Annotated in this window: 51 protein-coding genes and 3 pseudogenes (2 of these 54 only partly in view); 40 read left to right on the top strand and 14 right to left on the bottom strand. The window is 70.4% G+C overall.

All coding sequences use genetic code 11. The annotated features are described in order from the left end of the window. The 16 genes and pseudogenes from LRS07_RS19455 to LRS07_RS19385 all read left to right on the top strand — a co-directional run. A protein-coding gene (locus tag LRS07_RS19455) for a fumarylacetoacetate hydrolase family protein (protein WP_260499574.1) crosses the window boundary here: on the top strand, window positions 1-781 show its 3' portion. It extends 176 nt beyond the left edge of the window; the window shows 781 of its 957 coding nt (coding positions 177-957); its start codon lies beyond the left edge, outside the window; its stop codon occupies window positions 779-781. Window positions 782-819: 38 nt separating this feature from the next. After that, window positions 820-1986: an ABC transporter substrate-binding protein gene (locus LRS07_RS19450; protein ID WP_260499573.1), complete on the top strand. Its 1167-nt coding sequence runs from the start codon at window positions 820-822 to the stop codon at window positions 1984-1986. Between the two features lie 277 nt (window positions 1987-2263). Further along, window positions 2264-3238, top strand: coding sequence for a Bug family tripartite tricarboxylate transporter substrate binding protein (locus LRS07_RS19445; protein WP_260499572.1), 975 nt, complete (start codon window positions 2264-2266; stop codon window positions 3236-3238). Window positions 3239-3386: 148 nt separating this feature from the next. After that, entirely contained in the window at window positions 3387-5081 is a 1695-nt protein-coding gene (locus LRS07_RS19440; protein ID WP_260499571.1) for a CocE/NonD family hydrolase, read from the top strand. Next, a pseudogene (locus tag LRS07_RS22365) lies at window positions 5071-5523 on the top strand (Bug family tripartite tricarboxylate transporter substrate binding protein); the annotation flags it as partial. The gene LRS07_RS19440 and the pseudogene LRS07_RS22365, both read left to right, overlap by 11 nt. Further along, window positions 5468-6082 carry a Bug family tripartite tricarboxylate transporter substrate binding protein gene (locus LRS07_RS19435; RefSeq protein ID WP_260499570.1) on the top strand — a complete coding sequence of 205 codons (615 nt, stop codon included), beginning with the start codon at window positions 5468-5470 and terminating at the stop codon, window positions 6080-6082. The pseudogene LRS07_RS22365 and the gene LRS07_RS19435, both read left to right, overlap by 56 nt. 76 nt (window positions 6083-6158) lie before the next feature. After that, a complete protein-coding gene (locus tag LRS07_RS19430) occupies window positions 6159-7520 on the top strand; it encodes an aromatic ring-hydroxylating oxygenase subunit alpha (protein WP_260499569.1) in 1362 nt (453 codons plus the stop codon). Next, window positions 7517-8020, top strand: coding sequence for an aromatic-ring-hydroxylating dioxygenase subunit beta (locus tag LRS07_RS19425; protein ID WP_260499568.1), 504 nt, complete (start codon window positions 7517-7519; stop codon window positions 8018-8020). Before LRS07_RS19430 ends, LRS07_RS19425 begins: the two co-directional genes overlap by 4 nt. Next, window positions 8004-8978 carry an ABC transporter substrate-binding protein gene (locus tag LRS07_RS19420; RefSeq protein WP_260499567.1) on the top strand — a complete coding sequence of 325 codons (975 nt, stop codon included), beginning with the start codon at window positions 8004-8006 and terminating at the stop codon, window positions 8976-8978. The genes LRS07_RS19425 and LRS07_RS19420 overlap by 17 nt, the downstream gene beginning before the upstream one ends. Further along, the gene (locus LRS07_RS19415) at window positions 8975-9439 is read left to right on the top strand and encodes a (2Fe-2S)-binding protein (RefSeq protein WP_260499566.1); all 465 of its coding nucleotides are present in this window, start codon (window positions 8975-8977) and stop codon (window positions 9437-9439) included. Before LRS07_RS19420 ends, LRS07_RS19415 begins: the two co-directional genes overlap by 4 nt. 14 nt (window positions 9440-9453) lie before the next feature. After that, window positions 9454-11670, top strand: a complete 2217-nt coding sequence (locus tag LRS07_RS19410) for a xanthine dehydrogenase family protein molybdopterin-binding subunit (protein ID WP_260499565.1) — start codon at window positions 9454-9456, stop codon at window positions 11668-11670. Between the two features lie 47 nt (window positions 11671-11717). Beyond that, window positions 11718-13385: a CocE/NonD family hydrolase gene (locus tag LRS07_RS19405; protein ID WP_260499564.1), complete on the top strand. Its 1668-nt coding sequence runs from the start codon at window positions 11718-11720 to the stop codon at window positions 13383-13385. Then, complete coding sequence (locus LRS07_RS19400) at window positions 13382-13735, top strand: Bug family tripartite tricarboxylate transporter substrate binding protein (RefSeq protein ID WP_260499563.1); 354 nt, start codon at window positions 13382-13384, stop codon at window positions 13733-13735. Before LRS07_RS19405 ends, LRS07_RS19400 begins: the two co-directional genes overlap by 4 nt. Then, window positions 13728-14372, top strand: coding sequence for a Bug family tripartite tricarboxylate transporter substrate binding protein (locus LRS07_RS19395; RefSeq protein ID WP_260499562.1), 645 nt, complete (start codon window positions 13728-13730; stop codon window positions 14370-14372). Before LRS07_RS19400 ends, LRS07_RS19395 begins: the two co-directional genes overlap by 8 nt. Before the next feature lie 20 nt (window positions 14373-14392). Then, window positions 14393-15349, top strand: coding sequence for an alpha/beta fold hydrolase (locus tag LRS07_RS19390; protein ID WP_260499561.1), 957 nt, complete (start codon window positions 14393-14395; stop codon window positions 15347-15349). A 10-nt stretch (window positions 15350-15359) separates the two neighbouring features. Next, window positions 15360-16337: a Bug family tripartite tricarboxylate transporter substrate binding protein gene (locus tag LRS07_RS19385; protein ID WP_260499560.1), complete on the top strand. Its 978-nt coding sequence runs from the start codon at window positions 15360-15362 to the stop codon at window positions 16335-16337. Between the two features lie 77 nt (window positions 16338-16414). Here LRS07_RS19385 and LRS07_RS19380 read toward each other — a convergent pair whose 3' ends face one another. Genes LRS07_RS19380 through LRS07_RS19365 form a run of 4 tightly spaced genes read right to left on the bottom strand, consistent with a single transcriptional unit; the run spans window position 16415 to window position 21587 of the window. After that, entirely contained in the window at window positions 16415-17221 is an 807-nt protein-coding gene (locus LRS07_RS19380; RefSeq protein WP_260499559.1) for an alpha/beta fold hydrolase, read from the bottom strand. A 32-nt stretch (window positions 17222-17253) separates the two neighbouring features. Further along, on the bottom strand, window positions 17254-18768 hold the full coding sequence (locus LRS07_RS19375; protein WP_260499558.1) for an aldehyde dehydrogenase family protein: 1515 nt from the start codon (window positions 18766-18768) through the stop codon (window positions 17254-17256). A gap of 4 nt (window positions 18769-18772) precedes the next feature. Then, entirely contained in the window at window positions 18773-20578 is a 1806-nt protein-coding gene (locus LRS07_RS19370) for a thiamine pyrophosphate-binding protein (protein ID WP_260499557.1), read from the bottom strand. A 34-nt stretch (window positions 20579-20612) separates the two neighbouring features. Then, window positions 20613-21587: a Bug family tripartite tricarboxylate transporter substrate binding protein gene (locus LRS07_RS19365; protein ID WP_260499556.1), complete on the bottom strand. Its 975-nt coding sequence runs from the start codon at window positions 21585-21587 to the stop codon at window positions 20613-20615. A 297-nt stretch (window positions 21588-21884) separates the two neighbouring features. Between LRS07_RS19365 and LRS07_RS19360 the strand changes: the two genes are divergently transcribed. The 5 genes from LRS07_RS19360 to LRS07_RS19340 all read left to right on the top strand — a co-directional run bounded on the left by LRS07_RS19360 (window position 21885) and on the right by LRS07_RS19340 (window position 26880). After that, on the top strand, window positions 21885-23036 hold the full coding sequence (locus LRS07_RS19360) for a porin (RefSeq protein WP_260499555.1): 1152 nt from the start codon (window positions 21885-21887) through the stop codon (window positions 23034-23036). A 164-nt stretch (window positions 23037-23200) separates the two neighbouring features. Continuing rightward, window positions 23201-24229: a Bug family tripartite tricarboxylate transporter substrate binding protein gene (locus LRS07_RS19355; RefSeq protein WP_260499554.1), complete on the top strand. Its 1029-nt coding sequence runs from the start codon at window positions 23201-23203 to the stop codon at window positions 24227-24229. A gap of 20 nt (window positions 24230-24249) precedes the next feature. Beyond that, the gene (locus LRS07_RS19350) at window positions 24250-25218 is read left to right on the top strand and encodes a Bug family tripartite tricarboxylate transporter substrate binding protein (protein ID WP_260499553.1); all 969 of its coding nucleotides are present in this window, start codon (window positions 24250-24252) and stop codon (window positions 25216-25218) included. A gap of 10 nt (window positions 25219-25228) precedes the next feature. Next, on the top strand, window positions 25229-25975 hold the full coding sequence (locus LRS07_RS19345) for a class II aldolase/adducin family protein (RefSeq protein ID WP_260499552.1): 747 nt from the start codon (window positions 25229-25231) through the stop codon (window positions 25973-25975). Next, on the top strand, window positions 25975-26880 hold the full coding sequence (locus LRS07_RS19340; protein WP_260499551.1) for an ABC transporter substrate-binding protein: 906 nt from the start codon (window positions 25975-25977) through the stop codon (window positions 26878-26880). The genes LRS07_RS19345 and LRS07_RS19340 overlap by 1 nt, the downstream gene beginning before the upstream one ends. A 60-nt stretch (window positions 26881-26940) precedes the next feature. Here LRS07_RS19340 and LRS07_RS19335 read toward each other — a convergent pair whose 3' ends face one another. Further along, the gene (locus LRS07_RS19335) at window positions 26941-28251 is read right to left on the bottom strand and encodes a citrate synthase (protein WP_260499550.1); all 1311 of its coding nucleotides are present in this window, start codon (window positions 28249-28251) and stop codon (window positions 26941-26943) included. Between the two features lie 60 nt (window positions 28252-28311). Here LRS07_RS19335 and LRS07_RS19330 point away from each other — a divergent pair, with 60 nt between their 5' ends. The 9 genes from LRS07_RS19330 (at window position 28312) to LRS07_RS19290 (ending at window position 40015) form a co-directional block, all read left to right on the top strand. Then, window positions 28312-30402, top strand: a complete 2091-nt coding sequence (locus LRS07_RS19330) for a hydantoinase/oxoprolinase family protein (protein ID WP_260499549.1) — start codon at window positions 28312-28314, stop codon at window positions 30400-30402. A 26-nt stretch (window positions 30403-30428) separates the two neighbouring features. Continuing rightward, window positions 30429-32432: a hydantoinase B/oxoprolinase family protein gene (locus LRS07_RS19325; protein ID WP_260499548.1), complete on the top strand. Its 2004-nt coding sequence runs from the start codon at window positions 30429-30431 to the stop codon at window positions 32430-32432. Beyond that, window positions 32429-33169 carry a maleate cis-trans isomerase family protein gene (locus tag LRS07_RS19320; protein ID WP_260499547.1) on the top strand — a complete coding sequence of 247 codons (741 nt, stop codon included), beginning with the start codon at window positions 32429-32431 and terminating at the stop codon, window positions 33167-33169. Before LRS07_RS19325 ends, LRS07_RS19320 begins: the two co-directional genes overlap by 4 nt. Before the next feature lie 44 nt (window positions 33170-33213). Next, window positions 33214-34254 carry a 2-hydroxyacid dehydrogenase gene (locus LRS07_RS19315; RefSeq protein WP_260499546.1) on the top strand — a complete coding sequence of 347 codons (1041 nt, stop codon included), beginning with the start codon at window positions 33214-33216 and terminating at the stop codon, window positions 34252-34254. A gap of 108 nt (window positions 34255-34362) precedes the next feature. Beyond that, on the top strand, window positions 34363-35916 hold the full coding sequence (locus tag LRS07_RS19310) for a methyl-accepting chemotaxis protein (protein ID WP_260499545.1): 1554 nt from the start codon (window positions 34363-34365) through the stop codon (window positions 35914-35916). Between the two features lie 259 nt (window positions 35917-36175). Then, window positions 36176-37045, top strand: a complete 870-nt coding sequence (locus tag LRS07_RS19305) for a Bug family tripartite tricarboxylate transporter substrate binding protein (RefSeq protein WP_260499544.1) — start codon at window positions 36176-36178, stop codon at window positions 37043-37045. Further along, window positions 37045-37881, top strand: a complete 837-nt coding sequence (locus LRS07_RS19300; protein ID WP_260499543.1) for an SDR family NAD(P)-dependent oxidoreductase — start codon at window positions 37045-37047, stop codon at window positions 37879-37881. The genes LRS07_RS19305 and LRS07_RS19300 overlap by 1 nt, the downstream gene beginning before the upstream one ends. Before the next feature lie 14 nt (window positions 37882-37895). Continuing rightward, the gene (locus LRS07_RS19295) at window positions 37896-38639 is read left to right on the top strand and encodes an SDR family oxidoreductase (RefSeq protein WP_260499542.1); all 744 of its coding nucleotides are present in this window, start codon (window positions 37896-37898) and stop codon (window positions 38637-38639) included. Next, window positions 38636-40015: an MmgE/PrpD family protein gene (locus LRS07_RS19290; protein WP_260499541.1), complete on the top strand. Its 1380-nt coding sequence runs from the start codon at window positions 38636-38638 to the stop codon at window positions 40013-40015. Before LRS07_RS19295 ends, LRS07_RS19290 begins: the two co-directional genes overlap by 4 nt. 58 nt (window positions 40016-40073) lie before the next feature. On the opposite strand, the gene LRS07_RS19285 is transcribed toward LRS07_RS19290, so the two are convergent. The 4 genes and pseudogenes from LRS07_RS19285 to LRS07_RS22360 all read right to left on the bottom strand — a co-directional run. Further along, window positions 40074-41297: an alpha-hydroxy acid oxidase gene (locus LRS07_RS19285; protein WP_260499540.1), complete on the bottom strand. Its 1224-nt coding sequence runs from the start codon at window positions 41295-41297 to the stop codon at window positions 40074-40076. Between the two features lie 19 nt (window positions 41298-41316). After that, a complete protein-coding gene (locus LRS07_RS19280) occupies window positions 41317-41778 on the bottom strand; it encodes a DoxX family protein (RefSeq protein WP_260499539.1) in 462 nt (153 codons plus the stop codon). 30 nt (window positions 41779-41808) lie between these two features. Further along, entirely contained in the window at window positions 41809-42108 is a 300-nt protein-coding gene (locus tag LRS07_RS19275) for a polysaccharide deacetylase family protein (protein ID WP_260499538.1), read from the bottom strand. Between the two features lie 124 nt (window positions 42109-42232). Then, window positions 42233-42541, bottom strand: a pseudogene (locus LRS07_RS22360) (polysaccharide deacetylase family protein); the annotation flags it as partial. A gap of 304 nt (window positions 42542-42845) precedes the next feature. Here LRS07_RS22360 and LRS07_RS19270 point away from each other — a divergent pair. The 4 genes from LRS07_RS19270 to LRS07_RS19255 all read left to right on the top strand — a co-directional run bounded on the left by LRS07_RS19270 (window position 42846) and on the right by LRS07_RS19255 (window position 46986). Then, window positions 42846-43862 (top strand): Bug family tripartite tricarboxylate transporter substrate binding protein, encoded by a 1017-nt coding sequence (locus LRS07_RS19270; protein WP_260499537.1) that lies wholly within the window; start codon window positions 42846-42848, stop codon window positions 43860-43862. 44 nt (window positions 43863-43906) lie between these two features. After that, complete coding sequence (locus tag LRS07_RS19265) at window positions 43907-44671, top strand: SDR family NAD(P)-dependent oxidoreductase (protein WP_260499536.1); 765 nt, start codon at window positions 43907-43909, stop codon at window positions 44669-44671. A 3-nt stretch (window positions 44672-44674) separates the two neighbouring features. After that, the gene (locus LRS07_RS19260) at window positions 44675-45115 is read left to right on the top strand and encodes a VOC family protein (RefSeq protein ID WP_260499535.1); all 441 of its coding nucleotides are present in this window, start codon (window positions 44675-44677) and stop codon (window positions 45113-45115) included. Between the two features lie 842 nt (window positions 45116-45957). Further along, the gene (locus tag LRS07_RS19255; protein WP_260499534.1) at window positions 45958-46986 is read left to right on the top strand and encodes an ABC transporter substrate-binding protein; all 1029 of its coding nucleotides are present in this window, start codon (window positions 45958-45960) and stop codon (window positions 46984-46986) included. Between the two features lie 62 nt (window positions 46987-47048). Here LRS07_RS19255 and LRS07_RS19250 read toward each other — a convergent pair whose 3' ends face one another. Next, the gene (locus LRS07_RS19250) at window positions 47049-47180 is read right to left on the bottom strand and encodes a citrate/2-methylcitrate synthase (protein WP_260499533.1); all 132 of its coding nucleotides are present in this window, start codon (window positions 47178-47180) and stop codon (window positions 47049-47051) included. 17 nt (window positions 47181-47197) lie between these two features. Beyond that, window positions 47198-48121 carry a citrate/2-methylcitrate synthase gene (locus tag LRS07_RS19245; RefSeq protein WP_260499532.1) on the bottom strand — a complete coding sequence of 308 codons (924 nt, stop codon included), beginning with the start codon at window positions 48119-48121 and terminating at the stop codon, window positions 47198-47200. Between the two features lie 307 nt (window positions 48122-48428). Between LRS07_RS19245 and LRS07_RS19240 the strand changes: the two genes are divergently transcribed. Both LRS07_RS19240 and LRS07_RS22355 read left to right on the top strand, forming a co-directional pair. Beyond that, on the top strand, window positions 48429-49292 hold the full coding sequence (locus LRS07_RS19240) for a fumarylacetoacetate hydrolase family protein (RefSeq protein ID WP_260499531.1): 864 nt from the start codon (window positions 48429-48431) through the stop codon (window positions 49290-49292). Next, window positions 49289-49858, top strand: coding sequence for a YceI family protein (locus LRS07_RS22355; RefSeq protein ID WP_409450655.1), 570 nt, complete (start codon window positions 49289-49291; stop codon window positions 49856-49858). Before LRS07_RS19240 ends, LRS07_RS22355 begins: the two co-directional genes overlap by 4 nt. On the opposite strand, the gene LRS07_RS19235 is transcribed toward LRS07_RS22355, so the two are convergent. The 3 genes from LRS07_RS19235 to LRS07_RS19225 are packed head-to-tail and all read right to left on the bottom strand — an operon-like array spanning window position 49749 to window position 52527. Then, complete coding sequence (locus LRS07_RS19235; RefSeq protein ID WP_260499530.1) at window positions 49749-50471, bottom strand: class II aldolase/adducin family protein; 723 nt, start codon at window positions 50469-50471, stop codon at window positions 49749-49751. The genes LRS07_RS22355 and LRS07_RS19235 overlap by 110 nt on opposite strands. A 60-nt stretch (window positions 50472-50531) precedes the next feature. After that, window positions 50532-51500 carry a PDR/VanB family oxidoreductase gene (locus LRS07_RS19230; protein ID WP_260499529.1) on the bottom strand — a complete coding sequence of 323 codons (969 nt, stop codon included), beginning with the start codon at window positions 51498-51500 and terminating at the stop codon, window positions 50532-50534. 43 nt (window positions 51501-51543) lie between these two features. Beyond that, complete coding sequence (locus LRS07_RS19225; protein WP_260499528.1) at window positions 51544-52527, bottom strand: Bug family tripartite tricarboxylate transporter substrate binding protein; 984 nt, start codon at window positions 52525-52527, stop codon at window positions 51544-51546. A 208-nt stretch (window positions 52528-52735) separates the two neighbouring features. On the opposite strand from LRS07_RS19225, the gene LRS07_RS19220 reads away from it, so the two are divergent. The 4 genes and pseudogenes from LRS07_RS19220 to nadC all read left to right on the top strand — a co-directional run. Beyond that, window positions 52736-54052 (top strand): Rieske 2Fe-2S domain-containing protein, encoded by a 1317-nt coding sequence (locus tag LRS07_RS19220; protein WP_260499527.1) that lies wholly within the window; start codon window positions 52736-52738, stop codon window positions 54050-54052. 9 nt (window positions 54053-54061) lie between these two features. Then, window positions 54062-55054, top strand: a complete 993-nt coding sequence (locus tag LRS07_RS19215) for a substrate-binding domain-containing protein (RefSeq protein WP_260499526.1) — start codon at window positions 54062-54064, stop codon at window positions 55052-55054. Window positions 55055-55062: 8 nt separating this feature from the next. Continuing rightward, on the top strand, window positions 55063-55794 hold the full coding sequence (locus LRS07_RS19210; protein WP_260499525.1) for a sulfite exporter TauE/SafE family protein: 732 nt from the start codon (window positions 55063-55065) through the stop codon (window positions 55792-55794). Between the two features lie 51 nt (window positions 55795-55845). Then, window positions 55846-56664 (top strand): annotated as a pseudogene (nadC, locus tag LRS07_RS19205) (carboxylating nicotinate-nucleotide diphosphorylase) (it continues 43 nt past the right edge of the window).

Below are 56664 nucleotides of genomic sequence, written 5' to 3'. Positions count from 1 at the left end.
GCGGGCGCTCGTCGAACAGATCCGCCGCGCGCCCGCCGACTTCGCCGCCGCCGTGCTGGACGAGCAGGGCCTGACGCTCGAGTCGCCGCTGCGGCGCCCGGGCGCCGTCTTCGGCGCCGGCGCGAACTACCGCGACCACGTCGAGGCGATGTCGCGGGCGCTCAACATGAAGCTGGTGCTCGACCCGAAGGCGCAGGGCATCCCGCCGTGGCATTTCCTGAAGGCCGGGCCGGCGAACCTGTCCGGCCACCGGGGCGAGGTGCCCATGCCGCCCGAGACCCGTCGGCTCGACTGGGAAGCCGAACTCGCCGTGGTGATCGGCCGCCGTGCCCACCACGTGGCGGTGGACGCGGCGCTGGACCACGTCGCCGGCTACATGTGCGCCAACGACCTGTCGGCGCGCGACCACCTCGTGCGCGAGGCGGTGGACGCCAGTTCGCCGTTCCGCTACGACTGGATCGGCCACAAGTGCTTCGAAGGGTCCTGCCCGCTGGGGCCGGTGTTCACCCCGGCCGAGTTCGTCGGCTCACCCGAGGACCTCACCATCAAGCTGTGGGTGAACGGCCAGCTGCGGCAGGACTCGAACACCTCCAACCACCTTTACGGCGTCGCCGAGCAGATCGCTCACCTGAGCCGCCGCCAGCCGCTGCTGCCCGGGGACGTGATCCTCACGGGCACGCCGGCCGGCGTCGGCTCGGAAGCCGGCACCTTCCTCCAGCGCGGGGATGTGATGACAGTGGAAATCCAGCACCTCGGCCAGCTCGAGACCCGGATCGTCTGAGCACGCGAGCGGCCAACTTGAAACAGGAGACACGCACCATGAACCACGCCCTGAAACCCCTGCTGCTGGCGTCGGCGCTGCTGACCGCGAGCGCCGTACACGCCGAGGTCAAGGTCGGCTTCGTCGGCACGCTGAGCGGCCCGTCGGCCGACGTCGGCCGCGACCAGCTCGACGGCTTCATGCTGGCGCTGGAGCAGCTCGGCGGCAAGCTGGGCGGCGAGACGGCGACCGTCGTGCGCGAGGACGACCAGCAAAAGCCCGAGGCGGCGCTGGTGGCGGTCAACAAGCTGCTCGAGCGCGACAAGGTGGACGTCATCACCGGGCTGACCTTCGCCAACGTGCTGATGGCCCTGCAGGCGAAGATCGCATCCACCGACGTGCCCTTCGTCGGCTCGGTGGCCGGCCCGTCGGCGGCCGCCGGCGCGCAGTGCAAGCCCAACCTGTTCGTCACCTCCTGGCAGAGCGATGTGCCGGCGGAGGTGGTGGGCAAGTACCTGACCGACAAGAGCGTCAAGCGCATCGTCACGATGACGCCCAGCTTCGTCGGCGGACGCGACAAGATCGCCGGCCTCAAGCGCCTCTACAAGGGCGAGATCGTCGACGAGGTCTACACCCCGCTGAGCCAGCTCGACTTCTCCGCCGAGCTGACCAAGCTGGCGTCGCAGAAGCCGGACGCCGTCTACGCCTTCTACCCCGGCGGCCTCGGCGTGACGTTCGTGCGCCAGTACCAGCAGGCGGGCCTGCTCGGCAAGATCCCGCTCTACACCAGCAACACCATCGAGGGCAATGCGCTGGAGGCCATGGGCCCGGCCGCCGTGGGCGCCATCCTCGGCGACACCTGGTCGCCGGGACACCCGAGCGACGAATCGCGTCGCTTCGTGGAGGCCTTCCAGAAGAAGCACGCGCGACTGCCGTCGGCCTACGCGGCGTTCAGCTACGACGCCGCCATGCTGCTGGACGCGGCCCTCAAGACCACCAAGGGCAACGCCGCGGACCGCAAGGCGCTGTCGAAGGCCATCGCCGGCGCCACGTTCAAGTCGGTGCGCGGCGATTTCCGCTTCGGCAACAACAACTTCCCGGTGCAGAACTACCACATCTACACCGTGGCCCGTGGAACGGGCGGCAAGCCCGAGTTCAAGATGACCGAGGCCAACGTGCTGAAGGCCCATCCGGACGCCTACGCCGCCCAGTGCGTGGCGCGCTGAGCGCGGCCGATCCCATCGGATCCGGTGCGGACGGCGCCGACCGGGGGCGATGGCGCCCCCGGGCGGTGCCAGACCCCGTTCCCGCGGGTCGACGCTCGTGTGCGGAAGGGCTTTGCGCGCGTGGCCTTGCTGACCGACCGTCAGCCGCATTGACGTGTCGTTCAAGATTGATCCATCTGGGGTCGATGACTACGATGGTGGCATCACCGTCGCACCCCAGGCGCCATGCCGGCGCAGAGCGGTCCCCGCGACGGCACAACACTCACAGGAGACCTGAATGCCGCTCAGCAGACGTCGCATGGTGCACGCCCTCGGCGGCCTCGCGCTCCCCGCCGCCTGGTCCGCGAATGCCCAGTCGTATCCTGGCAAGCCGGTGCGCATCGTCGTGCCCTTCACGCCGGGGGGCAGCAACGACGTGCTGGGGCGCGTCCTGGCGCAGAAGCTCGGCGAGGCCTGGGGCCAGACGGTGGTGGTCGAGAACAAGCCCGGCGCCTCGGGCAACATCGGTGCGGACCTCGTCGCGAAGTCGCCCGCGGACGGCCTGAACCTGCTGATCGCCGCCAACAACATCCTGACGATGAACTCGGCGATGTTCAGCAAGATGCCGTTCAACCCGGTGAAGGACCTGGAGTCCGTCTCGCTGCTGGGGTGGGTGCCGGTGGTCCTGGCGGTGCGCACGAGCCTCGGCGTCAGTTCGGTGCGGGAACTCATCGAGGCCTCCAAGAAGAAGCAGGGCGGTCTGGTGTATGCGTCGTCGGGAATGGGCAGCCCGCAGCACCTGTCGGCGGAGCTGTTCAGGTCGTTGGCCAAGATCGACATGGTGCACGTGCCCTACAAGGGCGCTGCGCCGGCGATCACCGACCTCATCGCGGGTCAGGTCGACATGATGTTCGGCGCCATCAACTCGCTGCTGCCGCACATCAAGAGCGGTCGGCTGACGGCGCTCGGCGTGACCAGCGCCAAGCGCATCCAGGTGCTGCCCAACGTGCCCACGGTCGCCGAGACGGTGCCCGGCTACGAGAGCGACATCTGGATCGGCCTGTCGACCGCCGCCGGCACGCCGCCCGACATCGTCAACAAGGTCAACCGCGACGTGCGCACGGTGCTGCGCATGCCGGACGTCAAGGAGAAGCTGGCCGAGCAGGGCATCGAGGCCGCGCCGTCGACGCCGGCCGAGATGGCCAAGCTGGTGAGCAGCGACCTCGCGCGCTGGACCAAGGTCATCCAGGACGCGGGCATCAAGGCCGACTGAGTCCCGCACCGACGCCGTCCTGCCCGTCGGGACGGCGGTCGGCGCCCGTCGCTTGTCCCATCCGTCCCAGGGCCCGGCGGGTCCGCCCGGGGGTTGAGGGGCTGCTGCAGCTGCCCGCCGTCCGGGCAGCCTGCCCACGTGAGTTGCCATGACACTTAGCTCCCCCGCAGGGCACGCCCACGAACATGTGAAGCCGACGGAGATCGTCGCCATCACTATGCGCGACGGTGTGCGCATCGCGGCCGCCGTCTACCGGCCGGCCGGCCCTGGCCCGTTCCCCACCCTCTTCGCGGCCTCGCCCTACCGCTTCGACAACAACGAGGCGCCGGACACCGCGCTGTTCCTCTGGCGCGAGACCGGACCGCTGGCCTGGTACCTGCGGCAGGGCTACGCCTACGTGCACATGGACGTGCGCGGCACCGGCCGGTCCGAGGGTGAGTTCCGCTACTCGGACGAGGCGGAGCAGCGCGACCTCTACGAGGTGATCGAGTGGATCGCCGCACAGCCGTGGTCCAGCGGCAAGGTCGGCGGCATCGGGCAGTCCTACTACGCGCGCATGCAGTGGCTGATGGCGGCGCAGAGGCCGCCGCACCTGGCCTGCATCGCGCCCTACGACGCGGTGATCGACGTCTACCGCTGGAACGCGTACAACGGTGGTGTGCCGGCGCAGTTCCCGCACTTTTGGTGGAATCTGCTGATCCGGCCCATCAACCTCTTCCCGGCCACCGGGCCGTCGAAGGCGCTGGACTGGGACTTCTCGCGCGTGGTGCGAGAGCACCCGTGCTACGACGAGTTCTGGCGCGAGCGCGCGGTCACCGACCGGCTGAAGGACATCGACATCCCGGTGTTCTCGATCGGGGTGTGGGGCAAGGTGGACGCCCACCTCACCGGCAACCTCGTGGGCTTCCAGGAGGTGAGCGGCCCGAAGAAGCTGCTCATCTTCGGCGGCATGGACACCTACGCGTCGCAGGCCGACTTCGCCAGCGTGGCGTTCCACGAGCAGTACCTGCTGCCGTTCTACGACCGCTACCTGAAGGACCGGCCCACCGCCTACGACGAGGAGCCGCCGGTGCGCTACTTCCTGCCCGGCGCCAACGAGATCCGGCAGGCGCCCACCTGGCCGCTGCCCAACGTGCAGCACCGCTGGCTGTACCTGCGCCCGGGCCCCAGCGGCAGCGTGACGTCGCTGAACGACGGCGTGCTGTCGCCACAGCCGCCGGCCGCGGACGAGGGCGCCACGACCTACCAGTACCCGCATCCGGAGTGGCGCCATGGCGTGGTCGGGCTGGGTCCGGACGGCCGTCCCGACCCGGTGCGGCGGGTGTTGACCTTCACCACCGAGCCGCTGCAGGAGGCCCTGGAGATCAACGGCCCCATCCAACTCACCCTGTTCGCCGAATCCACGGCGCCGGACACCCACTTCATCGTCAAGTTGTCGGAGGTGTTCGCGCCGGGGTCCGATGCCAGGCCGGGCGAGCAGCCGCGCTTCCGGGTGGTGAGCAAGGGCTGGCTGCGCGCCTCGCACCGCAAGCTCGATGAGGCGCGCACTCGCCCGCATTGGCCCTGGCATGCCCATGACGAGCCGCAGCCCCTCGAACCCGGACGTGTCTACCGCTTCGACATCTGCGTCGTGCCGACGGCCCACCTGTTCAAGCCGGGCAGCCGCATCCGGTTGGAGATCGCCAATGGCGATTCGCAGGTCACCGACGGCTTCTTCTGGCACGAGTACACGCCGAACCAGATCGGTGCGGACACCATCCACCACCAGGGCGACCGGGCCTCCCGCCTGTCGTTGCCGGTGGTCGTGCGCGCCGGCACCGAAGGAGACACCGATGTCCGCTGAACTGAATCGCCGCACGGCAGCGATGGGCCTGTTCGTCGGCTGCGCCGGGCTGGGTGCTGGCCTGGGCGCCGGCTCGGCCTTCGCGCAGGCGCCCGCCGTCGCCTTCCCGGCGCGGCCGGTGCGGTTGATCATCGGCTACTCCGCCGGCAGCCCGCCCGATGCCATCACCCGACTGCTGGCGGACGCCCTGTCTCGGGAATGGGGCCAGCAGGTCATCGTGGACAACAAGCCCGGTGCGTCGGGCATCGTGGCCATCAACGAATTGCGCAAGGCCAAGCCCGACGGGTACGATCTGCTCTTGGGCGACGTCGGCAACCTCGCCATCAACCCGACGGTCTACCGAAAGCTGCCGTACGACCCCGAGCGCGACCTGGTGCCGGTGGTCGATGTGCTGTGGACGCCCTGGGTGTTCTTCACCGCCCGCAACGGACCGATCAAATCGCTGCGCGACTTCGATCGACAAGGCCAAGGCGCATCCCGGCAGCATCCGCTACGTGTCCGGCGGGGTCGGCAGTCCGACCTACATGACGGGCGAACTGTTCAAGCTGCGCGCAGGCATCGACATGCTCGAGGTCCCCTTCAAAGAGACTTCGCAGATCCAGCCGGCGGTGATCAACCAGGAGGTCGAGCTCTACATCACCAGCATCGGCGCATCGCGCAACGTGGCGGACAAGTTGCTCGCGTTGGGCGTGGCGTCACGCGAGCGCCACCCCACCGCGCCCGACGTGCCGACGATTGCCGAGGCGGGGGGGCCGGCCAACTTCGAAGTGATCGCATGGGCCGCCCTCACCGCACCCGCTGGCGTTCCGCGCGGCGTGCTGGAGAAGGTGCGTGCCGATGTGGCGAAGGCCGCCCAGACGCCCGAGGTGAAGCAGCGTGCGGCGGCCTTCGGCATGACGCTGAGCCAGGGGCATGACAGCGAGTACCTGAAGCGGTTCGTCCGCGCAGAGATCGACAAGTACGCGGCGGTGGTCAAGGCCACCGGCGTGCAGAAGGAGTGACCGGCCGCGGCCGGTGCGGCGCTGGTCCGGCCCGCGACGCCTTCCGCTTCGGGTCATGACATTGGGAGCAGAGGAGATGCAGACAGACACCACCGCCCTCGTCGACGACGCCGCGGCCGACGGCCGTTTCCACGTCCATGCCCGGATCTATTCGGACCCGGCGCTCTACGAGCAGGAACTGCGTCACGTCTTCGAACGCACCTGGTCTTTCCTCGGCGTGGCCAGCCAGCTGGTCAAGCCGCACGACTACCTGACGACCCACATCGGCCGCACGCCGGTGCTCGTGACGCGCGGCGGCGACGGGACGATCCGCGCCTTCGTCAACGCCTGCCGCCACAAGGGGGCGCTGCTGTCGCGGCTGGAGCAGGGCAACCGCCGCAACCACGTCTGCCCCTACCACGGCTGGAGCTACGACTCGTCCGGCCGCAACGTCCTCATCAAGGACCAGGCTGATGGGGCCTACGGGGCGCCGTTCGCGTCACAGTCGCACGACCTAGTGCCGCTCGGCGCCTTCGACGAGTACCGGGGGCTGCTGTTCGGCAGCCTGTCCGCGGACGTGCCGCCGCTGCCGGAGTTCCTTGGCGAAGCCCGGCCCCTGCTCGACCTCGCCCTGCAGCAGGGCGAGCACGGCATGGAGCTCGTTCCCGGCCGGTGCGTCTACACCTACCGCGGCAACTGGAAGCTGCAGATGGACAACGGGCTGGACTTCTACCACCTGACGTCCACGCACGCCGCCTTCATGGGCGTGGTGCAGCGCCGCGAGAGCGAGCGCAAGGGCAACACCGACGCCCGCCAGTTCGACTGGCGGGCGCGCCTGGTGCAGGAGGGCGGCGCCTTCGGCTTCGACCACGGGCATGCCGCCATCTGGCTGGAGCAGCCGCAGCCGGAGAAGCGGCCGCTGTGGCCGGTGGTCGACGAGGTCCGGTCGCGGGTGGGCGAGGTGCGCGCCCGCTGGATGCTGAAGCTGCGCAACCTCAACATCTTCCCCAACCTGCAGATCGCGGACTCCACGTCGCTGATCCTGCGCACCTTCCGACCGCTGGGACCGGACCTGACCGAGATGCGGGTGCACTGCCTGGCCCCGATCGGCGAGCCGGACGAGCAGAGGGCCTGGCGGTTGCGGCAGTTCGAGGACTTCTTCAACCCCAGCGGCCTGGCCACCTCCGACGACACGGTGATCTACGAGGACTGCCAGGCCGGCAGCGTCGACGCCCTGGGCTGGCTGCAGGGCTTCCAGCGCGGACTCGGCGCCGACCTCGTCTCGCCCACCCCCGACGCCGACGAACTGGGCATGCGGCCGCGGTACAGCGTCAAGGGCACCTTTCGGATGCAGAACGAGGTGTGCTTCCACGCCGCCTACCGCGAATGGGCGCGGCTCATGGCGGCCGGGGCCGAGGGACGGCCGGCGTATCCCGGCCTGGACGGGGGCCGGCCATGAACGGCCCGGACGCCACCGCGCTGGCGCGCGACCTGCTCGCGCAGGAGGCGGCCTGCCTGGACGAGCGCCGCTGGGACGACTGGCTGTCGCGCTACCGCGAGGACTGCGAGTACTGGGTGCCGATGTGGCGCGACGAGGAGACGCTCACCGCCGATCCCAGGCGCGAGCTGTCGCACATCTACTACCGCAGCCGGGCCGGACTCGAGGACCGGGTCATGCGCATCAAGACCCGCCAGTCCGCGTCGTCGGTGCCGCTGCCGCGCACCACGCATGTCCACGGCTGGGTCATCGCCGATCCGCCGTCGGATGCCGATCGCCTGCACGCCCGGGCCGCCTGGTCGTGCCATGTGTTCCTGCCCGCCCGCCAGCAGAGCTTCTGCCTGTTCGGCCTCACGCGCGTGGACTTCACGCGCGACCCGGACGGCTGGCGCATCCAGCGTCGCGTCGTTCAGCTGAACAGCGACTACATCCCGACGATGATCGATGTCTACTGCCTCTGAACAACCCCAGGGCTCGCCAGCCCCGTCCCACGACGGCGCGCCCCGGCGGCTGCGCGTGGCCATCGTGTCGCGCACCTTCTTCTACCTGCCGCTGTGGGCGGCGCTGGACCGCGGCGAATTCGAGCGTGCCGGCCTGCAGCTGGAGGTGTCGCTCCTGGGCGCCGCCTCGCAGGCGGAACCGCTGCGCGACGGCGCCCTGGACATCGCGATCGCCACGCCCGAGGCCGCGCTGCAGGATGCGGCCGCCGGCGGGCCGCTGCGCATCGTGGCCGGCAACACCGGCAAGCTCAGCCATTCGCTCATCACCCGGCCCCCGTTTCCCACGGTGGCCTCGCTGCGCGGCGCGCGGCTGGGCATCCTGAACCGGGTCGAGGGCAGCTTCTTCCAGCTGCAGGCGATGATGGCCCACCATGGGCTGCAGCACCCCGGCGACTACGAGGTGGTCGAAACCGGCGGTGTGCCGCCGCGCCACAAGGCGCTGCTCGAAGGCCGCATCGACGGCGGCCTGCAGTCGATCCCCTGGAACTACGTGGCGGAGGAGGCCGGGTTGAACAACCTCGGCGACATCACCGGCTACGTGCCCGACTGGCAGTTCGTCTCGGTGAACGTCAACCGCGACTGGGCGCGCCGCGAACCCGACGTGCTGACCCGCTTCCTGGCCGTCATGCTGCGGTCGACCGAATGGGTGCACACCCACCGGGACGAGGCGGCCGCCATCGCCGAGCGCGAACTGCCCGCCGAGCGACGCCACGCCGAGCGCGCGTGGGACTACTACACCAGCACCAACGCCTTGACGCGCGACCTGTCGGTCAACCGCCGGGGCCTGGAGGTGGTGCTCGACACCCAGCGGCAGGCTGGGTTGCTGCCGCCAGGGGCGCCGACGGGGCTCGACGCCTACGTCGACCTCACCTGGCTCGACGCAGCGCGTGACCTGCTGACCACCGACCGCACATCATGACCCTCAAACTGAAGGTGAACGGCGCATTGCGCAGCGTGCCCGCATCCCCCGACACGCCGCTGCTGTACGCGCTGCGCAACGACCTGGAGCTCAACAGTCCCAAGTACGGCTGCGGCATGGCCCAGTGCGGTGCGTGCACGGTGCTGATCGACGGCCAGGCGGCCCCGTCCTGCGTCATCCCGTGCAAGGCCGTCGGCAAGGCCGAGATCACCACGCTCGAAGGGCTGGGCAGCCAGCGCAACCCCAGCCGCCTGCAACAGGCCTTCATCGCCGAGCAGGCCGCGCAGTGCGGCTACTGCATCAACGGCATGGTGATGACGGCGCAGGCGCTGCTCAACCGCAACCCGAAGCCCACGGAGGCCCAGGTGCGCGAGGCACTGGCCGGCAACCTGTGCCGCTGCGGCACCCACAACCGCATCGTCAAGGCCGTGCTGCGCGCCGCCGGCGACGCCGCCGTATGACGCAGGAGGTCAGCATGTCCACAGGAATCTCGCGGCGCGGGCTGCTCACCGGCGCCGGCGTGGTGGTGGCCTTCTCCTGGCTGCCCGGGCGGGCCGACGCCCAGCCGGCGGCGGGCGGTCCGGTGCGGCTGCCGGGCAGCCTGAACGCCACGCGCCGGCTCGACGCGTGGGTGCGGCTGGCCCCCGACGGCAGCGCCGTCGTCTGCACCGGCAAGGTCGAGTTCGGCCAGGGCGTGAAGACCGCCCTGGCGCAGATCGCGGCGGAGGAGCTGGAGCTGCCGCTGTCGCGGCTGAGCATCCTCACCGGCGACACCGACCTGACGCCGGACGAGGGCTTCACCGCGGGCAGCATGAGCATCGAGTTCTCGGGCAGCGCGCTGCGCGCGGCCTGCGCCGAGGCGCGCGAGCTGCTGGTCGCCCTGGCGGCCGAGCGGCTGGCGGTGCCGGCCGCCGAGCTGCGGGCGGCCGACGGCGCGGTGGTGGCGCCGGACGGCCGGCGCCTGTCCTACGGCGAGCTGGCGGGCGCGGTGGACCTGAAGCGCGAGGCCAGCCCCACCGCGCGAGCGAAGCCGGCCTCGCTGTACCGGCTGGTGGGCCAGTCGGTGCCGCGGCTGGACATCCCGGCCAAGGTCACCGGCGCCACGGCGTACATCCAGGACCTGCGGCTGCCGGGCATGGTGCACGCCCGCGTGGTGCGCCCGCCGCGACCGGGCGCGCGGCTCGAGCGGGTCGACGAAGCGGCGGTGCGCCGCCTGCCCGGCGTGCTGGCCATCGTCCGCGACGGCAGCTTCCTCGGGGTGGTCGCGCGGCGCGAGGAACAGGCCATCGCCGCGTGGACGGCCCTGCGCGAGGGCGCGCGCTGGTCGGGCGGCGAGGTGCTGCCCACCCCCGAGCGCGTGTACCAGGACCTGCTGGCGCTGCCCACGGTCGACACCGTGGTGAGCCAGAAGGCCCAGCCGGTGCCCGACGGCGCCAAGCGGGTGGAGGCCACCTACCGCAAGCCGTACGTCTCCCATGGGTCGATCGGCCCGTCCTGCGCGCTGGCGCAGATGGAGGCCGGCCGCATGACCGTGTGGACCCATTCGCAGGGCGTGTTCCCGCTGCGCCGCGACCTTGCGCGCGCGCTCGGGATGAAGGAGGCCGACGTCCGCTGCACCTACGCCGAGAACGCCGGCTGCTACGGCCGCAACGGCGCCGACGACGCGGCGTTCGAGGCGGCGCTGATCGCCAAGACGATGCCCGGGCGGCCGGTGCGGCTGCAGTGGATGCGCGAGGACGAGTTCACCGGCGAGCCCTACGGCACCGCCATGGTGATGAAGGCGAGCGGCGCGGTGGCCAACGGGCGCATCGTCGACTGGCAGTACGAGCTGTGGAGCGGGCCGCACGGCATCCGGCCCGGCGAGGCCGACGGCAACAACCTGGTGCTGGCGTGGTCGCTGGCGCAGCCGCAGCCGCGGGCGCCCGCCCGCAACATCCCCGCCATGTTCGGCGGCGGCAGCGAACGCAACGCGGTCCCGGGCTACGACGTGGGCAACCACCGCGTCGTCAACCACTTCATTCCGGTCATGCCGGTGTGGGTGTCGTCGCTGCGCACCCTCGGTGCCTACGGCAACGTGCTGGCGGTCGAATCGTTCATGGACGAGCTGGCCGAGGCCGCCGGCGCCGACCCAGTGGCCTTCCGGCTTGCGCACCTGAAGGATGAGCGCGGGGCGGCCGTCATCCGGACCGCGGCCGAGATGGCGCAGTGGTCCGGCCGCCCGCAGGGCGACGGCCGCCGCGGTTTCGGCATCGGCTACGCGCAGTACAAGAACACCGCGGCCTACGTGGCCGTGGTGGCGGAGGTGATCGTCGACCGGGACAAGGGCCTGGTGCGGGTGCCGCGCGTGTGGTGCGCCACCGACGCCGGCACCGTGATCAACCCGGACGGCGTGCTCAACCAGATCGAGGGCGGCGTCATCCAGTCGGTGAGCTGGACGCTGCTCGAAGAGGTCCGCATGGCCCCGACCGGCGTGCAGACCCGGCACTGGGGCGACTACCCCATCCTGCGGATGCCCGACGTGCCGCGGGTCGAGCACCACCTCGCCCGCCGCACCGAGCGGCCCCTGGGCACGGGCGAGGCCTCGCAGGGGCCGGCGGCCGCCGCCGTGGCCAACGCCTTCGCCGCGGCCACCGGCCGCCGCCTGCGGGAGGCGCCGTTCACGCCGTCCCGCGTCCGGGGCGCGCTGGCATGACCGCGGTGGCCGGTGGGGCGGCGCCTCTGCATCCTGGACACGACCAGGTGACCGAACCCACCCGCATCGTGCGCATCCCCATGCGCGACGGCATCGAGATCGCCGCCGCGCTGTACCTGCCGCCGGAGGCGGCGTCGGTGTCGCGGCCGACGCTGCTGGCGGCGTCGCCGTACCGCTTCGACAACAACGCGGCGCCGGCGCGGCCGGTCTTCCTCTGGCGCGAGACCGGCCCCATCGAGTGGTACCTGGCGCAGGGCTACGCCTTCGTGCACATGGACGTGCGCGGCACCGGACGCTCCGGAGGCGACTACCGCTACATGTGCCCTGCGGAGCAGCGCGACCTGTACGAGGTGATCGAATGGATCGCCCGCCAGCCGTGGAGCAACGGCCGGGTCGGCGGCATCGGGCAGAGCTACTACGCGCGCATGCAGTGGTTCATGGCCATCCAGGGGCCGCCGGCGCTGAAGTGCATCGCGCCCTTCGACGGCAACGTCGACACCTACCGGGCCTCGGCCTACACCGGCGGCATCCCGGGCGAGTTCCCCGGGCAGACCTGGTACAACGGCACGGTCCGCACGGTGAACCAGTACCCGGCGCAGGGGCCGTCGCGGCTGCTGGAGTGGGACTACGCGCTGGCGGTGCGCCAGCACCCCACCTACGACGACTTCTGGCGCGAGCGCGCCGCCGCCGAGTCGCTGGACCGCATCCGCGTGCCGGTGCTGTCGATCGGCGTCTGGCGCAAGGTGGACCTGCACCTGAACGGCAACATCGTCGGCTTCGAGCGTTCCGGCGGCCCCAAGAAGCTGCTGGTGTTCAACTCCTCGTCGGTGCAGGACGCGGTGAGCGACTTCTCCAGCGTCGCCTTCCACGAGCGGCACCTGCTGCCGTTCTACGACCGCTACCTCAAGGAGGAGGTCGACAACGGCTACGACCGCCTGCCGCCGGTGCGCTACTACGTCACCGGCTCACCGGAGCTGCACACCGCCGAGCAGTGGCCGCCGGCCGACGCGGCCTACCGCGAGTTCCGGCTCAGCGGCCGGCCCAGCGGCAGCGTGCAGTCGCTCAACGACGGCTCGCTCGACGACGGCTTCCTTGACGAGGCGGACGCGCCGGTCGAAGGCCCGGCGTCGACCTCTTACGAGTACCCGGACCCGGGCTGGCGCATCGGCGTCGTCGGCTTCGACGAGCGCGGCCGGCCCGACCCGGCGCGGCGGGTGCTGACGTTCACCTCGCCGGCGCTGACGGCGCCGCTGCACGTGTGCGGCCCGATCAAGCTGGTGCTGTACGCGGCCTCCAGCGGCACCGACACCGACTTCATCGTCAAGCTGTCCGAGCAGGCGCCGCGGGACCCGGGCGAACTGGCGCGTGGCGTCAACCCGGCGTCGCAGGTGGTCACCAAGGGCTGGCTGCGGGCCTCGCACCGCGCGCTGGACCCGCGCTGGAGCCGCGAGATGGCACCGCAGTACGCGCACGACGCGCCCAGCGACATCGTGCCCAGGCAGGTGGTTCGCTACCAGATCGCCATCATGCCCACCGGCCACTGCTTCCGCGCCGGCAGCCGCCTGCGCCTGGAGATCGCCAACGGCGACTCCATGCTGACGGAGAACGTGTTCGCCCACGAGTACGGCCCGCGCAAGGTGGGCCGCGACACCTTCTTCCATTCGGCCGAGCACCCCTCGGCGCTGTTCATCCCCGTCCGGAGCACCTCGCCATGACCCTGTTGCGTGCGCTTGTCTTGTCGTCCGTCGTTGCGCTGCAGGCGCTGTGGTCGGGCGGTGCCGTGGCACAGGCCGAGGACTGGCCGCAGCGGCCGGTCCGGCTGGTCATCGGCGTGCCGCCGGGCAGCGGCAGCGACCTGCTGGCCCGGGCCCTGAGCGAGCGGCTGGCGGCGCGCTGGAAGCAGCAGGTGCTGGTCGAGAACCGGCCCGGCGCCAACACCGTGCTGTCGGCCGCGGCGGTGGCGCAAGCCGCACCCGACGGCCACACGCTGCTGTTCGGCATCGACTCCACCTTCAGCATCCTCCCCCCACCTCAACGCCAAGCTGCCCTACGACCCGGTGCGTGATTTCGAGCCGATCACGCTGCTGACTTCCTTCGGCATGGTGCTGGTCGCCACGCCATCGCTGCAGGCGCGCAGCGTCCCGCAGCTGGTCGAGCGCGCCAAGGCCGCGGGGCCGGGCCACATCGCCTACGCGTCGCAGGGCCCCGGCAGCCACATGCACCTGTTGATGGAGATGCTGAACCTCAAGGCCGGCATCCAGCTGAACCACGTGCCCTACAAGGGCATCCCGCAGATGTCGATGGCGCTGTCCAGCGGCGAAATCCCGCTGACGTGGCTGGGCGTCTACACCGCCCGATCGCTGATCGCCGACGGCAAGGTGGTGCCGCTGGCCTACAGCGGCGAGAAGCGCACCTCGCTGATGCCCGGCCTGCCCACCATGATCGAACTGGGCTACCCCGACGTCACCGCCTCGGCCTGGTACGGCCTCCTGGCGCCCAGGGGCACGCCGAAGCCCATCATCGACAAGATCCACGCCGACGTGTCCGCGGTGCTGGCCGACCCGGCCTTCGCCAAGGAACAGATGCTGGCCAAGGCCTACGAGCCCGCCGACCTCAAGCCCGAACAGTTCCGCGCCTTGATCCGGCAGGAGCTGCAAAGCCGCCAGCAGATGGTCAAGGTCTCTGGCGCGAAGATGGAGTGAGCCGGACACCGGTGCGCAGCATGAGCAGCTTGTATGAGCGATCGGTCCAGGACCCCGAATGGGCCAGCATCTTCGACCGGCCGGACGAGGTGAACCGTCGCCATCTCGTGGCCGACGGGTACCACACCACCTACCTCGAGGCTGGCCGCGAGGACGCCGCGCCGGTGGTGCTGATCCACGGCGCCAACTTCCAGGTCGGCATCGGCGCCGACCGCTGGTACCCCACCATCCTGCCGCTGGCGCGTCGGTTCCGCGTCTTCGCGGTCGATGAACTGGGTGGCGGCGGGACCGACGCGCCCCGCAACCTGCAGGACATCGGCGACGTGCGCGTGCGCGCCGACCACGTCGTCGCGTTCGTCGAGGCCCTGGGCGTGGGCCCGTGCCACCTCGTCGGGCAGTCGCAGGGGGCCTGGATCGCGGCCTACGTCGCCTTCAGGCGCCCGGACCTGGTGCGCGAGCTGGTCCTGGTGGACAGCGCCAGCCTGGCGCTGCCGGCGGGCGGCATCGGCGCGGCGCGCGTCTCGCCGCAGTTCACGCAGAACTTCGCGCCGGGCACCCTGCGCACCGAGCACCTGGCGCCGACGCCGCAGGACATGCGGCGGTACATGGGGTCGATGACCTACGACCACTCCATGCTGTGCGATCCGTTGATCGACCGCATGGTGGTGCTGGCGAAGAAGTGGCTGCCGATCTGGGAAGCACCGTTCGCCCAGTTCTGGGCGGATGGCGGCGTGCGCAACCGCGCGCAGTACGAGGTCGACGGCGTGCACCTGACCACCCACCTGGAGTCCCTGGGCAAGCAGCCGCTGATCGTCTGGGGCAAGAACTCCGGCAAGGGGCTGGACAACGGCCTCGACTTCTACCGGCGCATCCCCGATGCGCAGTTCCATGTCTTCGACAAGGCCGACCACTTCCTCTGGCTTGACCGGTGGAAGGATTTCAACGGCCTGGTGACGTGGTTCCTGTCCCGCACCTGAGGTGGATGCCATGAAGCTGTTCCGTCTTCTGACCGTCGCCGCGCTGGCCGTGGGGGGCCTGGCGACGGGCCTGGAGGCGCCCGCCCAGTCGTTCCCGACCCGCCCGGTCACCATCGTCGTGCCGTTCGTCGCCGGCGGCGGCGTCGACGCCATCGCCCGCGCCATCGCGGCGCGGATGTCGGTGCAGATGGGCCAGCCCGTCACGGTGGAGAACGTGGCCGGCGCTTCGGGGAACATCGGGGCGCAGCGGGTCGCCCGCAGCAAGCCGGACGGCTACACGCTGCTGGTGACCAACGATTCGGTGGTCATCAACCCGGTCCTCACCAAGGCGCCCTACGACCCCATCAAGGACTTCACGCCGATCGGCATCTCCGGCTACGGCCCGATCGCCATCGCGGTGAACCCCAGCCTGCCGGTGCAGACCGTCGGCCAGTTGATGGACCTGCTCAGCAAGCACCCGGGCAAGTACGCGTACGCGTCCTGCGGCATCGGAACGTCCATGCACCTGGTCGGCGAGCTCTTCAAGCTGCAGGCCAAGGTGGACATGGCGCACATCCCCTACAAGGGTTGCGCGCCGGCCGTGCAGGACGTGGTGGGCGGCCAGGTGCCGGTGCTCTTCAGCGGCTACTCGGCGATGAAGTCCATGGCGGAACAGGGCAAGCTCCGGTTGCTGGCCACGACCGGGCGGCAGCGCCTGGCCGGAGCGCCGGAAGTGCCGACGCTGACCGAAGCGGAGCCGTCACTGCGCGACGTGGTGGCGGAGACCTGGAGCGCGCTGCTGGCGCCACCCCGGCTTCCGGCCCTGGTGGCGACCCGGCTGCAGGCCGAGTTCCTGGCCGCGGTCAACAGCGCGGAGGTCCGGACCATCCTGCACAGCCTGGCGGTCGACATCCGGCCCACGGACGCCGACGGGACCGCGGTGCTGATGCAGCAGGAGCAGGCGCGTTGGACCGCCCTCACCCGGCAGGTCAAGATCAGCATCGACTGAGCGCCGGGCTCAAGGCGCGGCCAGGCGCCGAGGCGGGCGCCGGCGGCGGGCGTCCCGCGGGGCGACGACGAGGCACATCACCGCGCCAGGCGTTCCTGGTCCTCCAGCAGGGCGACCAGTTCGCTCGGCGAGGTGACCATGGCGTCGTGACCGGTGGCGATCTCGGCGTAGCGCCAGCCGCGCTCTCGGGCGTAGGCCGCGCCCGCCGCCACCTGGGGCAGTGGCGGACGGGTGCAGCGGATGTACCGGGCCGGGGTCGACCCGGCCGGCGGGCCCTGCAGCGTGATGGCGCTGTCGTAGGCGTCCAGCGGCATCGGCGTCATGCGCCGGTCGACCCAGGCGATGTCCTCCGGCCGTTCGAGGCCGAAGCTGCTGGCCGGTGGCGGCAGGATGACCCGCGTGCCCTGCCGCTCGACGGCGGCTTCCATGCGTGCACGTCGCACCTCCGCCGGCAGTTCCGCGAAGGGCGAACGCCCCGACGTGGCCACCGCCGCATCGACGTAGACCACCTCCGACAGGCGGTCGGCCAGGCGGTCCGCCACGCCGGTGATGACGTAGCCGCCGAAGCTGTGCCCGACGAGCACCACGTCGCGCAGTTCCTCCACCTCGATCACCGACGACACGTCCTGCACGAAGGTGGCGAGGTCGATGCCGGGCCGCATCAGGTGCGCCCGCTCACCGAGCCCGGTCCAGGTGGGCGTGAAGACCGCGTGGCCGCGCGCCCGCAGCCGGCTCGCGACACGCTGCCAGCACCACCCGCCGTGGAAGGCGCCGTGGACCAGCACGAAGGTGCGCGGCCGCGGCGTGGCGGCGCCCACCGCGGCGGGCGCGGCGGCCGCCGCCGCGGCCACCGCCGCGGTGCCCAGGACGGTGCGTCGCTGCATGCCGGCCCCTGGGGATGGCGGTGTCGACGACCTCACTCGTGCAGGCGCACGTTGACGTTGACGTTCTTGAGGTGCGTGAACTCCAGCATCTCCTCCTTCGACTCCTCGCGGCCGAGGCCGGACTGCTTCACGCCGCCGAAGGGCGCGCCGATGAAGTGCGACGAGCAGTCGTTGATCCAGACGTAGCCGGCCTGCACGCGGGCGGCGCTGCGGTGGGCGGTGCGCAGGTCGCGGGTCCACACCGAGCCGGTCAGCCCGAAGGGCACCCCGTTCACCGACTCGAACAGCCGGTCCTCGTCGTCCCAGCGCAGCACCGACAGCACCGGGCCGAAGATCTCCTCCTGCGCGATGCGCATGTCCGGCTGCACGTCGACGAAGACGGTCGGCTCGACGAAGAAGCCGTTCTTCAGGCTCGGGTCGTCGGGATGCCGGCCGCCCGCGGCGAGGGTGGCGCCGTCCTGCCGGCCCGCCTCGACGTAGCTCAGCGTGCGGTCGTACTGCGCGCGGCTCACCAGCGCGCCCATGGTCGTGCGCATGTGGGTGGCCAGGCCCGGCCGGTGCGCAGCCGCCAGCCGCTTCAGCAGGGCGTCGACGAAGCGGTCGTGCAGGCTGGCGTGGAGGAACAGCCGGCTGGTGGAGCCGCAGGACTGACCGCACCAGGTGAAGTTCATGCCGCGCACGGCGCCGTCCACCGCGGCGTCGAAGTCGGCGTCGGGGTGCACGATCATCGCGTTCTTGCCGCCGAGCTCGAGCACCGTGCGCTTCAGCGTGTCGGCCGAGGCCCGCAGCACGGCCTTGCCGGCCGGCACGCTGCCGATGATGCCGACCGCCGCCACGTCGGGGTGCCCGGCGAGCGCGGCGCCGGTGTCGCGCCCGCCGACCACGCAGTTCAGCACGCCGGGCGGGAAGACGCCGTCGAGCAGCTCCATCAGGCGGATGGTGGACAGCGGTGCCTGCTCGGGCGGCTTCACGATCACCGTGTTGCCGGCGGCCAGCGGCGCGGCGATCTTGCCGGCGGCGAACATGAACGGATGGTTGAAGGCGCAGATGCGCACCACCACGCCGACCGGCTCGCGCACGGTGTAGTTGAGCGAGCCGTTGGCCGTGGGCAGGGTCTCGCCCTTCAGCTCCAGCACGAGGCCCGCGAAGTAGTCGAGCTGCGTCGCCGCCATCTCGGCGTCGAGCAGCATCGCGCGCAGCGGGTTGCCGCAGTCCGCGGCGTCGATCAGCGCCAGGTCGGCGGAATGCTCGCGCAGCCGCCGGGCGGCTTCGCGCAGGCAGCGCGCGCGCTCCAGCGGCGCGGTGCGCGACCAGCCGCGCAGGGCCTGGCGGGCGGCCTGCACCGCCGCGTCGACCTCGGCGGCGCCGCCGCACAGCACCTCGCCCAGCGGCGCGCCGGTCGACGGATTGAAGCTCTGCAGCGTCTGCGCGGCCGACGGCGCGTGCCAGCGGCCACCCCAGTACAGCCCGCGCTCGCGCGGCAGCACCGAGGCCACACGGGGACCGTGGTCGTCCACGGTGTCGGAAGGTCGGTTCTCGGCGGCCATCGGCTCACTCCTTCGTGTCGCTATCGTCGTGGCTGCGGGTCATGCCCGAGGACATCGACGGCGTGTAGCCCGGCGTGACGTGCACGTCCACCACCACGCTGGCGCCCTTCAGCACCGCCTGCACCGCCTCGGCCAGCGCCGCGTCGAGGGCCTCGGGGCTGCGCACCGGGCCGATGCCGAGTTGGCCCTGGCCGCGGGCGATGGTGGCGAGGTCGGGCTCGGGGTCGCCGATGCGCTGGCCGATCCAGCGGTTCTCCACCGGCCGCTTGCGGTCCTTGGCCACCCGCTCCTGGTGCAGTTCGTCGTTGAAGAACGACCTGTTGTTGCACACTACGGTCAGCAGCGGCACGCCGGCGTTGACGCCGGTCCAGAAGGCGCTGGCGCCCATCATGAAGTCGCCGTCGCCGATCACGGCCACCGGCAGGCGGTCGCTGCCCTTGAGCGCCAGCGCGGCGCCCACCGCCATGCCGGGGCCGGAGCCGATGCCGCCGCCGCCGTCGTAGCCCAGGTAGTCCAGCGGGTGCTCGAAGTCCCACAGGTCGCCGGCCCAGCCCAGCGGCAGCCGGATGAGGCACGGCTTGCGGCCGGAGAAGGCCCGCTGCAGCGCCTGCGCCATGCCGGCGATGCTGATGCTGCCGTCGGCGCCCTGCGCCGCGGCCGGCGCGGCTGGCGGCCGGGCGGGCACCTCGGCCTGCCGCGGCTTGACGGCGCGCAGCAGCGCCTCGACCACCGGTGCCGGCTCGTTCTGCAGGAAGATGTCCACCGGGGGCAGGCCCTGGTGGTCCTGGCTCCAGCCGCGGTGGCTGTGGTGGTCCACCGAGGCCTGGATGACGCGGCTGCCCACCGCCTCCGATCCCCAGGCCTGCTTCAGCGTGCCGCCCAGGTCCCACCAGTCCAGGCTCAGCACCACGTCGGCCGCCTTCAGCACGGCCGAGGACTGCGGCGACAGGAAGAACCCCGGCGCCGCGGCGTGCAGCCGGTGCGCCGTCGGGAAGGCCGCGCCGATCTTGAGGTCGGTGAGCACCTGGGCGTTCAGCGTCTCGGCCAGGCGCACGCGCTGGGCCCATTCCTGCTCGTCGCGCGACACCCGTCCCATGAGGATGACCGGGCGCTTCGCGCCCGACAGCCACTGCGCCGCCTGCTGGACCAGCGCCGCCGCCGGCTCGGCCGGCGGTGGCGCCTGGTAGCGCGCCGGGTCGGGCAGCACCGGCCGCGACGGCAGCTTGCTTTCCTGCAGCGCCGCGTCGAAGCAGACGTAGGTCGGCCCGCGCGGCGCCGTCATCGCGATCTGGTGGGCGCGCAGCAGGGCCTCGTGCGCCGCCGGGACCGAGGCCGGTTGCGCGTCCCACTTCGTGAAGTCGCGGACGATGGCGCCCTGGTCCTGCGCGGTGTGCAGCCAGTCGATCCACGGCCGGCGCTTGGCGGCGTCCACCGGGCCGGTGGCGCCCAGCACGAGCATCGGCACGCGGTCGTTCCAGGCGTTGTAGACGGCCATCGACCCGTGCATCAGGCCGACGTTGCTGTGCAGGAAGGCGGCGAGCGGCTGGCCGGTGATCTTGGTGTAGCCGTGGGCGATGGCGACGGCGTGCTCCTCGTGCAGCACGACCAGCATCTGCGGGCTCTCGTTGCCCAGGTGGTTGACCAGGCTGTCGTGGATGCCGCGGAAGCTCGAGCCCGGATTGAGCAGCACGAACGGAATCTTCAGCGCGCGCAGCATCTCGGCGATCGAGTCGCTGCCCCACACCTCGTCGGAGGCGGGCGACGGCAGCGGGACGTCGCGCCGGACCGAGGGCTTGGAACTTGAATTCACAGGGTTCTCCGGAAAGAGGGTGACAGGTTGAAGGTCAGTCCAGGCGCAGGCCGAGTTCCTTGATGAGCGGCGCGTAGCGGGCCGTCTCCACGCGGATCGTCTCGGCGAACTGCTCCGGCGTGGAGCCGACGGCCTCGAGGCCCAATGGCAGCAGCTTCTCGCGCACGTCGGCCAGCGCCATCACCGCCTGGGCGTCGGCCTGGATCCTGCGTTGCACCGCCATCGGCGTGCCGGCCGGGACCGACAGGCCCAGCCAGACGCGCACCTCGAAGTCGCGCAGCCCCAGCTCGTGCAGCGTGGGCACGTCCGGCAGCGCCGCCGATCGTTGCAGGCCGGTGGTGGCCAGGGCACGGAAGCGGCCCGACTTGATGTGCGGCACGTTGGGCGCGATGCCGTCCACGCTGGTCTGGATCTCGCCGGAGAGCATGGCCTTGACGACGTCCGAACTGCCCTTGTAAGGGACGTAGGCCAGCTTGATGCCGGCGGCCCGGTTCAGCATCTCGCCGGCCAGCTGCGTCGAAATGGTGCCCGAGCCGTAGTTGATCGCACCGGGTTGCGCCTTGGCCAGCGCGATCAGCTCGGGCAGGGTCTTGGCGGCGACCCGGTCGTTGGCCAGAACCACCAGCGACTGCGTCGCCAGCAGGCTGACGTGGTGGAAATCGCGCGTCGGGTGGTACGGCAGCTTGCTGAACAACGACGGGTTCATCGTCAGCGTCGAGTCGATCGGCATGAACAGCGTCAGGCCGTCGGCCGGCGCCCGGGCCGCCTCCACAGCACCGATCACCGTCGACCCGCCCGGCTTGTTGTCGACATTGACCTGCTGCTGCCAGCGTTCGCTCAATTTTTGGGCGCACACGCGGGCGAGGACGTCGGACGGCCCACCGGCCGGAAATGGAACGATCCACCGGACTGCTCCTGCTGGAAACGTTGTCTGTGCCGCCACTGGGAAGCTCAGCGACAGCAGGGCCGCAGTGGCTGTCCTCCGGCGAAGCACGATGGGATGCGTCATACGGACCTCTCCAGAGTAGGGGAGCGGCATGGTACGAGGCGAAAAAAACTTGATCAATCTAGAACGCGTCGTCAATGTGACCAGTGATGAGTTCGGTCTTGATGTGAGATCAGGACTTTCCCGAGCCGAATCGCACCGTGCTCTGTTCTCTCAGAGTGAGGCCGCAGAACTGCGTTGCTGAGAAGCATCACGTTGACAATTGCTTCAAGATTGCCGACATAGCCAAGGCGTTCTTAGAGTTCAGCCCGGTCCTCAGTGACCTCGATGGAGGGGCTGATGCCACAGAAGGCAATCAACTTGGAGAAGATCTTGAACCGGAATCTATTGGTTATCGGCACCGCATCCGCGGCCCTGCTGTCGTTTATGCCGAGTTTGGCAATGGCGCAACAAGGTAGCGCGTCCTCGGTAACCATTTACGGCGTCATGGACGCCTTCGTGGACGTGAGCCGCGCCGGAAGAGGAACCGTCACACGAGTGGGCTCGGGGGGCGGGTTGGGCAGCCGCCTGGGCTTCATGGGTCGTGAGGACCTGGGCGGCGGCTTGGCGGCAGTATTCCGGATTGAGCAGGGGTTGACACTCGACGATGGTCAGCTTGGTCAAGGCGGTCGCGCTTGGGGGCGTGAGGCATCGGTCGGTCTGAGCAGTGGCGCGCTAGGCACGGTGCAGCTTGGCCGTCTGCCCACGCCCTACTATGGGGTGTTGCCAGGAGTTGATGCTTTTTTCTGGATGGGCAGCGGCGGCCTGCTGTCAATCACGCGCAGTGGTGCGGCCACACGTCAATTGAGTGCCAGCGGTATCAACGCGCGACATGACAACGCGGTTGGTTATTCATCTCCAGTCTTTAGCGGATTTCAAGTTCGCGCCATGGTGTCGGCTGGAGAAGCGTCGACAGCGATCGGTCGAGGCTACAGCTGGTCTGCGCGTTACTCTAGTGGCCCAATCGATGCTCTGGCCGGCTGGGTACGGCAAGAGGGCGCCGGAAATGCCAACGGGCAAGCGGATGCCTGGGTTGTGGGCGGCAGCTACAACTTCGGGGCCGCAAAGCTCTACGCCGGCTACACCAACGACAAGAACTCGTGCACCACGTGCACCGGGGCCCTGGCGCGCGTGGCCGGCGTGAGCGCCACGGGTGCCAGCCACTTTAAGCTGATGAACCTGGGGGTGCGAGTGCCGGTGGGCGCGTTTACCGGCATCGCGCAAGTGGTGCGCGTTAACGACGACACAAACTATGCGGTCAATCCGGGCGACCGGGACGCCACGTGGGTGGCATTGGGCGCGGAGTACAACTTCTCGCGGCGCACGGTGGCCTTCGCCTCGGTGGGCACGATCGGCAACCGGAACGGCTCGCAGTACGCACTGGGCTCGGGCTCGGTGCAGCAGCCGGCCGCGTTCGTGGCCGGCAACTCGCGGTCGACGACGGCCACGCTGGGCATCCGCCACAACTTCTGAGTCCGGTCTCCAGGCTGGGCGGCGCAGGTCTCAAGCCGGCGCCGCCCCTTTTTCCTGATTCGGACAGGGCGCGCCCGGCGGCAGACGCCGTCGGCCGTCGCCCGTCGGCCTCGTCGCGGCCCTCCGGGCCGAGCGACCCGGCCACTTCACAGGGAGACAAGGTGATGAACGGCCGCAGCTCGGTGCCCGCGGAGTGTCCGGCCCGTCGGCGCGCGTTGCGCCTGGCCCTGTCGGGTGCGCTCGGTGCGATGGGTGCGATCGGCCTTTCGGCCGTCCGGGCGCAGTCGCCCACGCCGCCCTTCCCGACCCGCACGGTCCGGCTGGTCGTGCCCACCGGCCCCGGCGGGCCCACCGACCTGCTGGCCCGGATGCTGGCCGAACGGCTGCAGGCGCAGTGGGGGCAGACGGTCATCGTCGACAACAAGGCCGGCGCGGGGCAGATGATCGGCGCCGACGCCGTGGCCAAGGCCGCGCCCGACGGCCACACGCTGCTGCTGGCCTCGGACAGCGCGATCACGATCAACCCGGGGCTCTACCCGAAGATGCCCTACGACCCGCAGAAGGACCTGCAGCCGGTGTCGCAGCTCGCGTCGCTGCCGCTGCTGCTAGTGGTGCACCCCTCGGTGCCCGCCACCAGCGTCGAGGAGCTGATCCGGCTGGCCAAGGCGCGCCCTGGCGCCCTGGCCTACGGCTCCGGCGGCGCCACCTCGCGCATGGGGGTGGAGCTCTTCCGCACCCTTGCCGGCATCGACATGCTGCACGTGCCGTACAAGGGCAGCGGGCCCATGGTGCAGGCGCTCGTCGCCAACGAGGTCCAGCTGGCCTTCGACGGCGTCTCGTCGTCGCTGCAGCAGGTCCGTTCGGGCCGCCTGCGGGCGCTGGCCGTCGGGGGGCGCCAGCGGCTGGTCGCGCTGCCAGATGTGCCGACGGTCGCCGAGTCCGGCGGTCTCGACTACGAGGCCGGGGCGTGGCTGGGGCTCTTCGCGCCGGCGGGCACGCCGCGCGAGGTGGTGCTCAGGGTGCAGGCCGACGCCGCCAGGGCGCTGGACGGCGTCGCCATGCGCGAGCGCCTGTCGCAGATGGGCATGACGGCGGTGCTGTCCATGCCCGAACCGTTCGGCGCCGCCATCGCGCAGGAAACGGTCAAGTGGACGCGGATCATCCGGCAGGCCGGCGTCACGGCGGACAACTGAACACCCCACGGGAGATGAATGTGAACCACCTGCTGCGCACCGTCATGATGGGCATCGCCGTCGCCTTGGGGGCCATGGGCGGCGCGCACGCCCAGGAGGTCAGGCCACTGCGCATCATCGTGCCGTTCGCGCCGGGCGGTGCGGGCGACGTGGTGGCGCGCGCCATCGCGCCGGGGCTGAGCGAGCGCCTGCAGCGTCCCGTTCTGGTCGAGAACAAGCCGGGCGCCAGCACCATCCTCGCCGCCGACATGGTGGCCAAGTCAGCCCCCGACGGCAACACGCTGCTGATGACCACCGAGGCCACGGTGGCCATCAATCCGGCGCTGATGCCCAAGCTGCCCTACGATCCGGTGAAGGACTTCGTGCCGATCACCAAGGTGGTGGACATGCCGCTGGTGCTGGTGGCGGGCCCGAAGAACGACCTGGCCACGGTCGAACAGGTCATCGAGCGCGCGCGCCGGTCGCCCGGGCAGCTTAGCTACGCCTCGGTCGGCGCGGGCAGCCCGCAGCAGCTGGCGATGGTGCTGTTCAACCGCCTGTCGCGCACCGAGATGAACCACATCCCGTACAAGGGCGGCGCGCCGGCCGTCGGCGATGTGGTCGGAGGCCAGGTCGACTTCTTCTTCGCCGCCATCGGCACCGCCGGTCCGCATGTGGCCAGCGGCAAGCTGCGGCCCATCGGCCTGACCGGCACGCGCCGCCATCCGGCGCTGCCGCAGGTGCCCACCATCGCCGAGGCCGGCCTGCCCGGCTACGAAACCAGCGTGTGGCTGGGCCTGCTGGCACCGGCCGGCACGCCGCCGGCGGTGGTGGCGCGCCTGCAAAGCGAGGTGGCGCGCCTGGTCATCGAACCCGCCCTGCGCGAACGCTGGCTGGCGCTCGGCGCCGAGCCGGTGGCCAGCACCCCGGCCGCCTTCGCCGAGTCGATCCGCAGCGACGCCGAGAATTGGGGCCGGGTGATCCGGGAAGCGCAGATCAAGGCCGAGTAAGGAGCAGTTCATGAGCAGACCTTCGAACATGGGCGACGCCGAATGGCAGGCCCGCATCGACCTGGCGGCGACCTACCGGTTGTGCGTCCACTACGGTTGGGACAACCTGATCTACAACCACATTGCGCTGCGGGTGCCGGACGAGCCCGGCCATTTCCTGTTCAAGCGGCACCAGGTCATGTTCGACGAGGTGTGCGCATCCAACCTGGTGAAGATCGAGCTGCGCGGCAAGGCGCTGAGTGAGGACGACGGCGTCAACGCGGCCGGGTTCACCATCCACACCGCCATCCTCAACGCGCGCCCCGACCTGCACTGCACGCTGCACGTGCATAGCAAGGCCGGCATGGCCATGTCGGCGAACGCAGAGGGCCTGCTGCCGATGACGCAGGGCGCGATGCGCTTCTACGACCGCCTGGCCTACCACGACTACGAGGGCATCGCGACCGACCTCGACGAGGCGTCGCGCCTGGCTCGCGACCTCGGTCCCCGCCACAAGTCGATGATCCTTCGCAACCACGGGCTGCTGACCTGCGGCACGAGCGCCAGCGAGGCGCTGACCCTGATGCGCTACCTGGTCGGCGCCTGCGAGACGCAGCTCATGCTCCAGGCCACCGGCTGCCGCATCGTGCTGCCGTCGGCCGAGACCTGCGAGCATGCCGCCCGGCAATGGGAGCGCCACGACGCGCACGGCGGCCAGGACGACTGGCCGGCCTACCTGCGCATCGCGGACCGCCTCGACCCCTCGTACAGGACATGATGGACGAGGGTCGGCTGACGGTCGGCATCGTCTCGCGCACCTTCTACTACGTCCCCCTGTGGGCGGCGCTGCGCGAGCGCCTGTTCGAGGCCGAAGGGCTGCAGGTGCACACCTGCCTGCTGGGCAACGACGACCCGGTGCAGGCGCTGCGCGAGGGCCGGTGCCAGATCGCCATCGCGCCGCCCGATTCGGTGCTGCAGGACGTCGACCGCGGCGGCGCCACCGTGCTGGTGGGCGGCAACGCCGACCGGCTGAGCCATCGGCTGGTGGTGCAGCCGGGCATCGACAGCGTGGCGGCGCTGCGCGGCCGGCGCATCGGCGTGCTGTCGCGCACCGAGGGCAGCTTCTTCCACTTCAAGCTGCTCGCGCGGGCCCACGGGCTGCGGTTCCCCGAGGAGTTCGAGGTGGTGGAGACCGGCGGCGCCCCCTTGCGGCACCGTCTCCTGCTGGAGCGGCGCATCGACGCCGGCCTGCAGTCGCTGCCGTGGGTTTACCTGGCACAGGAGGCGGGTCTGACGGTGCTGGGCGACATCAGCGACGTGGTCCCGGTCTGGCAATTCAACACCCTCAACGCGGACCGCGGCTGGGTCGATGCGCACGGTGCCGAACTGGCCGCGTTCCTGGCCGTCATGCGCCGCAGCGCCGACCACTTCTACCGTGACGGCGACCGCATGGCGCTGGTGGCTAGCGAGTCGATGGAGGTGCCGTGGGTCCACGCCCGGCGGGCCTGGCAGGACCTGACCGAAGGACAGTGCCTGACGCGGGACCTGTCGATCAACGTGGAGGGGCTGCGCCTGGTGCACGCGAGCCTGGTCGACGCCGGACTCGTCATTGCCCAGCGTACCTTCGAGCCGTCGCGTTACCTGATGCCCGGCACCGGCCTGGCGGGCGCCGGCGCGCCGTGAGGCGCGGCCCCGCTGGGCGCCGCGCCAGGGTCGCATGCGGCCTCGACCGGGTGAGCAGGTTCAGGGGATGACGGGCAGGGCGTCGGCGCTGGCCGACGTGCCCACGAACTTGGCGCGGGGCCGCAGCAGCGAGCCCGACAGCCGCTGCTCCTGCACATGGGCCACCCAGCCGGCGGTCCTCGCCAGCGCGAAGAGCGCGCCGGCGGCATAGCGCGGCAGGCCCATCGCGCGCACCAGCACCGCCACCGCGAACTCGTGGCGGGGGTGCAGCGACAGCCGCTCCTCCACCTCTTCGAGGAAGCCGAAGACGGGGGCGAGCGTCCTGCCGGGATCGTCCCGTTCACGGGCGATCTCCAGCAGCAGCCGCGCCCGTGGATCGCCATGAGGGTACATGGGGTGCACGAACCCCGGGACCATGGTGTTGCGACGGTGGAAGTCGAGCGCCCGCGCGACCAGGGTCGCCTTGCTGCGCCCGCTGTCGAGAAACTCGCCTACGCGGTTGTACAGCCGGCCGATTTCGAGCCCTGAGCTGGCGCACAGCGCGGACGCGATGCAGCTGTGCAGCGTGCTGCCGCTGGACGCCGCCACGCGTGCGTTGAAGGCGCCGGGCGACAACTCGTGGTCGGCCAGCAGGATCAGGATGGCCTCGATCGCGCGGCGGTTCTCCGGCGTGGGCTTCACGCCGAGCGCTCGCATCAGGCCCTGCGCCACCGTCTCGCCGTCGCGCATGGCGACGTAGCGCTGGGCCGCCGAGCTCAGCCCGCAGCAGCCCACCAGCGTGTGGATGACTTGCCGCGCCGCGTCCAGCGTGCGGCCGCTTCGGATGCGCTCGGCCACCGTGCCGCGTCCGACGCCGAGGTGCAGCGTAACCAGTGCGAACACCTCCAGCAGCTGGTCGCTGGCCTGCAACGACGGCAGCGAGTCGGTCAGGCGTTTGAGCTCGAGGCTCGACTCGGCCTGTGGCCAGGCGGCGCCTTCGTGCCACATGCCGGTCCACAGGAGCTCCGCCACCGACTCGAAGGACGCGCCCTGGCGCACCAGGTCGCAGGCCAGCTTGCCGCGGTAGCGCGGGCCTTCCGCGGTGATCTCGGTGATCGTGGTCGGGATGATGGGCTCGCCCCAGTTCATCGCCGAGGCGGCCACCGCGCCGTGGCCCGAACGCGCCAGGGAGCGCGCCGACATGCGCTCCAGGTCCTCTCGCAGGTACAGCCGGTTGCGTTGCCCGGGCTGCCGGATGCTGCGGATCCAGCCCCGGCTCACATACGCATACAGCGTCTGCTGGCGGATGCCCAGCAGTTTCATCGCCTCCTGCGCGCTGGCGTAATTCGTCCGTGCCGCGGCATCCCCGTCGTTCTCGATTCGCTTGGGCATTGATGACCGGTTCAAGATTGATCAATTAGAAATGGTCGCGTATTGTGGTCCTCGAAACAAGTGCCAGAGCGGTCATTGCCCCGCTCGGTTCGGGAGGCAGCGTTGACCTATCGACTCGGGATCGACATCGGTGGCACCTTTACCGACCTGACCTTGCTCGACGAAGCAAGCGGGCTGGTGCACACCCACAAGGTGCCCAGCACGCCGCACTCGCCCTCGCAAGCGGCGGCCGCCGGCATCGAGCAGCTCGTCGGCCGCCTCGGCGGCGACCCCGCCGACATCGGGAGCTTCGTGCATGGAACGACGATCGGCCTGAACGCCGTGCTGGAGCGGCGCGGCGCCAAGGTGGCACTGGTGGTCGCCGCCGGCAACCGCGACCTGCTCGAACTGGCGAGGCTGCAAAAGCCCAACCAGTTCGATCTGATGTCCAGCGTGCCGGCGTCGCTGGTCCCGCGCCGTCGCGTCGTGGAGCTCCCGGTGCGCCTGGACCGCGACGGCGAGGTGGTCCTGGCGCTGACCGACAAGGCGATCGACCGCTGTGCCGACGCGCTGGCCGCGATGGACGTCGAGGCGGTGACGGTGTGCCTGCTCAACGCCTTCGCGCAGCCGCAGCAGGAGGCGGCGGTCGTGCAGGAACTGCAGGAGCGGCTGCAGGGCGTCATGGTCTCGCGGTCCACCGACCTCTGGCCGGAGGCCCGCGAGTACGAGCGCGGCATCGTGGCCGTGCTCAACGCCTACGTCCAGCCCCTCATGAGCCGCTACGTCGAGGCGCTGAAGCAGGACGCCCAGCGGGTGGGCCTGCGGAGTAAGCTCTACCTGACGCGGTCCAACGGCGGCGTCATGAGCGCGCAGACCGCCGCCCGGTTGCCGGTGCACACGCTGCTGTCCGGGCCGGCGGCGGGCGTGGTGGGCGCGGCCTTCGTGGCGCGCGCGGCCGGCGTGCTGGACTGCGTCACCTGCGACATCGGCGGCACCAGCGCCGACGTGTCCATCATCCGCGGCGGCGTGCCGGTCTACTCCACCGACGCCGGCATCGGCGACTTCCCGATGGTGATGCCCGCGGTGGACGTGTTCGCCGTCGGCGCCGGCGGCGGCTCCATCGCCCGCTTCGATTCGCTGGGGCTGATGAAGCTCGGCCCGCAGAGCGCCGGCGCGGTGCCCGGGCCGGCGGCGTACGGCCGCGGCGGCGAGCAGCCCACCACCACGGACGCCTACCTCGTCTGCGGCTTCCTCGACCCGGAGCGCTTCCTCGGCGGCGCCATGCGGCTGCACACCGAACTGGCCGAGCGTGCGCTGGCGCCGCTGGCCGAGCGCCTGGGCGTCGACATTCCCGCGGCGGCGGAAGCGGTGCTGGCGTTGGGCACGTCCAACATGTCCACCTCGCTGCTGCCCATGCTGACCAAGCGTGGTATCGACCCGCGCGACTTCGTGCTGGTGCCCTACGGCGGCGCTGGCGCCACCCACGCCTGCCTGCTGGCCGAGGACCTGGGCATGACGCGCATCCTGGTGCCGCCTTCGCCTGGCACGCTGTGCGCCCTCGGGGCGATGATCGCCGACCTCAAGGCCGACTACATCCGCAGCTGGCGCAAGGCGGTCGACGCCGTGCCGGACGAGTCGCTGCGCGCCAGCTTCGAGGCGCTGGAGGCCCAGGCCCGCGGCTGGCTGGACGGCGAGCAGGCGGAGGTCGAATCGGTGAGCCTCGATTTCAGCGCCGACATGCGGTATGCCGGGCAGGCCTTCGAGCTCGAGGTGCCGCTGCCCGACCGCGTGGCGCAGCTCGGCGGCGACTGCCTGCGCGCCTGCTTCGAGGCCGCCTACGCCACGCTGTACGGTGCCGCCCAGCCCGGCAGCCCGGTGGAGGTGGTCAACCTGCGCGCCCGCATCACCGGTCGCCGCCCGACCTTCGCGCTGCGCGAGTTGCCGGCCGCCGATGCAGGGTCCGAACCGGTGCCCGCGGGCCGGCGCCGCATCCGCTATGGCGGGACGCTGCACGACGCGCGGGTCTACCGGCGCGAGGCGCTGCTGGCGGGCCACGGCTTCGACGGCCCCGCCATCGTCGAGCAGTTCGACACCACCACCGTGGTGGCCCCCGGCTTCCGCGCCACCGTCGACCGCGTCGGCGCGCTGATGCTCACCCGGACCTCGCCATGACCCACCCGACCCCTGGAGCGGCCCCGATGCGCACCGAACCGATCCTGCTCGAAGTGCTGATGCAGCGTTTCCGCGCCGTGGCCGAGGAGATGGGCTACGCGCTGCAGCGCACCGGCTACACCGCCTTCGTCAACGAGACCGCCGACCTCGGCGTCGCGCTGGTCACGCCGCGCGGCGAGATCTTCGGCTACCCCGTGTCCATCGGCATCTCGATGTTCGCCAACCTCGACTTCTCGGCCGTCCTGCGCTCGCAGGACCGCTACGACGAGGGCGACGTGGTCTTCTACAACGACCCGTACACCACCGAAGGCGTCGCGTCGCACCTGCCCGACGTCAACATGCTGGCCCCCATCTTCGCCGGCGGCGAACTGGTGTGCTTCGCCTTCGCCTACGTGCATTCGACGGACGTCGGCGGCAACGTGCCCGGCAGCCTGTCGCCGTCGCACCGCGAGGTGTTCCAGGAGGGGCTGCGCGTGCCGCCGGTGAAGCTGTACCGCGCCGGCCAGCGCAACGACGACGTCTTCCGGCTGCTGCTCAACAACGTGCGCGTGCCCACCGACTCCGAGGGCGACCTGCTGGCCATGCGCACCGCCCTGCGGGTGGCGGATCGGCGCGTGCGCGAACTGGTCGAGCGCTACGGCGCGGCCACCTTCCGCGCCGCCATGGACGACGCGCTGGACTACGGCGAGCGGCGCGCGCGCCAGGTGCTGGAGCGCATCCCGGACGGCACCTACCGTTTCGCCGACTACCTGGACGACGACGTCGCCTCGTCGCAGCCGATCAAGCTGTGCGTGGCGGTGACGGTCCAGGGCGACCGGCTGCACATCGACTTCACCGGCACCGAGGTGCAGGTCCCGTCGGCGTTCAACATCTTCAGCTGCGGCAAGCCCCATCCCTGGCTGGTCTACAAGATCATGTTCCTGCTGCTGACCGAGGAGCCGGACCTGCCCGTCAACGCCGGGTTGCTGCGGCCGGTGTCGGTGTCGGTGCCGGAGGGCAGCGTGCTCAACTGCCAGTTCCCGGCGGCGGTGGGGCTGCGCACCACCACCGGCGTTCGCGTGCAGGATGCGCTGTTCGGCGCGCTGGCCCAGGCCCGCGACGGGCTGGTGCCCGCCTGCGGCGCCGGCACCATCGCGCCGGTCGTCTTCGCCGAGCGCGACGCCGCGGGCCGCCTGCTGGTCAACGTGCTCGAGCCCCTGTCCGGCGGCACCGGCGGACACGCCGGCGGCGACGGCCTGCACGCCCGCGACGTGGTGGACATCGCCAACCTGCGCAACAGCCCGGTCGAGGCGGTCGAGCGCAAGGCCTCGGTGCGGGTGCTGGGCTACGGGCTGCTGCCGGACTCCGGCGGTCCGGGCCGGTGGCGGGGCGGCTGCGGTGCCTTCCTCGAGTTCCAGGTGCTGGCCGCCGAATGCAGCATCACCGCCCGCGGCATGGAGCGCCACCGCTTCCGGCCCTGGGGCCTGGCCGGCGGCCAGTGCGGCGCGGGCGGCCGGGTGACGCTGCGCCGGGCCGGCCAGGCGGCGCCGCAGGACATCGGCAAGATTGACCTGCTGCGCCTGCTGCGCGGCGACGTCGTGCGCATCGAGATCGCCGGCGGCGGCGGCCACGGCAACCCGCTCGACCGCGAGCCGGCGCGGGTGCTGGCCGATGTGCAGGACGGCTTCGTGAGCCGGGAGGCCGCCGAGCAGGCCTATGGCGTCGTGCTCGACGCCTCGAGCCACGGCGTCAACGAGGCGGCCACCGCCCAGCGGCGGGCGCAGGGCCGGGCGCAGCAGCCGCCCGCCGAGCGCTTCACCTTCGACCCCGAACGCCGCCGCTACGAGGCCGCCTGGACGGACGCCGTCTGGCAGCGCTACAGCGAGCACCTCTACGGGCTGCCGCCGCCGCTGCGCAACGAGGCGCGCAGCCGCCTGTGGCAGGCGCTGGAGTCCCGCCGCGCGTCTGCCGGCAGGCTGAGCCCCGACGACGTCGACGCCGCCTGGCAGCAGATGGGCCAGGCCGCCGCCCCAGCCACCGCCACCGCATGACGCTGCAGGTCGACTACGGCGAGGGCCGCCGGCTGGGCCTCATCCTGCCGTCGGGCAACACCGCGGCGGAGCCGCAGTTCGCGGCCGCGCGGCCGGCCGGCCTGGCGCTGCACTGGACCCGCCTGCCCTTGAACGGCAGCAGCGACGCCGACCTGGCCGCGATGGCCGCGGGGGTGGAAGACGGTGCACGCCTGCTGCGCGACGCCCGGGTGGACCTCGTCGCCTTCCACTGCACCGCCATCAGCACCGCGTCCGGCGACGCGCAGGTCGACGTCCTGCGCCGCATCGAAGCGGTGGCGCGCGTGCCCGCGATCGCCACGTCGCAGGCCCTGGTGGCGGCCCTGCACGCGCTGGGTGCGCGGCGCCTGGTGATGCTGTCGCCGTACGTCGAGTCGATCGCGCGCCGGGAGGACCGGTTCTTCGAGCACCTCGGCTTCGAGGTGCTCGCGTCGCGCGGCCTGGACATCGCGACGCCGCACGAGATGCTGGCCGTCACGCCGCAGCGCTGGGAACAGCTCCTGCTGGAGATGCGGCACCCCGAGGCGGACGCCTACGTGCTCAGCTGCACCGCCATCCGCGGCTGGGAGGCGGTGTCCGCAGCCGAGCGCCTCCTCGACCGCCCGGTGGTCACCAGCAACTCGGCCATGCTGTGGTACGCCGCCCGCCGGCTGTCCGTCGACGTGCCGCTGCCGGCCTGTGGCCGCCTGGGAGCGCGCCCGCTGCCCCAGCAGGGCTGACCCTCGGTTCCGCGGCCCTCCACATCCCCTCCACGAGTCCTGCCATGCAGCCCACACGCACCGCCCTCGTCACCTCGGACTTCATCCTCGATCCCTGGCTGGAGCAGGTGACGGACGGGCTGCGGCAGCGCGGCTTCCAGGTCGTGCGGGGGCCGCAGCAGAAGCCGCCCCACAAGACGCAGTTCCAGGGTGACGACCTCGCCCGCTACTTCGCCAACGCGGACCTGGTGGTGACGACCACCCGCTCCATCGTCGACCGCGCGGCGTTGATCGCGGCCCGGCGGCTGCAGGGCGTCGTCTTTCCGACCATCGGCACCGAGTCGGTGGACCTGCGCTCGGCCAACGAACTGGGCATCGCGGTGGCGCACGGGCCGACGCCGGAGAACTTCAACTCGATGGCGGAGGCCACCGTCCTGCTCATGCTCGCCATGCTGTACGACCTGCACGGCACCGAGCGCGTGCTGGCCGAGAACCTGCCGCGACCGAAGACGATGAAAGCCCGCATGCTCATGGGCAAGACCGTGGGCCTGATCGGGCTGGGCCGCATCGGACGCGGCGTGACGGAGCGGCTGCAGGGCTGGGGCGTGCGGGTGCTGGTGTTCGATCCCTACCTGAAGCCGGAGGACCTGCCGGTCAACGCGCAGGCGGCCGACCTGGATGCGGTGCTGTCCCAGGGTGACATCGTGAGCGTGCACACCACGCTCACCGACGAGACACGGCACATGATCAACGACCGGACGTTGTCGCGCATGAAGCCCAGCGCGTTCCTGGTCAACACCGCCCGCGGCGGGATGATCGACGAGGCGGCGCTGGTGCGAGCGCTGGCGGAACGGCGCATCGCCGGCGCCGCCCTCGACGCCTTCGAACTGGAGCCGTTGCCGGCCGACCACCCGTTGCGCCGGCTCGACAACGTGATCCTGACGCCGCACATGGTCGGGCACACGCAGGAGATCTTCAATGCGATCCCCGAGACGGCGCTGGAGAACATCGACCGGCTGCTGCGCGGCGAGCCGCCGCTGTATTTCCGCAACCCGGAGGTGCTCGAACGCTGGCGCGCAAGGCGGGAGCGTCTGTCCGCGACTTGATCCGACGGACGACGCAGTCGCATGGAACTCAGCCTCTAAAGCCGGGTGGGGAGGGGGCCGATATTGCGTAGCGGCGATGCGCCGTGGCTTTTCCTCTGATGCCAGAACATGCGCAACTTCTCTCTCACGGCCCGCCTCGCCGTTGCCTTTATGGCGCTCGCCAGCTTCCTTGTCCTTGCGGTCGGGCTCGCTATGCTGAAGCTGGCCGCGGTCGACGAGCAGTTCGACAGCGCATTCGAGTTGCGCTACCCGCGCATCAAACTGCTCTACCACATCCGCGAGAACAACAACAAGGCGGCCAGCACAATGCGCGATCTCGTGCTTGTTGAAGCCGCTCTTGCCAAACCGTTGCGTGAGGAACTCGACCGGATCGTCCGCCTTAATGACGATGCCCTTGCGTCGCTCGGCGAGGCGATGACAACTCCTAAGGGCAAGGAAGCCTTCAAGGTGTTGGTGACCGCACGCCAAGCCTATGGCGAGCAGCGTGGGGCGCTCTTGAAACTGCTTGACGAGGGCCGTCTCGACGAGGCGCGCGGCCTGCTGCAGCAGACGCTCGCCCCGCGGTTCGACACCTACCAGGGCATTCTCGAGAAGATGGTCGGGCTCGGCGACGACCTCATGAAGCAGGCCGGCCAGCAGGTCGACGCCGAGGTCCACCGCGCGGGCTACACCTTGCTGGGGCTGCTGCTGGTCACGCTGTGCCTGACCGGACTGATCGGGGTCAGCGTGGTGCGCTCCACGACGCGCCCGCTACGGCATGCCATCGACGTGGCGCAGGCCGTCGCCGAGGGCGACCTCACCACGGCCATCGACGTGCGTGGCCGCGACGAGGCGGCCCAGCTGCTGGCGGCGCTGAACGCCATGCGGGACCGGCTGGCCGAGACGGTGGGCGGGGTGCGCACCAGCGCCGAGTCGGTCGCCACCGCCTCGCGCCAGATCGCCGCCGGCAACGAGGACCTGTCCTCGCGCACCGAAAGGCAGGTGGCGTCGCTGCAGGAGACGGCCGCGGCCACGCAGCAGATCGGCGACACGATCCGGCGCAACGCCGACAGCGCGATGGAGGCCGACCGGCTGGCGCAGACCGCGAGCCGGGTGGCCAAGGACGGCGGCGAGGCGGTGCAGCAGGTGGTGTCGAGCATGAAGGGCATCGCCGACAGCTCGCGCCGCATCGCCGACATCATCGGCACCATCGACGGGATCGCCTTCCAGACCAACATCCTGGCCCTCAACGCCGCCGTCGAGGCCGCCCGGGCGGGCGAGCAGGGCCGCGGTTTCGCGGTGGTGGCGAGCGAGGTGCGCCACCTGGCGCAACGCAGCGCGCAGGCCGCCCGCGAGATCAAGGACCTCATCGGCACGAGTGTGGAGCGCGTGGAGCAAGGCGAGGCGCTCGTCGTGCGCACCGGCAACACCATCGGCCAGGTGGTCGAGTCCATCCGCCAGCTGTCCGACATCGTCGGCGAGATCAGCGTGGCCTCGAACGAGCAGAGCGCCGGCGTGACGCAGATCGCCCAGGCGCTGAGCCAGCTCGACGGCACCACCCAGCAGAACGCGGCGCTTGCCGAGCAGGCCACCGCTGCGACGCGCACGCTCAACCATCAGACCGAGACGATGGTGCAGGCCGTGTCCGTCTTCCAGCTGAGCCGCCCGAACCCGGCCGCCTGAGCGGCGCCGGCGCCGGGCGACCGTGCCCGGCGGGCGCCGCACAAGGACCTTCCCGCATTGATGCACCTTCAATCTTGATCGACCCATCGGCCGCTCCTAACCTGCGGGCATCACGATCCCAGCGCGAGGAGCGACGATGCGAATAGGCGGGTTGCGGGCATGGCTGGCCGCCCTCGGTGCCGCATGGCTGTCGCTGGCAGGCCCGGCGACCGCCCAGCCACAGGAGGCGGGCTATCCGTCGCGCTTGATCCGGTGGGTCGTGGCCTACCCCGCAGGCGGCGGGCTGGACGTCATGACGCGCGTCGTCGCCGAGGACATGGCCAAGCGGCTGCAGCAGCCCATCGTCGTCGACAACCGCTCCGGCGCCGGCGGCACGCTGGGCACCGCCAGCGTCGCGAAGTCGCCGGCAGACGGCTACACCGTCATGACCATCGACATGGGCGGCTACACCACCGCGCAGCACCTGTACGCCGGGTTGTCGTACCTGCCGCCACGCGACCTCCAGGTCGTCGGCACCTGGGCCATGCTGCCCTTCATGCTGGCGGTGAACGCCAACCTGCCGGTCAAGAACTACCAGGAGTTCGTCGCCCACGCGCGGGCCCATCCCGGCAAGCTCAACTACGGCACCTCCGGCGTGGGCAACCCCCTGCACATCAGCATGGAGCTGCTGCAGCAGCGCACGGGGACGAAGCTGGTGCACGTGCCGTACAAGGCCATGGTGAACATGGTGGCCGACCTGGCGTCCGGCGAGGTGCAGGCCGCGATCGGCGACTACGGTTCCTTCAAGCCCTTCGTGCAGAGCGGCAAGGTCCGCCTGCTCGCGGTGGCCACCGACAGCCGACTGCCGCACATCCCCGACGTGCCGACCTTTTCCGAGCTCGGCGTCAAGGACTACCCGATCTCGGTGTGGCTGGCGCTGGCCACGCCGAAGGGCGTGCCCCAGCAGGTCGTGGACCGGCTGACCGCGGCGCTCGCGGAGACCCTGCAGACGCAGGAGGTCAAGGACAAGTTCGCCACCTTCGGCGTGGTGCCGTTCTTCAGCAGCGGACCGAAGGCCGCCGACTTCGTTCGATCGCAGGTCACGTTCTGGGAGGGCGTGGTCAAGCCGATGAACATCCGGCTCGATTGATGGGTCGGTTGCAGGGCAAGGCCGCCATCGTCGTCGGCGCCGGGTCCATCGCGCCGGGCTGGGGCAACGGTAAGGCCGCGGCCGTGGCCTTCGCCCGCGAAGGGGCGAAGGTGCTGGTCGTCGACGCCTGCGAGGACGCGGCCCAGGCCACGCACGAGGTCATCCGCGGCGAGGGCGGGGCGAGCGAGGCCTTCACCGCCGACGCGACCCGCGATGGCGACATGGCGGCCATGGTCCGCCGCTGCGTCGAGCGCTTCGGCGGCCTGCAGGTGCTACACAACAACGTCGGGGTGATGACCCCCGGCGACCTGTGCGAGCTGTCGGAGGAGGACTGGGACCGCACCGTGACCGTCAACCTCAAGGGCCTGTTCCTCGCCTGCCGCCACGCGCTGCCGGTGATGGTGCGGGCCGGCGGGGGCGCCATCGTCAACGTGGGCTCGATCTCCGCTGAGCGCTACCTGGGCATGCCGGCGATCGCCTACAGCACGAGCAAGGGTGGCGTGGCCGCCTTCACCCGCGCGCTGGCGGCGCAGTACGGGCCGCAGCAGGTGCGAGTCAACCTGCTGGTGCCGGGCATCGTCGACACGCCGGTCCTCGCGTCGGTGGCCGACCGCATCGCCGCGGCCACCGGCCAGGTGGCCGGGCCGCAGGCGCGGCGGCGGCGCGAACAGACCGTTCCGATGGGGCGGTTCGGCTCGGCCTGGGACGTGGCGATGGCCGCCGTGTACCTGGCGTCCGACGAGGCGGCCTATGTGAACGGCGCGGAGCTGGTGGTCGACGGCGGCCTCGCGTGCATGGCGCCGCAGCCGCAGCGCAGCGCGGCTGGCGCAGGGTAGCGCCGGGCAGGGGGATGTCGCTGGGCCGCCTTCAGGGCAAGCGGGCGCTCGTCACGGCGGCGGGCCAGGGCATGGGCCGGGCCATCGCGCTGGCCTTCGCCGAGGAGGGCGCCGTCGTCGTCGCCACCGACGTCCGGGCCGACCTGCTGGCCTCGTTCGAGGGAACGGCGGTGCAGCGCACCGCGGTGCTGGACGTGTGCGACCGCGAGGCCATTGACGCCCTGCCGGCGGCGCTGGGGCCGCAGGATGTCATCGCCAACGTCGCTGGCTGGGTGCACCACGGGGGCATCCTCGACTGCAGCGAGGACGACTGGGAGCGCACCTGGACGCTCAACGTCAGCTCGATGTACCGCCTCGTCAAGGCCTTCCTGCCCGGCATGATCGAGCGCGGCCACGGCAGCGTGGTCAACGTCGCCTCGGTCCAGTCGTCCATCGTCGCCAACGCCATGCGCTTCGCCTACGGGACCAGCAAGGCCGCGGTGATCGGGCTCACCAAGGCGGTGGCGCTGGCGCACGCGCCCGACGGGGTGCGCTGCAACGTCATCTGCCCCGGCGTCATCGACACGCCCACGGTGCGCGAACGCGTGGCCGCCGATCCCGACCCGCGCGCCGAACAGGCCGCGCGGCTGGCGCGCCATCCGGTGGGCCGCTTCGGCCGCCCGCAGGAGGTGGCCGCGCTGGCCGTCCACCTCGCGGGCGACGAGGCGGGCTTCACCACCGGCGGGGTGTTCGTGATCGACGGCGGCTACACGCTGTGAACGCCGGTGGCGGCACGACGGCACCGGCCGGCGGGCTGACCGCCCTGGTCGCCCGGCGCGCCAGCACGCTGCGCTGGGACGACCTCGGCGAGACCGCCCGGCGCACGGCGCGGCTGGCGGTGCTCGACTGCCTGGGGGCGACCCTGGCCGGCAGCACCGAACCGCTGGCCGGCCTGGTCCGCGACCAGGCCGAAGGGGACGGCGGTGCGCCGCAGGCCACCGTGCTGGGCGGCGCCTTCACGAGGCTACCGGTGGCGGCCGCGGCGTGGGTCAATGGCGTCGCCGCGCACGCGCAGGACTACGACGACGTGAACCTGGCCCTCAGCGGCCACCCGTCGGCGGCCATCCTGCCCGGGCTGCTGGCCCTGGCGCAGTGGCGACGGGCCGGCGGCACCGCACTGCTGCAGGCCTACGTCGCCGGCTGCGACGCCGCCTGCGACATCGGCGGCTGGGTCATGCCCGAGAGCCAGGCGCTGGGCTTCCACCTCACCGGCACGGTCGGTGTGCTCGGCGCCGCGGCGGGTGCCGCCCGCCTGCTGGGCCTCGACCCCCGCGCCACCGCGCACGCGCTCGGGCTGGCGGCCAGTCAGTCGGCGGGGCTGCGGGTAGAGGGCGGCACCATGGCCAAGCCGCTGCACCCGGGGCAGGCGGCGCGGGCGGGCGTGCAGTCCGCCCTGCTGGCCGAGCGCGGCTTCACCGCCCGCGACGACATCCTCGAATGCCGGGGCGGCTTCATCGAGGCCTATGGCCGCAAGCCGCCGCCCGACCTGCGGGCGCTGCCGCCGCCGGGGCAGGCGCTGGCCGGCCACCTCTTCAAGTTCCACGCCGCCTGCTTCTTCGTGCATGCGGCCATCGAGTGCGCGCTCGCGCTGCGGGCCCAGGCCGCCGCGCGATGGCCGGGCCAGGAGACGGTGCTGCGGCTTCGGGTGCACCCCAGCACCCTGGCCGCCTGCCCGTACCGGGCGCCCGCCGACGGTCTGCAGGCCCGCCGCAGCCTTCCGCACGCGGTGGCGATGGCGTGGTGCGGACGGCCCACCGAAGACCCGGCGGCGTTCGGTGGACCGGACCTCGACGACCCCGAGGTGCGCGCCGTCCGCGATCGGGTGGTGGTGCAGGCCGACGCGGACGTGGCCGCCACCGCGGCCCGTCTGCAGGTGGCGTTGGCCGACTGCCGGCTTGAGGCGACCACCGCCCATGACCCGGCGCGGGTGCCCCCGCTGGACGGTGCCGGCGAGGGCCGGCTGCGGCGCAAGTTCGAGGTCCTGGCCGGCCCGCTGCTGGGGGCCGGGCGCGCGCAGCGCCTGCTGCAACAGCTGGACGACCTGGCCCGGCTGCCCTGCGTCGACGACCTGCTGGCGCCGTTGCGCCGCGGCTGATGCGGCGGCCCGCGGCCTTGGCGGGACCCTGGACGGCGAGGCGGCCCGTGCGGCCGGCTCAGGCCGCCGCGGCCCAGTCGGCGGCGGCCGGCGCCGGCGTCGACGGGTGAGCGGCGCCGGCGTGCAGCACCCGGGGCCCCAGCGCCTGCGGCCCCAGCGCCTCGAAGTCCGGCACGCCGATCAGCCCCAGGGTGCGGTCGATCTCGTCGCGCAGCAGGTCCAGCACGCGGCGGACGCCGGGCTCGCCGGCGGCGATGACGCCGTACAGCGGCGCCCGGCCGACGAAGGTGCACTGCGCCCCCAGGCAGCGGGCGATGACGGCGTCGGCGCCGCGCCGCACGCCGCTGTCCATCATCACCGTGACCCGCTCGCCCACGGCCGCCGCCATGCCCGGCAGCATGTCCAGCGCCGCGGGGCCCCGGTCCAGCGCCTTGCCGCCGTGGTTGGAGACGATGATGCCGTCCACCCCGGCCTCGGCCGCCCGCACGCCGTCGTCGGGGTGCTGCAGCCCCTTGACCACCAGGCGGCCCGGCCAGTGCCGGCGGAAGAGGTCCAGGTCGCGCCAGGTCTGCACCGACGGGCTCTGGCTGCGGAAGTAGGCGAACACAGCGGCGGCATCGGCGTTCGGGCCGGCATAACGCGCCCAGGTGTGCATCATCGGCAGGCCGCCGTGCCGCAGGTGGTCCGCGATCCAGGCCGGGTGGCGCAGCGCTTCCAGCAGCAGCGACGGCGTGGGTTTGAGCGGCAGCCCGAAGCCGTTGCGCAGGTCGCGCTCGCGCTTCGGGTAGACCGGGGCGTCGACGGTGAGCACCAGCACCTCGATGCCCTGCGCGCGGGCGCGCGCCATCAGGTCCTGCGACACGCTCCAGTCGCGTGCGGCGTAGAGCTGGTACCAGGTGCGGTCGGGGGCGATCGACGCCACCGACTCCAGGGCTTCGAGGCAGGCGCCCGACAGGACGAACGGCACGTCGCAGGCCGCCGCCGCGCGCGCCAGCGCCGATTCCGCGCCGGGGCGGAACAGGCCGGCTAGGCCGGTGGGGGCCACTCCGACCGGGCTGGCGTAGCGGCGGCCGAACAGCGTGACGGCCTGCGACCGCCGGCCGACGTCTTGCATCTGCCGGGGCACCAGGTGGCGGTCGGCGAAGGCCTGCTCGTTGCGGGCCAGCAGGCGCTCGTCCTCGACGCCGCTGTCGATGACGTCGAAGAGGATGCGCGGCAACCGGCGACGGGCCAGCCGTCGGATGTCGTCGAAGCTGAAGCAGCGATCGAGTCGGCGGCTCATGGCGCGGCGGGGCGATCGGTCACAGCGGCCAGCCCAGCAGCGCGTCCAGCGAGTACGGCCCGCCGCCCCGCACGACGAAGTACAGGCAGCCCACGCCCCACAGCGCGTAGTGCTCGAAGCCGTTCTGGTTCGCGAAGTAGCCGTCCTTGCGCAGGTGGTGGAAGGCCGAAAGCATCAGCAGCAGGCAGCACCCGGCGGCGGCCGGTCGCGTCAGCAGGCCCAGCGCGAGCAGGCTGCCGCCGACCAGGTTGTTGACGGTCGAGGCCACGGCCCAGAGCATGCCGGGCCGCCAGCCGTAGCGGTCCAGGTAGGCGGCCGTGCCGCGCAGGTCGGACACCGGCATGCCGGTGTTCTTGAAGAAGCCGAAGCTGGAGCGCAGCGCGTAGGGCACCAGCGCCGCGCCCACGCACAAGCGCAGCAGGGCCTCGACGAGGGGCACCGCGCGCTCCAGCCCCGCGGCGAGGTCGTGCAGCCCGTTCACCGTCGGCCCTTTCCCGGGCGGGTGGCCGCGCTATTCACGCGGGGTGTCCGCCTGGGTGGCGGCCCAGCGCGCGATCTCGTCCTTGCGCATGAAGGCCACGCCGGGATGCGACCGGGCGTGGTCGATGAACTCCTCCATCACGCGGCACACCGCCGGCTGGCCGCCGATGCGGTCGTGCAGGCTGACCGACATCAGCCGCCGGCGTGACGCGCCCTCCCGGTACAGCACGTCGAACTCGTCCTTCAGGTCCGACAGGAAGTCGCGCGCCGAGAACGACAGGTGGTGGAAACGGTCGATGTCGTTGTTGCGCCGGGTGTAGGGCACCACCATGAACGGCCGGCCGCCGACCCCCCACCGAGAACGGCTCGTCCCGGCTGACGTCGTCGATGTAGTAGAGGAAGCCGAGCTCCTGCAGGATGCCCAGGGTGTTGGGCCCGTTGCGCAGCGCGAAGGCGTTGAAACCCACCGGCCGTGTGCCGGTGGCCTGTTCGATGGCCTCGATGTTCGACCGGTAGGAGGCGCGCTCCTGCTCGGGCGTCATCGTCCAGTGCGGTACCCATTCGTGGCCGTGCGCGGCCGCCTCATGGCCGCGGGCGACGATCTCGCGGGCCAGCTGCGGGCTGCGGGCCACGGCCTTGCCGACCATGTGCGAGGTGACCTTGATCCCCTTGCGGTCCCAGAGGTCCAGCAGGCGCGGCACGCCTTCCTTCAGGCCGTACTCGAACCACTTGCCGACGGCCGGGTCGGGCGTGGACGGGTCCATCTCGGCGAACGGGCTGTACGGCGCGCAGGCCGGCTGCGCCCCGGCCTCGAACTGCATGGAGACCGAGACGACCAGTCGCGCGCCATCGGGCCAGAAGCTGTGCGGCATGTTGCCTCTCTGGTGGTGTTTCGATCAGTCTAGGGGCCGCTGCCCGGATGATCAACGTTGAACGTCCATCAATCTTTCGGCCGAACCCCTGGCCATTTGGCTTTCCCGGATTGACGCTGTTTCAAGATTGCGCCCGACCTGGGACCGCCCTAACGTGGCCTGCTGAACCCATCGTTCGGCACAACAGGAGACATCAATGGGCGCAGCGTTGATGAGCAGGAGAAGGGTGCTGTCGGCAGCGGCGTTGGCGGTGTCGGCGCCGGGTCTGGGTCTCGGCCTGTGGCCGTCGGGCACGGTGGCGCAGACGGCGGCCTTTCCGTCGAAGCCGCTGCAGTGGATCGTCGGCTACCCCGCCGGCAGCGGGATGGACGTGCTGGCGCGCATCGTCTCCGAAGGCATGGCGCGCGACCTCGGGCAGCAGGTGGTGGTCATGAACCGGCCCGGCGCGGCGGGTTCCATCGCCGCGTCGTCGCTGGCCAGCGTGCCGGCGGACGGCCACACCCTGCTGACGGTGGACATGGGCATCTACGCCCAGAACCCCCACCTTTACAGCAAGCTCTCGTACGACCCGCGACGCGACTTCGCCATGGTGGGGATGATGGTCCAGATGCCGCCGGTGCTCGTGGTGCCGACGTCGCTGAACGTCGCCTCGGTGACGGAGTTCATCCAGTACGTGAAGTCGAGGCCGGAGAAGTCGCTCAACTTCGCGTCCTCGGGCGTGGGCAACCCCACCCACCTCAACATGGAGATCTTCCAGCGCAAGGCCGGCTTGAGCATGGCGCATGTGCCTTATCGGGGCTCGCCCGCGGCGCTGGCCGACATGGCGACCGGCCAGGTGATCGCAATGTTCGTGGACGCCAACACGCCCATGCCGTTCGTCCAGTCCGGCAAGCTGCGCTTCCTGGCCACGGCGACGCCCCGCCGCGTGCCGCTCATCCCGGACGTGCCCACCATGGCCGAAGCCGGCTACGACATGAGCGTTCCGATCTGGGTCGGCGTCGGCGTGGCCCGCGCGACGCCGCAGCCGGTCATCGACCGTCTCAACCGAAGCCTCAACGACAGCCTGCAGAACCCCCAGGTGCAAAAGCGCCTGGCGGACGCCGGCCTCACCGTGGCCGAGCGGACCAGCGCCCGCCAGGCCGACGACTACGCCCGCGCCGAGTTCCAGCAATGGGGCCAGGTCATTGCGCCGATGAACATCGCCTTGGACTGAACGGCCGGGCCGCTTTGCTCTCCATGACCAGCAGGAACCCAGAGATGTCCAGCCCGACGCCGCGCACCGTCATCGTCACCGGAGGCGGGCGCGGCATCCCGGCCAGCGTGGTCCAGCGGTTCGTCGACGGTGGCGACCGCGTGGCCGTGGTCGATCTCGTGATGGAGCGTGCCCGTGCCGTGGCCGAGGCGGTGCAGCGCAGGGGTGATCGGCCCGGGGCGGCGATGGCCTTCTCCTGCGACGTGCGGTCGTGGGACTCCGTCAGCGCCATGGCCGAGTCCGTGCGTGCGTCGATGGGCACGCCCGAGGTGCTCGTCAACGCGGCCGGCAGCTACTTCGCCTACAAGATGCCCCACGAAACCACCGAGGCGGAGTGGGACTCGGTGGTGGATTCGAACCTGAAGGGCATCTTCCTGTGCTGCAAGGCGGTGCTGCCCGGCATGATGGAGGCCAGGAGCGGACGGATCATCAACTTCGCGTCGAATGCGGCGCGGTCCGTGGCGACGGCGCTGGGCGTGGAGTACACCGCGGCCAAGACCGGCGTGCTCGGCCTCACGCGGCACCTGGCTCGCGAGTACGCGGACTACAACATCCTCGTCAACACGCTGGCGCCGGGACCGACCGATGTGGAGCGGGTCAAGGAGACGACGTCGGAGGACTTCTACGCCGCCATCCCGAAGACGATCCCGCTCGGCCGCTACGCCCGCCCCGAAGAGATCGCGGCCGTGGCCTGGTTCCTGGCGTCACCCGACGCCAGCTTCATCACCGGTGCCACGTTGGACGTCAACGGCGGCATCATCATGGTGTAAGCGATGGCCGACCTTGTCCTGGGTGCCCAGTGCGTGAACCTGTCGGTCAAGCGCCTCGACGAGGTCGAGGCGTGGTACGTCGACCTGTTCGGTTTCCGTCGCGTGTCGCGACGTCGCTACCCCGAGATGGCGCTAGAGATCTGCTTTCTGCGGCTGGGCGGATTCGAGGTCGAACTGATCCAGTTCGACCAGTCGGTGGAGTCCGTCCGGTTCCCCGACCCGCCGCGGCATGGGGCGCAGCGGGGCATCACGCATTTCGGGCTTCAGGTCACGGACCTCGACGCGGTGCAGCAGCGGCTCGTAGAGGCGCGCGTCGCGGTGCTGTTCGGTCCGAAGGTCTTCCCGGAACTGGGAATGCGTCTGTTGTTCGTGTCGGACCCCGAAGGCAACCTCGTGAAGCTGGTGGAGCGCGTGCCGCCAGTTGAGGTGCATAGCGGCGCCTAGCTTGAGCAGTTTGCCTTCGTCGGTGATTCACGGGCCGCGAGACTCTGATGGACAGGCAGCGGCCGATTGCGCCCTGCAATGACGCTGGCTACTAACGGCCAGCGAAAAATGCCATTCGCGTGACGCTCCGACAAAAGGCCGGTGTCGGCGTCCACTACCAGCGACCAGAAGCGCCCAGCCGACGAACGCACTCATCCGTGCGCCGCCATCGGCTGCCGTCGCGCCATTTTCAGGTTGCCAAGCGCGACCAAGGTGACGATCTGCCCGCTCGGGGTGCGCGAACGGAGAGGGTGCTGCGGCGACACCAATGCGTCCACTAAGCCGTCGCTCAGTCGGTCGGAAAAGGTCTCCTCGTCCGGGTTGGGGAACGACCTCAAAGTCCGGCACCCTCAGCGCCACGTTCTCCCCGCCGCCCGTGGGTTGCCGTGCGCCAGACTATACGGGGCGCTGCACCTCGGCGGTCCGGGTCTCTGACGCCCCTCGCGCTGCAGCTCAGACGCGATAGCCAAGCCATCGGTCTCACTGATGGGCAACTTTCATGAGGTGGTCATGGCTGATGCGATTCGGCCACTTGAGAATCGCGCCGAGTGAGCCGGTCTTGTTTGGTCGGAGAAGGCGCGTGCGCGACACGACGGGTTAGCGCGCCGCATGACGCTGACCTTTGCCGAGACCAGCTGTGCCGTCGGCGACCCGGCAAGGTTCGCATGGCGTTCGCCATGGACGCTGTGACGCACGTCTGGTGCGCCATGGGCAGGCGTGAGGCCGGACACTGGCGCTGCATCGAGATCGGTGTTAGGGCCCCTTTCTGATCCATTCATCACTTCATTAAGGAGAGAGACATCATGTTCCGTTGGATGTGCAGCCTGTTTGTCATCGGCGCGCTGTCCGGTTGCGGCAGCGGTCCCTTGACGCCGCCTAGCCCCGCCGCACCGCCCGCGGCGGCCGTGCCGTTGAAGGTCATCGTGTTCCCGGGAGGGTTCAACTGGCCGCTGTGGGTCGCGCAGGACAAGGGCTACTTCAGCCGCGAGCGGCTGTCGGTGGCCATCACGCCGACGCCCAACTCGACGTTCCAGATGAAGGGCCTCATCCAAGGCGACTTCGACATCGCGATGACCGCGATGGACAACGTGATCGCCTACCGCGAGGGGCAGGGCGAGGCCGGGGTCGACGGGCCCGACCTGGTCGCCGTCATGGGCGCCGACACCGGCTTCCTGCGGGTGGTTGCCAGCCCCGACGTGCGCAGCTACGCCGACCTGCGGGGCAAGACGCTGTCGGTCGATGCCCTGAGCACCGGCTACGCCTTCGTGCTGCTGGAGATGCTGGAGCGCAACGGCCTGGTGCTGGACCGGGACTACAAGACCGAGCGCGCCGGCGGCGTGATGCAGCGCTACCAGGCGCTGATGGAGCGCAAGCACGCCGCCACGATGCTGGTGGCGCCGTTCGACATCATGGCGCAAGCGCAGGGCTTCCCGACGCTGGGCAACGCCAGCGTGGCGCTGGGGCACTACCAGGGCGTGGTGGCGGCGGTGCGGCAGGGTTGGGCTCGTGCCAACGCCCAACAGGTGAGCTCGTACATCCGGGCTTACGCCGCGGCGATCGACTGGCTGGCCGACCCCCGCAACAAGGACGACGCGATCCGCATCTTCCTGGCCAACATGCCTGCGCAGACCACGCTGCAGGCGGCCCAGACCGCCTACACCGCGCTGGTGTCCGGTCGTGAAACGTTCCAGCGCCAGGCCCGCATCGACACCGCCGGCGTCGACACGGTGGTGAGGCTGCGCGCCAAGTTCGGCCGGGCCGGCGTCAAGCTGCGCGAGGGCGCGCAGTACTACGACATGACCTACCACCGCGTGATCTTCCCCACGCCCTGAAGCGGCGGAACCTGAGCGCTGCGGCCGCCGGTCGCAGCGCTCCGAGCGCGAACGCCGACGGCTCAGGCCGTCCGGTACTTGACGTGCGGGCGGATCGGGCTTCCCGTCAGGCGCTGTTCGATGACGTGCGCAATCCAGCCCACGCTGCGGCCAACGGTCCACAAGGCCGATGCGCTGCGCTGCGGCTGGTCCATCGCCCGCGCCAGCGCCACTAGGCCGACGACCAACGACACCGGCGGGCCGCCCGCGGCCTGCACTGCTCCACCAGCGACTGGATGTCGGCCAGCGCCTTCGCCGCCGCCAGGCCGGCGGCCAGTTCCAGCAGGTACTCGGCGCGTGGATCGCCGTGAGGATAGAGTTGGCTCTCGAATCCATGGACCTTGACCTCGCCGCGGGCCGACGCCGCGGCTAGCTCGCGCGGGCGCGCCGGCGACTGCCGTGTGGCGAAGAAGTCCTCGGCGCGATCGCAGCCCCCGCCCAGCACGAGGCCCGACTGGCCTCCGAGGGCGGCGATCAGGCAAGCGTGGAGGCCGGCGCCAGTCGACGCGACGACGCGCGCGGCAAAGGTGGCCGGCGACAGCTCGTGGTCGGCGCAGCAGATGAATAGCCCGTTCATCGCCGCCTCCGATGACGGGCTCGGCTTTGCGTCCAGCGCCCGCAGCGCCAGGGCCGCCATCGACTCGCCCGCCTTGGGGTGCAGGAAGCGGCCGGGCGAACGCAGGTGGGCCAGACAGCCCGCATAGGCATAGACCAGTCGGCGCGCCAACCGCATGGTGTTGCCGGACCGCAGCTCCGAGCTCGCCGCCTCGCCCAGCGCGATGGTGACCGAGGCCATCACGCGCAGGATCGGGGCGGAGGTGCCACCGTGCTGGAGTGCGGCGATGACCGCCTCGATGTTCGGCGGGAACGCGTCGGACTCCCAGGGCACCGGCTCGTCGATGGCCATGCCTGTCCACAGCAGCTCCGCCAAGTTCTCCAGTCGGCCGGGCTGTATCGGCAGGGCGCGCGCATGCCGCCCCTGTAAGGCGGACCGTCTGGGGTGGATCTCGGTGATCACGCTGCTCACGCTGTTCGGGATGACGACCGACGGCGCGTCGCTCGGCGGGCCGTCCCGCTCGAGCTTGCGGGCCAGCATGCGTTCGACGTCCTCGCGCTAACAGAGGGATCGCTTCGATCCAGCCGTGGAGGTGCGGCGAAGCAGCCCTCGGCTCGCGTAGGCATAGAGCGTCTGCTGCTTGATGCCAAGCAGCCGCATCACCTCGTTGGTTTCCAGAAATGCGTCCGGCATGTAAGTGGTGGATCAATATCATTAATCCCAGATGGCAGGCCGCATCTAGCCTGACGAGCAGTGGCAAATCGTTGATCATCAACCTCTGCAAAACCAGATTGATTAATTGAATTGAAAATGTGAGCATGGTCCCCGTTGCGGTGCGGGAAGGGTCATGAAACTCTGCCGGTTCGATGCGGGGCGGTTGGGTGTGGTGGAGGGCAACGCGGTCTTCGACGTGACACCGGCCCTGGAGGTGTTGCCACAGGTGCGTTACCCGTTGCCGCACCATGACCCGCTGATCGCCGACCTCCCTGCGGTGTGCGCCGCCGTCCGCAACCTGAGGTCCGGTGCCCGGTCCATGCCGCTGTCGGCGGTCCGGCTGCTGAGCCCGATCGCGAACCCTTCGAAGATCATCGGCGCGCCAATCAACTACCAGTCCCACATCGACGAGAGCATGCGCGACAAAGGCATCTCCCATGGCCGCGCCGTGACGACGATCCGGGATTGGGGTCTGTTTCTCAAAGCGACGACGTCGTTGATCGGCTTCGGCGAGGAGATCGTGCTGCGCCGCCCCGATCGCCGCAACGACCACGAGTGCGAGCTAGCGGTGGTGATCGGCGAGCCCTGCCACAAGATCGCCAGGGCCGACGCGCTGCGCCATGTGGCCGGCTACGCCATCGGCCTGGACATGACGGTGCGGGGGCCGGAGTTCCAGTGCTGGCGCAAATCGGTAGATACCTACAGTGTGCTGGGCCCCTGGTTGGTCACGGCCGACGAAATCCCGGATCCCGATACCCTGGACCTGGCCCTCAGCGTCAATGGCCAGCCGCGCCAGCGGTCCAACACCCGCCATCTGGTTGTGGACGTGGGCGGCCTCATCGAGATGGCCTCGGCCATGTACACCTTGCAGCCTGGCGACGTGATCATGACCGGCACGCCGCACGGCGTTGGCCCGGTGGTGCCGGGAGACACCATCCGCGCGTCGGTGCAGGGCATCGGCGAGGCGGCGGTCAGCGTCGGAGCGCACTATGGCTGAGGCCAGGCGGTCCTGGTGCCGGCGCAGAGCGACGTCGCCTTCGTCGTGCGGCAGATGGGCGTTCCCTTGGAGGTCGCTTCCGGCGTTTCGACGCGCGGGTGTCGCTCGACCCCGACCGGCCGGAGGCAGGCAGCGTGGCGATCACCATCGACACCGGCAGCGCGACGCTGCGCGTGACGGAGATCGCCGCGGCGCTGCAGAAGCCGGAGTGGCTGGCGTTCATGACCTTTGGGCAGGCCTCCTTCGAATCCAGCCGCATCCGTGCGATCGACCTCTCGCGCTTCGAGGTGGCGGGCAGGGTGTCCATCAAGGGAATCGCCCGTAAGGTGGTCGTGCCGGTGGGCGCTGTCGACCGCCGGCAACGTCATCACCGCCAGCCGCCTATTCACCATCGCCCCGGGGACAACGGTAGTCCGAGCGCCACCTGCGCCAACCGACCCGTCGCTGCAGCGGGGGTCAGCGGCGCTTGTCCGTCACCTGTTTCCACCACAGCTCCCACGAGCGGCCGATCTGCGTGTCGTTCGACGCCGCCGCAAGGTCCGCTTCGCCGGGCGTCAGGTACTTGACCTCGCCGAGGGTGCAGGCGTTGAGCTGCAGCCGGGCATTCACCTCGGAATAGATCGCGCGGTACACCACCTGTTCGATGGAGGTGCCAACCACGGTGGAACCGTGTCCTCGCATGAGGACGCAGCTGCAGCTATCTAGGGCGCGCGCCAGCGCAGCCCCCAGTTCGGCATTGCCAATCAGGAGGTCGCTGTCGCCGACGACATCGTGGGTGTCGAAGCGCGCCGTCCCACTTCCCAGGAAGCCGGCCATGTGGAAGATCGGTCGCAGCCGCTGCCCGGTAGCGCCGAACGGAATCACGTTGGGCGAGTGGCTGTGCACCACCGCCTGCACGTCAGGGCGCGCCCGGTAGATCTCCGCATGGATGAAGCGCTCAAGGTACGACCGCTGGCCCGTGTTCGCCACGTCCACGCCGTCCAGGTCGTAGCAGAGGATGTCGGCCGCCTGAACCAGGGCCGGCGCGCGGTTCCTCGACAGGAGGAAGCGGCCAGGATTCTGATCGTGCCGGACGCTCACATGGCCGAGGCCATCGACGACACCCTGGTCGTACAGGATCTGGTTGGCCAAGACCAGTTTCTCGATCAGCCCGGCGTCGGCTTGTACAGATCCCGTCATGGGGTGGACATCATTGGTTGAAAGCATTCGCGCAAACGGTCGCCGTCCCGGCACGCCGGTCTAGAGGTCGATGACCAGTCTGTCGGACTTGGCTCGTGACACGCAGATCATGATCTGCGTGTCCATCTCCTCCGGCATGAGCACCATGTCGCGGTGATCGACCTCGCCCTCCAGCAGCCGGGTACGGCAGGTGCCGCAGGTGCCGCTTTCACAGGACGACGGGGTGTCGAGACCGTGCTCGCGAAGCGTCGCGAGGATGGAGCGGCCCACCGGCACTTCAAAGCTCTTGCCGCTGGACGCCAGCTGAACGGTGAAGGGCTTGTCGTCCGGCTTGACCTCGCCCCCCTCGGCAAAGCTTTCAAAGTGCACCTGCTTCGCCGACCAGTGGCCGGTCATATCGCGCACGGCCTCCATCAGGGGGCGCGGGCCGCAGCAGTAGACGTGCTGGCCTACGGCCGGCTTTTCCAGCGCAGGCCACAGGTCGAACGAATTGGCCGGGTCGCCGTGGTCATGGTGCACGGTCACCCGCCGGCCGTACGCCTTGAGGTCGTGCACGAAGGCGGTGTAGGCCGCGTCCCGCGACAGGTAGATGAGCTTCCAGGGCACACCGAGGTCCTCATGCTCCAGCGACTGGATCATGGCCAGCATCGGCGTGATGCCGATGCCGCCGGCGATGAACAGGTGTGACCTCGCGTTCTCGGCCATCGGGAACGCGTTGTCCGGCGCTGAGGTCGGCAAGGTGTCGCCGACCTTCAGCTGCTGGTGCATGCTGAGGGATCCGCCCTGCCCGCCGTCCTCCCGCTTGACGGCGATGCGGTAGGTGTCGAGCTCGAAGGGGTTGGAGCAGAGCGAGTACTTGCGGACGGAGCCGGACGGGGTTTGCACCTTAACGTGCGAACCGGCGGTGAAGGCCGGCAGGGCAGTGCCGTCCGGCTGCGCCAGCGTAAAGCCGCGGATGCCATCGGCCAGATCCTGAACGTCGGTGACCGTTAAGGGCATCGACGTGTCGGTGTGGTTGCCTGTGTTCATGTTGGGTAACGCATTCTGACCGACAGCCGTCCGGCTGGCCGGGTCAGTCGGGCCTCAGGTTGGCGTGCTTGGCCGCAGCGGTCACCCGGCCGGCCTCATCCTTTAACGCGCGGGCTAGCTGCGCCGGGGTGCCGCCCACCGCCTCGACGCCTGCGACGGCGAGCTGGTCTATGACATCGGGTCGCTTAACGATCTTGGCCACCTCGGTGCTCACTCGCTGCACGACGTCCGGCGGCGTGCCGGCCTTGGCCAGCATTGCGACGTTGAACGCAAAGTCGAACCCCTTGATGCGCTCGGACAGTGCCGGCACTTCTGGGGCCAGCTGCGAGCGCTTTGGCGAATTGATCGCCAGAAGGCGCGCCTGGCCGTTCTTGACGAAGCCCATCAGCGACGGTGGCGACGCGAACACCATTTCCACGTCACCGCCGACCATTGCGGGGACGGAAGTGCCGCTGCCACGGTACGGAATGTGCGTGATAAAGATTCCGAGGCCTTGCTTCATCGCCTCGGCGGTTAGGTGATGGATCGAGCCGTTGCCGGCTGAGCCATAGTTCATGGCCCCCGGCTTTGACTTTGCCAAGGCGATGAACTCGTCTAGGTTCTTCGCAGGGACCTTGCTGTTCACCGCAAGAAATAGCGGGGCGGTTCCAATTAGCGAGACGGGCGTGAAGTCCCGCTCCGTGTCGAACGTAATGCTCTTGCTGATCAGTGGCGCGATGGCAAGGCTCGAACCGTCCGTCACTAGGAACGTGTAGCCGTCGGCCGGAGACTGAGTGATCGTCGCTGCGGCAATGGCCCCACTTCCACCCGGCTTGTTTTCCACGATGACCGGCTGCCCGAGCGACTCTTGAAGCCGGGTGGAAAGGATGCGGGCCACCGTGTCCGGCAGGCCACCAGGCGAGAACGGCACCACCAATTTGATCTGGCGCGACGGATAGGCCTGGCCCCACGCCGTCGTTGCCGGCAGAGCACAGCAGGCGGTAATGGCCGCAGCTGCCACGCGCTTGAAAAGTTGGTTTCGCGTCATCGAGGCTCCTTCAAGGATGCGGGACGTCGGCATGGTGCGTGTTCACCCTGAAATGGTTAGAAGACTAACAAATAATGATAACAGCGGCCCGCTCGGTGTGCGAGCTGGCATCTAGGGGGTTTCCCTTGTCTCTACCTTTAGGAACCGCCCTTATACTTAGAGAGCTAAGGAAGCGCCGCTAAGCCGTGCTCAAGGAAGGAGAGTTGCGATGTTGACGTCTGAAGAGAACGATCTGCTGTGCCGTGTGGAGGGGGATGCCCCCATGGGACAGCTCATGCGCCGTCACTGGCAGCCGGTCTGCCTAATCGAGGAGGTGTCCGAGCCGGACGGTGCGCCCGTGAAGGCCCGTCTCTTCGGGGAGAACCTCGTGGTCTTCCGGGATAGCGACGGCCAAGTCGGCGTGATGGACGAGTTCTGTCCGCACCGAAGGGCATCGCTCGTCTATGGCCGCAACGAGGAAGGCGGTCTGCGCTGTCTTTACCACGGCTGGAAGATGGACGTTAAAGGCAACGTCGTTGAAATGGCCTCAGAGCCCGCCTCCAGCGGCATGGCGGAGAAGGTCAAGCACAAGGCCTACCCAGTCAAGGAATGGGGTGGCTTCGTCTGGGCGTACATGGGTCCGAAAGAGGATGTGCCGGAGTTCGTGCCACCGCCCTGGGCACCCACGGAAGACACCCGGGTGAGCATTGCCAAGGTGCTGCTGCCCTGTAACTGGGCGCAGATCCTCGAGGGCGCCATCGACTCGGCGCACAGCTCCAGCCTGCACTCGTCGGACATGGTGCCGGCCCGGGTGGATGGCGCCAAGGCAACGTCGAGCCTGTGGCTGCGCCCGTCTACGGACAAAGCGCCGCGGCTGCAGGTGCAGAAGGGTCAGTACGGATTCCGCTACGCAGCGCTGCGCCGCCCGATCCACAACGCCAGCGCCAACGACTACGTGCGCTCGACGGTGTTCGTCGCGCCCGCGACGGCGCTGATCCCGCCGAACAACCTGTACAACGTTGCGAACGTGAACGTGCCGATGGACGACACGAACACCGCCTTTTACTTCCTGGCCTGGGGGCACCCGGCGCAGACACCGGAAACCGAGACCTGGCGCAAGTTCCTGCGGCAGACCGTGGGCATCGACGTGGACGCCGAGTACCGCCCGCTGCGCAACCAGGACAACCGGTTCTGGCAGGACCGTCAGGCCATGAAGGCCGGCAACTTCACCGGCATCACCGGCTTTCCGAACCAGGACGTGGCGATGTGGGTCACCATGGGGCCGATCGCCAACCGCAGCGACGAGCGGCTGGGCGCCAGTGACCTCGCGATCGTCGAGTTCCGCCGCCAGATGCTGGACGCGGTGAAGGACTTCCAGAGCTCCGGTCGCGCCATCGGCACGGGCGAAATGCGCATCCCGTCGTCCATCTGCGCCTACCAGGCCATCGTGCCGAAGACCACCGACTGGCGGGAGTTTACTGCCCACCCGGTGTGGCAGGGCGACAACCTGCCCGAGCTGGAGCCGTCGTATTCGGTCAAAGCCTGAAGGATCGCAGTGGCTAAGCTTCAACTTTCGGTCGCCATGGGCGACTACGACCGCACGCGCGCGCTGCACGACGGCCGCGTCCAGATCGACGGCGTCGATCCTGTTTTCATGCTGCTCAACCCTGAGGAGATGTTCTTCCGGGCCATGCGCAGCCGGGACTTCGACATCGCCGAGATCTCGTTGTCGAGCTACCTGGTGAAGCACTCCCGCGGCGAGTGCCCTTACGTCGCCATCCCGGTCTTCCTGTCGCGAGCGTTCCGGCACACCTCGATCTACGTCCGCAAAGACCGCATCAAGCGTCCGGAAGACCTCAAGGGCAAGCGGGTGGGGTTGCCGGAGTACCAGCTCACCGCCAACGTGTGGGCCCGGTCCATCCTGCAGGACGACTACGGGGTGCGCCCCGAAGACATGCGGTGGGTGCAGGGCGGGATCGACACGCCGGGGCGCCCGGAGAAAATCTCGCTGCAGCTGCCGCCGGGGGTGGTGGTCGAGCCGGCGCCCGCGGGTTCCACCATCTCGCAGCTGCTGGACCGTGGCGAGATCGACGGATTTATCGGCCCGCGTCCGCCGACGGCCTCCATCCTGCGGTCGAACCCGGACATCGGCTGGCTGTTCGACGACCCAACCGCCACCGCCAAGGACTACTACCGCCGCACCGGCGTCTTCCCCATCATGCACGTGGTGGGCATCCGCAAGGAGCTGGCCGAGCGTCATCCCTGGCTGCCGGGCGCGCTGCTGAAGGCGTTCACGCAGTCCAAGGCGGCCGCACTCGAACTGCTCGCTGACACCTCGGCGACGAAGGTCACGCTGCCGTTCGTGGAGGAGCAGCTGAAGGCGGCGCGGGACGCCATGGGGCAGGACTACTGGTCGTATGGCGTGGCTCCCGCCCGCAAGACGCTGGAGACCTTCGTTCGCCATCACCATGGGCAGGGCCTGTCCTCGCGGCTAGTGCCCGTCGAAGAGCTGTTCCACCCTGCGACCTACGAGACCTACAGCATCTGACGCCGCCCGTGGACGCGACCCTCGCGGGCTACCTGGCGCTGTGCCTGCTGGCCGGTGCCTGCGTGAAGGGCGCGCTGGGCATCGGTCTGCCTCTGGTCGCGTTGCCGTTGATGTCGCAGCGCATCCCGGCGGCCCAGGCCATCGTGATGGTGATGATGCCGGTGCTGGTGTCGAACGCCTGGCAGGCGTTCAGCACCGGTTTTTCCGCGCCGGCGCTGCGGCGCTTCTGGCCGTTGCTGGTGCCGCTGGTGGTCTCCACCGCGCTCGCCTCCCGGTTGACGGTGACGCTGCCCGACGCGACGCTGCGCATGGTGCTGGCCGGCTGTGTGCTGCTGGCGGTGCTGCTGCTGTCGCTGCAGCTGCGCCTCACCGTGCCGCCGGAGCGTGAGCGCTGGTGGAGCCTCGGCGTGGGCCTGGCCTCCGGCCTCATGGGCGGCATGTCCGCCCTGACCGGCCCGCTGGTAATCACCTACCTGCAGGCGCTGCGGCTGTCACGCGAGATGTTCGTGCGGAGCGTGAGCGGCATTTACCTCGCGTCGGCCATTCCGCTGTACGCCGCGCTCGCGGTGCAGGGCCGTGTCAGCCTGCAGGACCTCGGCTGGTCCACCGCGGCGCTGGTACCGGTCGGACTCGGCCTGGCCATCGGCCAGTGGCTGCGCGGTGGATTCAGCGAACGGACCTTCCGTCACGCCATCCTGGCCTTCCTGACCTTGGTCTCGCTGAGCCTGCTCGTGCGCTGACCCGCCTGCGACGTTCGACAGCCGCCCCCCTGAAGACCTTTGGAGTTTTGTATGACGGACACCAACGAAACACTGGACCGCGCGCTCGAGCGCAATGTGCGCGACGCCCTGGCGGAGGACATCGGGTGCGGCGACCTCACCGCATCGCTGGTGCCCGCGCGGAAGAAGGCCCATGGCCATGTGCTGGCGAAGGAGGCCGGCGTCCTTGCCGGCCAGCCGTGGTTCGACGCCTGCCTGCGCGCCCTCGATCCCGACGGCCACGTGCAATGGAACGTCCGCGACGGCGAGCGCTTCGAGGCCGGCACCGTGGTCTGCCGCTTTGAGGGGCGCGCGCAGGCGCTGCTGAGCGCCGAGCGGCCGGCCCTCAACTTCCTGCAGCTGCTGTCGGGCGTGGCCACCATCACCCGCCAGTACGTCGAGGCCATCGCGGGCGCGTCGCCCAACCCTCGTGGCTGCCTGATCCTGGACACCCGCAAGACCGTGCCGGGCCTGCGCCAGGCGCAGAAGTACGCGGTGCGCATGGGGGGCGGCGCCAACCACCGCATGGCGCTGTGGGACGGCATCCTCATCAAAGAGAACCACATCGCCAGCGCCGGTGGCATCGCCGAGGCGCTGGCGGCGGCGCGCCGGCTGCACCCCGACGTGCAGGCGCAGATCGAAGTCGAAGACCTCGATGAGCTGCGCCAGGCACTGGCCGCCGGTGCCCGGAGCGTCCTGCTCGACGACTTCACGCTCGACCAGATGGAGGCCGCCTTCCGCATCACCGAGGGCAGGGCGGTGCTGGAGGTGTCGGGGGGGCGTGGACCTGGCGGGCGTGCGGCGGATCGCCGCCACCGGCGTGGACCGCATCTCCAGCGGAAAGCTGACCAA

Source organism: Aquabacterium sp. J223 (genome assembly GCF_024666615.1).
In the GTDB taxonomy this organism is placed as follows: domain Bacteria; phylum Pseudomonadota; class Gammaproteobacteria; order Burkholderiales; family Burkholderiaceae_C; genus J223.
The sequence above is the reverse complement of the archived record's forward strand: the minus strand, read 5'-3'. Positions and strand labels throughout refer to the sequence as shown.

Bases quoted from the DNA above. Each gene is read 5' to 3' on its own strand.
- LRS07_RS19220 (WP_260499527.1), top strand. From the start codon at position 52,736: ATGTTGACGTCTGAAGAGAACGATCTGCTGTGCCGTGTGGAGGGGGAT.
- LRS07_RS19245 (WP_260499532.1), bottom strand. From the start codon at position 48,121: ATGCTGGCCCGCAAGCTCGAGCGGGACGGCCCGCCGAGCGACGCGCCG.
- LRS07_RS19355 (WP_260499554.1), top strand. From the start codon at position 23,201: ATGAACGGCCGCAGCTCGGTGCCCGCGGAGTGTCCGGCCCGTCGGCGC.
- LRS07_RS19390 (WP_260499561.1), top strand. From the start codon at position 14,393: ATGAGCAGCTTGTATGAGCGATCGGTCCAGGACCCCGAATGGGCCAGC.
- LRS07_RS19320 (WP_260499547.1), top strand. From the start codon at position 32,429: ATGACGCTGCAGGTCGACTACGGCGAGGGCCGCCGGCTGGGCCTCATC.
- LRS07_RS19400 (WP_260499563.1), top strand. From the start codon at position 13,382: ATGACCCTGTTGCGTGCGCTTGTCTTGTCGTCCGTCGTTGCGCTGCAG.
- LRS07_RS19230 (WP_260499529.1), bottom strand. From the start codon at position 51,500: ATGAACACAGGCAACCACACCGACACGTCGATGCCCTTAACGGTCACC.
- LRS07_RS19225 (WP_260499528.1), bottom strand. From the start codon at position 52,527: ATGACGCGAAACCAACTTTTCAAGCGCGTGGCAGCTGCGGCCATTACC.
- LRS07_RS19340 (WP_260499551.1), top strand. From the start codon at position 25,975: ATGGACGAGGGTCGGCTGACGGTCGGCATCGTCTCGCGCACCTTCTAC.
- LRS07_RS19415 (WP_260499566.1), top strand. From the start codon at position 8,975: ATGACCCTCAAACTGAAGGTGAACGGCGCATTGCGCAGCGTGCCCGCA.
- LRS07_RS19385 (WP_260499560.1), top strand. From the start codon at position 15,360: ATGAAGCTGTTCCGTCTTCTGACCGTCGCCGCGCTGGCCGTGGGGGGC.
- LRS07_RS19285 (WP_260499540.1), bottom strand. From the start codon at position 41,297: ATGAGCCGCCGACTCGATCGCTGCTTCAGCTTCGACGACATCCGACGG.
- LRS07_RS19435 (WP_260499570.1), top strand. From the start codon at position 5,468: ATGTGCTGTGGACGCCCTGGGTGTTCTTCACCGCCCGCAACGGACCGA.
- LRS07_RS19300 (WP_260499543.1), top strand. From the start codon at position 37,045: ATGGGTCGGTTGCAGGGCAAGGCCGCCATCGTCGTCGGCGCCGGGTCC.
- LRS07_RS19430 (WP_260499569.1), top strand. From the start codon at position 6,159: ATGCAGACAGACACCACCGCCCTCGTCGACGACGCCGCGGCCGACGGC.
- LRS07_RS19365 (WP_260499556.1), bottom strand. From the start codon at position 21,587: ATGACGCATCCCATCGTGCTTCGCCGGAGGACAGCCACTGCGGCCCTG.
- LRS07_RS19310 (WP_260499545.1), top strand. From the start codon at position 34,363: ATGCGCAACTTCTCTCTCACGGCCCGCCTCGCCGTTGCCTTTATGGCG.
- LRS07_RS19445 (WP_260499572.1), top strand. From the start codon at position 2,264: ATGCCGCTCAGCAGACGTCGCATGGTGCACGCCCTCGGCGGCCTCGCG.
- LRS07_RS19295 (WP_260499542.1), top strand. From the start codon at position 37,896: ATGTCGCTGGGCCGCCTTCAGGGCAAGCGGGCGCTCGTCACGGCGGCG.
- LRS07_RS19345 (WP_260499552.1), top strand. From the start codon at position 25,229: ATGAGCAGACCTTCGAACATGGGCGACGCCGAATGGCAGGCCCGCATC.
- LRS07_RS19255 (WP_260499534.1), top strand. From the start codon at position 45,958: ATGTTCCGTTGGATGTGCAGCCTGTTTGTCATCGGCGCGCTGTCCGGT.
- LRS07_RS19380 (WP_260499559.1), bottom strand. From the start codon at position 17,221: ATGCAGCGACGCACCGTCCTGGGCACCGCGGCGGTGGCCGCGGCGGCG.
- LRS07_RS19250 (WP_260499533.1), bottom strand. From the start codon at position 47,180: ATGGACCAGCCGCAGCGCAGCGCATCGGCCTTGTGGACCGTTGGCCGC.
- LRS07_RS19420 (WP_260499567.1), top strand. From the start codon at position 8,004: ATGTCTACTGCCTCTGAACAACCCCAGGGCTCGCCAGCCCCGTCCCAC.
- LRS07_RS19450 (WP_260499573.1), top strand. From the start codon at position 820: ATGAACCACGCCCTGAAACCCCTGCTGCTGGCGTCGGCGCTGCTGACC.
- LRS07_RS19425 (WP_260499568.1), top strand. From the start codon at position 7,517: ATGAACGGCCCGGACGCCACCGCGCTGGCGCGCGACCTGCTCGCGCAG.
- LRS07_RS19275 (WP_260499538.1), bottom strand. From the start codon at position 42,108: ATGGTGGTGCCCTACACCCGGCGCAACAACGACATCGACCGTTTCCAC.
- LRS07_RS19235 (WP_260499530.1), bottom strand. From the start codon at position 50,471: ATGACGGGATCTGTACAAGCCGACGCCGGGCTGATCGAGAAACTGGTC.
- LRS07_RS19315 (WP_260499546.1), top strand. From the start codon at position 33,214: ATGCAGCCCACACGCACCGCCCTCGTCACCTCGGACTTCATCCTCGAT.
- LRS07_RS19270 (WP_260499537.1), top strand. From the start codon at position 42,846: ATGGGCGCAGCGTTGATGAGCAGGAGAAGGGTGCTGTCGGCAGCGGCG.
- LRS07_RS19335 (WP_260499550.1), bottom strand. From the start codon at position 28,251: ATGCCCAAGCGAATCGAGAACGACGGGGATGCCGCGGCACGGACGAAT.
- LRS07_RS19410 (WP_260499565.1), top strand. From the start codon at position 9,454: ATGTCCACAGGAATCTCGCGGCGCGGGCTGCTCACCGGCGCCGGCGTG.
- LRS07_RS19260 (WP_260499535.1), top strand. From the start codon at position 44,675: ATGGCCGACCTTGTCCTGGGTGCCCAGTGCGTGAACCTGTCGGTCAAG.
- LRS07_RS19265 (WP_260499536.1), top strand. From the start codon at position 43,907: ATGTCCAGCCCGACGCCGCGCACCGTCATCGTCACCGGAGGCGGGCGC.
- LRS07_RS19440 (WP_260499571.1), top strand. From the start codon at position 3,387: ATGACACTTAGCTCCCCCGCAGGGCACGCCCACGAACATGTGAAGCCG.
- LRS07_RS19325 (WP_260499548.1), top strand. From the start codon at position 30,429: ATGCGCACCGAACCGATCCTGCTCGAAGTGCTGATGCAGCGTTTCCGC.
- LRS07_RS19240 (WP_260499531.1), top strand. From the start codon at position 48,429: ATGAAACTCTGCCGGTTCGATGCGGGGCGGTTGGGTGTGGTGGAGGGC.
- LRS07_RS19375 (WP_260499558.1), bottom strand. From the start codon at position 18,768: ATGGCCGCCGAGAACCGACCTTCCGACACCGTGGACGACCACGGTCCC.